Genomic DNA, 54,771 nt, shown 5'->3' with positions numbered 1-54,771 from the left:
GGGGCTGCCAGAAGGATGCCCAGACCCGAAGGCAGGACCGTGAAGACCAGTGCCGCGACGATCGAAACCGCTGCCGCCGCCATATGGGCGAGGCTGCGCAGCATCGGGGCCACCATGGCAAGGAAGGTGATCGGAAGCGCGAAATCCAGCGCCCAGCTTTCGGGAATCGCGCGGCCCAGATGGAAACCGACAGCGCTGGCGATCAGCCACGGAATGCATGAGCAGATCGCGGTGCCGACGAAATAGGCCATGCGCTGGTCCAGACGAAGGTTGGGGTTGTCCTCGAATTTCTGGATCGACAGCGCATAGGTCTGGTCGATCAGCAGATATGCGACAAGGCCCCTTTGCCGCGGGCTCGCGTTGCCAAGCCATGGCACGAGTGATGCCGAATACATCGCCATCCGCAGGTTCACGGCCAAGGCCGAGATGATGACGATGATCGTCGGCGCATGATCGCTAAGCAGTTGCACGGCGGTGAATTGCGATGCACCGGCAAGAACAAGCGCAGAGAAGCCCAGAACCTGCGCGAGATTTAGCCCGGATTCAGCCGAGAGCACCCCGAACAGCAGTCCGAATGGGACAAGCACCAGCAGAAATGGCAAGGACTGGACAATGCCGTGCCAGATGCATTGCGCCGGGCTGCGCGCAAGCACGCGCCGCTGCTCGGGCGTCAGGACGGGTTCGGCCTCTGGCGTCACCGCCGGGGGGCTTTCGGGAAAAGTCATGCTGGAAACGGAATCGAGTTGCGCTCTAGGTTGGCGCCAGATTGTCCAAATGCTTTGTCAGGTGCAAGGGTCACCAGGTTTTGAACGCAGGCAGCAAAGATCCTTTCTTCGTCAGTCAGGGGGTGCCGGTGCATTTGGGCGGCGCGGCGGCACGGCTTTACTGGCGGAGCTTCGGACCCGCCTTGCAGCCCCTGCCAACAGCCACACGCGAAGGCGTCGCGCTGGTCGCGATGACGATGAACCGTGAACGCGCCCTGATCGCGCTGGACCGCAATGGCGCGCTGGTCGGGATTGCCGGGCTTCGCGGGGCGCGGGGCGGCATCCTGTCACCTTCGGCGGCGGATTTCCTGGCGACCTTCGGCCGATATCGGGGCAGGTTGCGCCATGCCGCAAGCTGGTTGCATCGCGCCGGCCCGGAAACCTACGACCTGATCCTGGATGGCGTCGCGGTGCGTCGGCATTGGCGGGGCCGCGGAGTTGCCCGGGCGCTTGTCGCAGCCGCGATGGAGGAGGCACGGCGCCTTGGACATCCCGCATTGCTCGTCGAGGTCGAGGCGCGCAATCTCGACGCCTTGGCCGCTTGGCAAGCGATGGGCTTTCAATCGGCCGGCCGTCAACGTCTTGGCTGGCCATGGCGCGCCCGGGCGCATGTCTTGCGAAAGCCGCTTCAGGGCTGATCCGGCGGGCTGTGCCCCAGAACTCCGCTGACCTGCGCCATCAAGAGAAAGGCGCGCCCCGAACGGGTTTCGGCGAGAGCGGACAGCACCGCAGGATCGTCGATTTCCGAGCGCCGCGACAGCAGCCGATCGAAATGGCGCATGAAATGATGCGCGACATCGCGAAACACCTCGTCCTGCCGCAGCATCTGTGCGGCGGCGTGCAGGGCCAGTTCGTCTTCGATCACAGCCAGACCGGCGATATCGGCGCCCCGCCGTCCCTCGGCAAAGGCGCGCCAAAGCACCGGGTCGGTTTCGGGGATCTGCAGATCGTCCATGTAGACGCCCTGCCCTGCCAGCAACGTCACCACGTCCTGGGCGGCCCGGATCAACCGGGCCAGGCCCGGATCAGCCAGCGCGAGATGCAGGCATCGGATCGCTTCTCGATCGTCCGGTCCGTCGGGGAAATTCAGCGCCAGGAACAGCTCACTCGCGGTCAGTTCGGGCGCGGGTCGTGTTCCCAGATCCAGCGGCGGCTGGTCGGCATCGCTCGCAGCTGGTGGAGATGGCGCAACGGCGACCCTGCGGCGCGGCGCGGCGCGCGGGGCATCTGGCCGTGCGACGGGCTCGGCGGGGTCCAATGGTTGCGTGGGCGGGTTGGGCTGCGACCCGACGCGCATCTCGCGAAGGGTCGCGCGAAGTTCCTCGGCCTCTTCGCGAAGCAGGGAAAGACTGCGTGCCGACCAGACCCCGAACCAGATCAGGGCCAGCGGCAAAACCACGCTGATCAGCCAGATCGCCCATCCGACAGGATCGCCCGCCTGATCATCGGGGGAAAGCCAGGCGAAAGCCGCGACCAGCGCCAGCCAGATCACACTGGCGACAATCCCCCAGGTCAGAAGCCGGTCGCGGCTCTGCTCTGCCGCGATCCGGCGAAGGGAGCCGAGCGCGCTCAAGCGCCCCGTCCCTTGTCAGATGAAGCGGATCGAGATGATCTCATAGGATTTCCCGCCGCCCGGGGTGACGACCTCGACACTGTCGCCTTCCTCCTTGCCGATCAGCGCCCGCGCAAGAGGAGAACGCATGTTCAGAAGTCCGCGTTCCAGATCCGCCTCGGCCTCGCCGACGATCTGGAAGGTGCGTTCCTCTTCGGTATCTTCGTCGAGCAGCGTGACCGTCGCGCCGAACTTGATGCTGCCAGAAAGCCGCGAAGGGTCGATCACCTCCGCGCGCGAGATGATCATTTCGAGTTCCTTGATTCGGCCTTCCACGAAGCTCTGCTTCTCGCGCGCGGCGTGATATTCGGCATTCTCGGACAAATCGCCATGCTCCCGCGCCTCGGCAATGGCGCGAATGACAGCCGGGCGCTCGACGGAGCGCAGTTCGCGCAGCTCCTCGTCCAGCTGGTCATAGCCCGCACGGGTCATCGGTATCTTTTCCATTCCGGTCCTTCCGGCCGCCCCACGGCGACCTACACGTCTACGCGAAAACAAGGTGTTGGAACGCCCCCGGCCTTGGGCCGAGGGCGTCTTCATTTCGCGGCATCGTGGCGCGATTGTCGTATTGTTGCAAGTCCCGCAGCCGATGATCCGCGATCATTTGCCCAAGGGCCGAATCTGCCCCCGGGTCAGGGCAATGAATTTCCACCTCGGCATTGCTCGTCACACGGTCACGCGCTACCTCTGCGCAAGTCAATGCGCCAGGGAATCTAGGGGGCCGAGCCATGAACGAGATTGAACGCGAGTCGATGGAATATGACATCGTGATCGTGGGCGGTGGGCCAAGCGGCTTGTCGGCGGCAATCAGGCTCAAGCAGATCAACCCGGAACTTTCGGTCGTCGTTCTCGAGAAGGGTTCGGAAATCGGCGCGCATATCCTGTCGGGCGCTGTCCTTGACACCAAGGGTCTCGACAAGCTGATCCCCGACTGGAAGGAAAAGGGCGCGCCGATCACGACCGAGGTCACCACCGACAACTTCTTCGTGCTGGGTGAAGCTGGCCAGTTCCGGGTCCCGAACTGGCCCATGCCGCCCTTGATGTCGAACCACGGCAAGTACATCGTCTCGATGGGCAATGTCTGCCGCTGGCTGGCGGAACAGGCCGAGGCGCTGGAGGTCGAGATCTTCCCAGGCATGGCCTGTTCGCAGCTTGTCTACGAAGGTGACCGGGTCGTCGGCGTCGTTGCGGGCGAGATGGGCCTGGAAGCCGACGGAACCCCCGGACCGCAATACGAGCCGGGCATGGAACTGCGCGGGAAATACGTCTTCATCTCGGAAGGCGTGCGCGGATCGCTCGCCAAGGAGCTGATCGGGAAATACGCCCTCTCTGATGGGCATGAACCGCAGAAGTTCGGCCTCGGCATGAAGGAGATCTGGGAAATCGACCCGGCCAAGGCCAAGCCCGGCACCGTGACCCACACGATGGGCTGGCCGCTGGGCAAGAATGCCGGTGGCGGCTCGTTCATCTATCACCTGGAAGGAAACCAGGTCCTGGTCGGCTTCGTCGTCCACCTGAACTACGCCAACCCGCACCTTTATCCCTACATGGAATTCCAGCGCTTCAAGCACCACCCGATGGTCGCCGAACTGCTGGAGGGCGGCAAGCGCGTGGCCTATGGTGCGCGAGCGATTTCCGAGGGCGGCTGGCAGTCCATCCCCAAGATGGTCGTGCCCGGGGCGGCCTTGCTTGGCTGCTCGGCGGGGCTCGTCAACGTGCCGCGGATCAAGGGCAACCATAATGCGATGCTGTCGGGCATCGCCGCAGCCGAGGCCGCGGCCGAGGCGATCGCGGCCGGCCGCGAGGGAGACGAACTGACCGCTTATGAGGCCGAAGTCCGCTCGGGCGACATCGCACGCGATCTCAAGCCCGTGCGCAACGTCAAGCCGATCTGGTCCAAGCTTGGCCTTTGGCCCAGCCTGGCGCTTGGCGGCTTCGACATGTGGGTCGCGAACCTGACCGGCTGGAACCCGATGGGGACCTGGAAGCACGGCAAGACCGACGCCGCAGCGACGGGAAAGGCAGCCGATTTCAAACCGATCGACTACCCGAAACCGGACGGCAAACTGTCCTTTGACCGGCTGACCAACGTGTCGTTCAGCTTCACGAACCACGAGGAATCCCAGCCCTGCCACCTGCGGCTGAAAGACCCCGCCATTCCAATCGCGGTCAACCTGCCCGAATATGCCGAACCGGCGCAGCGCTACTGCCCGGCCGGCGTCTACGAGGTGCTGGAAGGCGATGACGGGCCGCGTTTCCAGATCAACTTCCAGAACTGCGTCCACTGCAAGACCTGCGACATCAAGGACCCCAGCCAGAACATCAACTGGACAACGCCCCAGGGCGGAGACGGGCCGAACTACCCGAACATGTGATCGCTTGTCCCAACGCCGGCAGACCGCCGGCGTTGCCCATTGCGGCGGGGGCGGATAGGGTCGCACCGGTATTGCAAGGACTGGGCCGAAGCCGTGACGACAAGACTGATCCCGCTCGCGCTGATCGCGCTGACCGCCGTGCCGACCTTTTCCGGTACTGCACTTGCCGCCCCCATGCTGGCCCAGAACGCCGCCCCTTCCTCGGGTGAGACGAACGGGTCCACAACCAACGCCCCCGAAATACGCGGGCTTGCCGGCCCTTATCTTGCCGCACGCCAGGCGGCGATCGGCAATGATTACAGCAATGCCGCGAATTACTACCTGCAGGCCATGGCTCAGGACGACACCGACGCCTTCTTGCAGGATTCGGCACTGGTCGCGCTGATTTCCTCGGGCGAGATGGAGCGCGCGGGCGCGTTGGCCGTCACGATGTCCGACCAGGGCCGCGCAACCGAACTTGCCCGCCTGATGCAGCGCTCGGAACTCGCGCGAGCCGAGCGCTGGCAGGATCTGGTCAACGCCATCGACAAGACCCCCGATCCAAGCCCGAACGAGGGGATGGATGGGCAGGACTCGGGTGGTAACCAGCTTCTCGACAAGATGATCCGGGCCTGGGCCCTTCTCGGCGCAGGCAATGCGCGCCAGTCGCTTTCGGCCTTCGAGGAACTCGGGAAAATTCGCGGCGCCCGTCCGATGGTCAACTATCATCTCGCGCTCGCAAAGGCGGCCGTGGGTGATTACGAAGGCGCGGAACTGTTGCTGAGCGAACCGGCGACGGGCGCCCATATCCTGGGGGTCATCGCCCGGACGCAGGTTCTGTCGCAGCTCGAACGCAACAAGGATGCGATCGCGATGCTCGAGGCGACGCCTGGTTTCGACGAAGAGCCGCAACTGGTCACGTTGCGCGACCGGATGGAAAAGGGCGAGACCCTGCCCTTTGACAGCGTTCGCACCCCCGCCGATGGCATGGCGCAGGTCTTTCTGACCTTCGCGAGCGTGCTGGCCACCGCCGAGGAACCCGACCCTCTGGCCCTGATACATGCCCGCCTTGCCTCGTACCTCTCCCCCGACCTCGGCGAGGCCAGGCTGCTTTCGGCGCAGTTCCTGCAGGCGATGGGGCAATTCGACCTGGCCGAGAAGGAATTCGAGGCGCTGCGCGACCTGGGCGACATGCGCCCGATCGCCGAACTGTCGCGCATCGACGCGCTGTCGCGCGCAGAACGGCTGGATGATGCTGAAAAGGCCGCGCTGGCTCTGACCGCCGCGCATCCCGAATTGGCCCAGGGCTGGATCGCGCTTGGCGATTTGCTGCGTCAGCAGGACAAGTTCTCGCAGGCGATTCCCGCCTATGACAAGGCGCTGTCCCTGATCGGCGACAATGCCGGTGAGGCGCGCTGGTTCCCGCTTTATGCCCGAGGCATTGCACTTGAACGGTCAGGGCAGTTTCCGAAGGCCGAAGCGGATTTCCGCGCCGCGCTGGAGCTGCGCCCGGATTCGGCCCAGGTGCTGAACTATCTCGGCTACAGCCTCGTCGACCGGAACGAGAAGCTGGACGAGGCGCTGGAACTCATCCAGCGCGCCGTCGAACTGCGTCCTGAAGACGGGTACATCCTTGATTCGCTCGCATGGGCCTATTTCCGGATGGGCCGCTACGAAGAGGCCGTCGCGCCCATGGAAAAGGCCGTGGCGGCGATGGCAGGCGACTCGCTCGTGAATGACCACATGGGAGATATCTTCTGGATGGTCGGCCGCCACCGCGAAGCCGAGATCCAGTGGCAACGCGCACTTTCGCTGAAACCGGAAACCGAAGCCGATGCGCAGCGCATCCGCACCAAGCTGGATCGCGGCCTGGACGCGGTTCTGGACGAAGAAATGGCCAAGGGCGGTAAGCCCCCGGTCGTTCGCGCGCCGGAGAAACCGGCCGAGGCGCCCAAGAACTGAAATGACCCTGCCCCGGCGCGAGCCCGCGCCCGCCAAGCTGAATCTCACGCTGCATGTCACCGGCCAGCGCGCCGACGGATACCACCTGCTCGATTCGCTCGTCGTCTTCGTCGAGACGGGCGACGTCGTGACCGTCGAGGAAGGCCCGTTGTCGCTGGAACTGAGCGGGCCATTTGCGGCCGAACTCGGCATTGCCCCCGATAACCTTTGCCTGCGCGCTGCGCGGCTTGCCGGGCGCAACGTGAAGATCACGCTGGAAAAGAACCTGCCCGTCGCCTCGGGGATCGGCGGTGGTTCGGCGGATGCCGCGGCGGTGCTGCGCGCACTTTGCGCAACGCCGCGCGAACCCGAGACGCTTGGTGCCGATGTCCCGGTCTGCATGGCCAGCCGCCCGGCAAGAATGCAGGGCCTGGGCGAGATCCTGACCCCGCTGCCTGCCCTGCCCCCGCTGCATTTCGTGCTGCTGAACCCGCTTCTCGGGCTTTCTACCCCAGCGGTTTTCAAGGCGATGAGCTGTCGTGACAATCCCCCGATGCCGGAACAACTTCCCGCGTTCGATGATACCGCGGCCCTGATCGACTTCGTCGCGGCCTGTCGCAACGATCTTCAGCCCGCTGCCATCCGGCTCATGCCCGAGATCGCGGATTGCCTTGCCACGCTTGAGGCGGCCGGCGCCCGCCTGGCACGCATGTCGGGTTCAGGTGCGACCTGTTTCGGCCTTTTCGAAACGGCGGCAGCGGCGCAGGCTGCGCGCGCAACCATTGCCGCCGCGCATCCGGGATGGTGGGTCGCCGCTTCGGGACTCGCGCCCGGCGCAGCGAGCCTTTAGAACCGGCCGCGAGAACCGGGAGGGAATATCCATGCTTCGCCTTGGCGTGAACATCGACCATGTCGCAACCATCCGCAACGCGCGGGGCACGCCCTGGCCCGACCCAGTCCGCGCGGCCGAGCTGGCCGAGGCTGCCGGGGCCGACGGCATCACCGCGCATCTGCGCGAGGACCGCCGCCATATCTCGGACGCGGATATCGACAACCTGATGGCCAATCTCCGCCTGCCGCTGAACCTCGAGATGGCCGCGACGCCTGAAATGCAGGCCATCGCGCTGCGCCACCGCCCCCATGCCGTCTGCATCGTCCCGGAAAAACGCGAAGAGCGCACGACCGAAGGCGGGCTCGATGTCGCGGGCAACGAAGCCTTCCTCGCCGACTACATCGCGCCGCTGCGTGAAGCGGGCTGCCGGGTGTCGCTTTTCATCGGTCATGAGCGCGCGCAGATCGAGGCCTCGGCCAGGATCGGCGCCGCCGTGGTCGAGCTTCATACCGGCGCATATTGCGATTTCGATACCGAAGGACGCTTCGAAGACCGCGATGCCGAACTTGCCGCACTGGCCAGGGGTGCCGAGCTTGCCGACAGTCTGGGGCTAGAAGTTCATGCCGGTCACGGTCTGACCTTCGAAACGGTCGGGCCGATCGCGGCGATTTCGCAATTCAAGGAACTGAACATCGGTCATTTCCTCATCGCCGAGTCGGTCTTTGTGGGACTCGACGGGGCGATCCGGGAAATGCGCCGGCGCATGGACTGCGCACGCGACTGATGGGCAGAGCGGTCCGCCTGATCCTGCGGACGGTCGGGGGGCTATGGTCGCTCGTGATGATCCTGCTCATGGTGACCTCGCTTGCTCTGTCGGTGGCGATGACGCTTGTGCCGCAAGTGCTCGGCGCTGTGGCATCCGTCGTCGAAGCCGTGACGGGCCGGCGCTCGGTCGTGACCGAGACCCATGCGCGAGAAGCTCGGCTGAATGAGCGGATCGCCCGGCAAGGTGCGGATCTGGATGCCGAGCGCGCAGCGAGGCGCGCCGAGACGCGCGCCCTGCGCGCCCAGCTTGCGGACAATACGGTGCAATATCGCGGCCGGCGCATCGCCATGCGCGAGGCTGTGCATGACACGGCCGAACGCGTCTCGCGCAGGACGGGCGCCGCCGCCGCGAGAAATGTCGGATCGACTTTCGGCGAGGCGCTGCCGGTGATCGGTGTCGGTGTCATTGCCGCCGCAACGGCATGGGAGCTTCACGATGCCTGCGCATTGATGCAGGAAATGCGCGAGCTTGATGCCGCCTTCAACCCGGATGAACCTGTCACCGAGGACGAGGTCTGTGGCATTTCTCCGCCCAGTCGCGACGAGGTCTGGCAGGCCGTGAAGACGAGCCCAGCCGCGGCCTGGCACGGGGCACAGGGGCTTTATGACGACCTGCCGGAGGTCTCGATTTCGGCAAGCTATGACTGGACGCTCGGCAAACTCTCGGGCATCTGGCATTGGTTCGAGGATGATGCCGCAGCGTACCTGCCCGCATCCGTGGAATAAGGGGCAGCCATGATCCTTGGCATCGGTTCGGATCTCGCCAATATCGACCGCATAGCGGGCGTGCTCGAGCGTCACGGCGACCGGTTTCGCCGGCGCGTCTTCACAGAGGTCGAATTGGCCCTGGCCGCGCGGCGCAAGCTCGAGGCGGCGACGCTGGCGAAACGCTGGGCCGCCAAGGAGGCCTGCTCGAAGGCGCTTGGCACCGGCCTTGCCATGGGAATCAGTTGGAAGGACATGGCCGTCCGGAACCTGCGCAGCGGTCAGCCCACGATGGAGCTGACCGGTTGGGCTGCCGAAAGGCTTCGGGACATGACGCCCCCGGGTCATCGCGCCCATGTCCATGTCACCCTGACCGACGATCACCCTTGGGCTCAGGCATTCGTGATCATCGAGGCTCTTCCCGAAGCCGCGAGCGCCCCACCCCTGCCCGGTGCTTCTGCTTGACTTTGCCATGTCGCGCGGCCCATGAACGCGCGACTTCCGCATGAGGGGACAGCATAAATGGCGAAAAGCGAAGCCCGCAAGGATGGCGGCATCTGGGAAACCGTCAAGACGATCTTCTGGGCGCTGCTGATCGCAGGCGTCTTCCGCACGCTGTTCTTCCAGCCCTTCTGGATTCCGTCGGGCAGCATGAAGGACACGCTTCTGATCGGCGATTTCCTTTTCGTCAACAAGATGGCCTATGGCTATTCCAGCCATTCCTGCCCCTTCTCGATGTGCCCGATCTCGGGGCGCATTCTGGGTTCGGACCCCGAACGCGGTGATGTCGTGGTCTTCCGCCACCCGACGCGCGGCGATGACTTCATCAAGCGCCTGGTCGGCCTGCCGGGCGACCGCATCCAGATGCGCAATGGCGTCCTATACATCAACGGCGAGGCGGCGCCGCAGGTCGCCGCGGGCGATTTCGTCGAAACGCAAGCGCCGCAAGGACCTCAGGGCAGCCTGCCCTGCCCCAGCCAGATCCGCGCCGCCGATAATGGCCAATGTGTTGCCGAACGTCTGACCGAGACCCTGCCCAATGGCGTGAGCCATGACGTTCTGAACCTGGCGGACAACGGTCCGGGCGACAATACGCCGGAATTCACCGTCCCCGAGGGCAATTATTTCTTCATGGGTGACAACCGCGACAATTCGGGCGACTCGCGTTGGCCCGCCTCGGCCGGCGGCGTCGGCATGGTTCCGGCCGAATACCTCATCGGGCGCGCCGACCGGATCATGTTCTCTTCGGCCGGCAAGTCGCTGCTGTATTTCTGGACCTGGCGTGCGGACCGCTTCTTCAAGGCTGTCGATTAAGGAAGAATTGCCGCGGAAGGGGGGCCGTGGCAGGATCGGGACATGAAGATTTCTGCCGAACTGCGTGCTTTCTCTGAACGGCTGGGCCATGAGTTTGCCCGGCCCGAACTGCTTGTGCGGGCCCTGACCCATGGGTCGATTGCCAGCGCGACCCGTCCCGACAACCAGCGGCTCGAATTCCTGGGCGACCGCGTCCTTGGGCTCAGCATGGCCGAGGCCTTGTTTGCCGCAGACAGGGCCGCCACCGAAGGCCAGCTTGCGCCCCGCTACAACGCATTGGTCAGGGGCGAGACCTGCGCCGCCGTCGCGCGCGAGATCGGTCTGGGCGAGGTGCTGAAGCTTGGCCGGTCCGAGATGATGTCGGGCGGTCGCCGCAAGGAGGCACTGCTGGCCGATGCCATGGAGGCCGTGATTGCCGCCATCTATCTGGATGCCGGATTCGAGACAGCGCGCAACGTCGTCCTTGCGCTTTGGGCCGAAAGGCTTGACAGCGTCGACCAGGACAGCCGCGACGCCAAGACGGCGTTGCAGGAATGGGCGCAGGCCAATGGCATGAGCCCGCCCCGCTATGTGCAGACGGCGCGCTCGGGTCCCGATCACGCCCCCGAATTTGAAATTACCGTCCGGCTGGACGATGGCCGAGAAGCCGTCGCCAGTGGCAAGGGCACCAAACGCAGCATCGAGCAGGCGGCCGCACAGGTCCTGCTGGGTCAGATCGAAGGAACCACATGACCGACACGCGCGCGGGCTTCGTAGCCCTGATCGGCGAACCAAATGCCGGGAAATCCACGCTTCTGAACCAGATGGTCGGGGCGAAGGTCTCGATCGTCACCCACAAGGTGCAGACGACCCGCGCCCGCATCCGCGGGATCGCCATGCATGAGAACGCGCAGATCGTCTTCGTGGACACCCCCGGCATCTTTCGCCCGCGGCGCCGGCTCGACCGTTCAATGGTCAAGGCGGCCTGGGGCGGCGCGGCCGATGCCGATGTCATCCTGTTCCTGATCGAGGCCCATCGGGGGTTGACCGATGGCGCGCTGGCGATCATCGAAAGCCTTCGCGAACATGCAGGCAAGACGCCCGTCGCGCTTGTCATCAACAAGATCGACCGGGTAAAGGCCGAGGTCTTGCTGGCGCTGTCGCAAGAGGCAAACAGCAAGTTCGACTTCGCCCAGACCTTCATGATCTCGGCCGAGAAGGGCTATGGCTGCAACGGCCTGATCGACTGGCTGGCCAAGGAGGTTCCCGAAAGCCCCTGGCTTTACCCCGAGGACCAGGTGGCCGATCTGCCCATGCGCATGATTGCCGCCGAAATCACCCGCGAGAAACTGACGCTGCGGTTGCACGAGGAAATCCCCTACCAGCTCACGGTCGAGACCGAGAAATGGGAAGAGAAAAAGGACGGATCGGCCCGCGTCGACCAGATCGTCTATGTCGCCCGTCCCGGCCACAAGGGCATCGTCCTTGGCAAGGGGGGCGAAACGATCAAGGCCGTGGGCCAGGCCGCCCGCGCCGAACTGGCCGAGTTCATGGGCCGCCCGGTGCACCTCTTCCTGCAGGTGAAGGTGCGCGAGAACTGGCTCGACGAGGCCGAGCGCTACAACGAGATGGGCCTCGACTTCAAGGACGGCGATGCCTGAGCCGAGGCTCGCGGCCGGGATCTGGGTCTCGGCCTACCTGAAACGTCTGCAATTGGCCGATATCCCCGCCTATGTCATGCGCCATGGCGATGACACGGCAGGTACCGTCATGGTGAAATGCGCGACCCTCGACGGTCGCGCGAGCCTTTGGATGCGGGAATGGAATTTCGAGACCGACCAGCGCCCCTGGACGCGAATTTCCGAAGCCGGGGAAAGTGAAATCGACGCCGAGATCGCCCGCAACTGCAGCCGCGATCCGGATCTATGGGTGATCGAGATCGAAAGCCGAAACGGGGCCACCTTGCTGGATCAGCCGGGCTTGGTCTGAAGACGCCTGAAAAGCCCTAAATCTTGTGGCTTTCCCGTGACATTCCGGCCGTGGCCCCCTATAAGATGGGAGCCCAAGGCAGGATAAGATGACAATGACCGAACCCGCCCCCCAGCCCTCCGAATACGGTGCCGATTCCATCAAGGTTCTCAAGGGCCTGGAGGCCGTGCGCAAGCGCCCGGGCATGTATATCGGCGATACCGACGATGGCTCGGGTCTGCATCACATGGTCTACGAGGTGGTGGACAACGGCATCGACGAGGCGCTGGCCGGTCATGCCGATTTCGTGCGCGTCAAGATCCATGCCGACAGCAGCGTTTCGGTCCGCGACAACGGGCGCGGAATCCCGGTCGACTTGCACCCGACCGAAGGGGTTTCGGCGGCCGAGGTCATCATGACCCAACTGCATGCCGGCGGAAAGTTCGACCAGAACAGCTACAAGGTCTCGGGCGGCCTTCACGGCGTGGGCGTGTCGGTCGTGAACGCGCTGTCCGACTGGCTGGAATTGCGCATCTGGCGCAATGGCAAGGAACATTACGCGCGCTTCGAGCATGGCGATACGGCCGAGCATCTGCGCGTCGTGGGCGATGCCGCGCCGGGCGAAAAGGGGACAGAGGTGCGCTTCCTCGCCTCGTCCAAGGCAGACGGAGGTGAAGGCACCTTCTCGAACCTCGATTATGTTTACAAGACGCTGGAAAACCGGCTGCGGGAACTCGCCTTCCTCAATTCCGGCGTGCGCATCATCCTGGAAGATGAGCGCCCGGCCGAGCCGCTCCGGACCGAGCTTTACTACGAAGGCGGCGTGCGCGAATTCGTGAAGTTCATCGACCGCTCGAAGACCCCGGTCATGTCTGACCCGATCTTCATTCAGGGCGACAAGAACGGCATCGGCATCGAGGTTGCGATGTGGTGGAACGACAGCTATCACGAAACCGTCCTGCCATTTACCAACAACATCCCGCAACGCGATGGCGGAACGCATATTGCCGGCTTCCGGGGTGCGCTGACCCGCGTCATCAACAGCTATGCCCAGACCAGCGGTGTCGCCAAGCGCGAGAAGGTCGATTTCACCGGCGACGACGCGCGCGAAGGCCTGACCTGCGTCCTGTCGGTCAAGGTTCCAGATCCGAAATTCTCGAGCCAGACCAAGGACAAGCTGGTTTCCTCGGAGGTTCGCCCGGCTGTCGAAAGCCTCGTGAACGAAAAGTTGACCGAGTGGTTCGAGGAAAACCCCGCCGAAGCAAAGCAGATCGTCGGCAAGATCATCGAGGCCGCGCTGGCGCGCGAGGCCGCCCGCAAGGCCCGTGAGCTGACCCGGCGCAAGACCGCGATGGACGTGGCCTCACTGCCCGGCAAGCTGGCCGATTGCCAGGAAAAGGACCCTGCCCTTTCCGAACTGTTCATCGTCGAGGGTGACTCGGCAGGTGGTTCTGCCAAACAGGGCCGCTCGCGCCAGAACCAGGCCGTGCTGCCCCTGCGCGGCAAGATCCTGAATGTCGAACGGGCGCGTTTCGACCGCATGCTCTCCTCGGATCAGGTCGGCACGCTGATCACAGCGCTTGGCACCGGGATCGGCCGCGACGAATTCAACCTCGGCAAGCTGCGCTACCACAAGATCGTCATCATGACCGATGCCGACGTGGACGGCGCGCATATCCGCACGCTTCTGCTGACCTTCTTCTTCCGCCAGATGCCCGAACTGATCGAGGCGGGGCATCTCTATATCGCGCAACCCCCGCTTTACAAAGTCAGCCGGGGTCGCTCGGAGGTCTATCTGAAGGACGAGGCCGCGCTTGAAGACTACCTGATCGAGCAGGGCATCGACGGCGCCTCGCTACGCCTCGGCAATGGCGAGAACATCTCGGGCGCCGACCTTGCCCGCGTGGTGGATGAAGCCCGCACCGCGCGCCGGATCCTGCGCGCCTATCCGACCCATTACCCGTCCCATATCACCGAGCAGGCCGCGATTGCAGGCGCGCTCGTCCAGGGCCGTGTCGACGCGGATGCGCAGGGCGTGGCGCAGGCTGTCGCCGCGCGGCTCGACATGATCGCCGAGGAATATGAGCGCGGCTGGTCCGGCCGCCCGACGCAGGATGCCGGCATTCGCCTGACCCGCCAACTGCGCGGCGTCGAGGAATCACGGACGCTGGACGGCCCGATGCTGCGCAGTGGGGAAAGTCGTCGCCTGGGTGCGATGACCGAAAGCCTGCAGGAGATCTACGGACAGACCGCTCACCTGATCCGCAAGGATCGCGACATTCCGATCCACGGGCCGCTCAACCTGCTGCAGGCGATCTTCCTCGAGGGGGAAAAGGGGCTGTCTCTGCAGCGCTACAAGGGATTGGGAGAGATGAACCCGGAACAGCTATGGGAAACCACGCTGGACCCGGCGGCGCGCACGATGCTGCAGGTCCGCGTCGAGGATCTGAGCGAGGCCGACGATATCTTCACCAAGCTGATGGGTGACGTGGTCGAGCCGCGCCGCGACTTTATTCAGCAGAATGCCCTAAGCGTAGAAAACCTTGATATATGACGGATTGTAGGGACGCGCATAAATTTGCGCGTAGCGCATAAGTTGCGCGTCCCGAAAACTCGCCTCCAAAAATTATATCATAAATTCAAGTCACTACAAAAATTCTGACTTTTCTGCCGACCCGCCCCATCTCGAGGAAGAACGTCAGATGGGCGGACCCTTCGTGAACTCCGCTTGATAATAGAATCTTAAAATGCTCGCCGTCGCCCATCAACATCAGTTATCGCTTTGAAGCGGCCCCAGTTGATGGCCCGTCGATGCCTTGGGCAAGACCGCGCGAACTTTGACGGCCTACCGCAGTCGCCATGTGCCTGCTTTGATCGCCCAGCTTTGCCCGCCCGAAGGCAGAACTTTCCGAACTCGCTATTGATTTCCGACATCGCGTTGACAGCGTGAAACCTCCGCTTGCAAATTCCTGAAACCGCGCAACACTGAAACCTATCGTTCGATGTTCGACTGCTGATTTCTTCATGATTTTCGGAGTTTGCGAATGGCGACAAAGATCCAGACCTTTGCCTTGGAAAGCGGCGGCACGGTGGCCGTCGAGGTTGCCGCCAGCGGCGGTGAAGAGGAACGCATCTCTTCATCCAAGGCCGAAATCGTCGAGGACACGGGCCGCAAGTTCACCGATGCCCTGAAGGGCGTCGAGGAGGCGACAAGGGAGATCCTGGAGGGTTTTGCCACGGCCTTGAAACCGGAGCAGCTCGAACTGACCTTCGGCCTCAAGTTCAGCGCCAAGGCCGGCATCGTCCTGGCCTCGACCGATGCCGAGGCGACCTTGTCGTTGAAGGCGACCTGGAAGCCGATATCTGGCAGCTGAGCGGGACATGGCCGCGCATTCCGCCTCGCTCGCGAAAATTCTGCGTCAAGGTTCCCAAGATGCTGCCGGGACCGGGGTGGTCATCGGCCCGAGGCAGGTCCTGACCTGCGCGCATGTCGTCTATGACGCGCTTGGCCGGGACGGGCTGGACCCATCCGTGCCGGAAGGCGAAATCCGGATCACCCTGCCGCTGCGACTCGGGGGCGGTGCGGACTTCGAGATGAAGCTCCGCGCGGACGGCTGGGTGCCGCCCATGGCCGAGCCGGAATTCGGCATCGCCGAGGATCTGGCGCTGCTCGAACTTGTCGGCACGGCAGATTTTCCTGCCGGAGTTCTCCCCCCACGCTTCACGGACATGGATCTCGGCAATGCCCTCGACCGGCCCGTGGCGATGAGCGGCTTCCCCGGCGGAAACAGCTTCGACACGGTACTTGGCGCGACGCGTGGGCTGGACGACCGCAGTCGGCTGCAAATCGATCCTGCCAACAGCGAGCGCGTCGTGGCGGGCGGCTTCAGCGGGGCAGCTGTTCTCGATCTGAAGACCGGCTGCCTGATCGGTCTGCTGGTCTCGAAGAAGACGCGGGACAACGTGACGATCGCCTATGCGATCCCGGTCGGCACGATCGCCAAGGCGGTCGATCTCTCGGCTGTGATGGTGCCCACCCCCGGCGAGGCCCGGCTTCCGCCCTTGCCGCGCAACTTCGTGTCGCGCGAGGCATTCCTGGCCCCGCTACGGGAAAAGGTGCTTTCGGGCATTACTGCCGGGGTGCGGCAAGCAAGGTTGCTGGGCTGAAGGGTGGGCTCGGCAAGACGGTCCTCGCCAAGGCGCTACTGCGCGACTCGGAGATCGCCGCGGCCTATGGCGGCGAGCGCTACTGGTGCGTCCTGGGCCGCACGACCGATCCCAGGGAGGTTCAGCGGCAATTGTTGCGCGACCTCACCGGTCAACCGGCGGTGATCGAAACGATATCGGATGGTCAGGCGCAATTGCGGCAGGCGCTGGCGGGACGCCGTTGCCTGATCGTGCTCGACGATATCTGGACGACCGAGCAGGCGAGTGCCTTTGCGGAACTCGGCGACAGCGCGGTCTTCGTCGTCACGACACGCTTTCAAACGGTTCTGGCCAAACTGGGCGCCGAGGCCCAGGCGCTTGATCAGCTTGATGCGGCCCAAGGGCGAGAACTGCTGGCAGCCTGGGCCAAGGCCTCCCCCGGACAGCTGCCCGATATTGCAGATGCCATCGTGGAGGAATGCGGCTTCCTGCCGCTTGCGATCAGCTGCTTCGGGGCCGCCATCGCCAGCGACCGCATCAACTGGCAAGACGGGCTGGAAGCGCTTCTGGTACACGATCTCGGCGACCTCGAGGCCGAGATAGAAGGCTACGATGGCAATGCCGGCATGTTCGGGGCGATCGACCTGAGCTTCCGGACCCTCGATCAGGAGGATGCGATTGCCCTCGCCCGCTGCGCTATCATCCCGGAGGATGCTGAGATCCCGATCGAGGCGCTCAGCGCGCTCTGGCACGATCTGCCAGTGCTCGGCCAGGATCCACGGCAGGTCCGGCGGCTTTGCAACCGGCTGGTGGATACCTCGCTGCTCATCCGGGATGTGGCGGCAGGTGGCGAAGCCAGATGGAAGCTGCACGATCTCGTCTGCGACTATCTGCGTGGCCGCCTGAAGGAGCCCCGCCCGATCCATGGGGCCATCGTCAGCGGCTACCGGGCGACCTCCGGTGCGGACTGGCTGCCGCAAGAAGATGACGGCTATTTCCACGACTGGTTCGCTTTCCATCTCGCGCAGGCCGGGCGAGGGAGCGAGTTGCGCGAGATGGTTTTCGACCTCTTCTGGATGCAGGCGAAGCTGAGGCATCGCGATGTTCAGGCGCTGATCGCAGATCTTCGGCTTCTCGACGCGGACGAGGCAACCGGTCTACTGGTTCGCGTCCTGCGCATGTCGGCACATGTCCTGAACGAATTCCCGGAACAGCCTCCCGCTTCCAGAGGCGGCATTCGGCCCCGGTCTGCCACGAATGCCTTGCCAGCGGGAATCCCCGCCACCAGGCATGGCAGCATTGCTTCGTCACAGCCTGTCCAGAGCACGAAATTGTCCTCGTGGATTTCTGCCCGATCTGCGCCGAGACGATGCAGCCCGGTCATGGCGGCCACGCAACCTGCCGCTGCGGGCACAATCTGACCCAGTGCGGGCGCGAAGCGGCAGGTGATTGGGAGGTTGCCGTTTCCGCATTGATCGCAGGGGAGATGCATCCGAGCCGCGGCAACCTGCCGCCCTCGCTCACCTTTCAAACGCCGTCCGATATCAGTTCCTTCCTGCTCTTCCTCATCGCGAGCCAGACCGCACCCATCACCGGAAAACATGGCAAGATCGTCCTGCCGAAGACTGTCGAGGAAGCCCGCAATCAACTGCGCAGCATCGAACCTCTGCTAAGCAGCTGGCCTGAGGCATTTGAGCGGGATGTCTCCTTGCGCCTGCGACAGGGTGATCAGGAAAGGGCCTCGGCCCCTGCACGGCTGGGCAAGTGGTATCAGCGTTTCATGCGCTTCCGGCATCCAGCCTACCGGGTGTTCCACCAAGCCTTTGAACACGTCGTTCGCCAGGAGTTTGACGGCAGCTATGTTGGCGCTGCCCAAGCCTCGCGTTCCCTGGACAGGCGCTGGATCAGCGCCGCCGAGGCCGGGCGGCGGATCGGTATCAGGGCGGGACGCATCGTCGAGGCGGTCGCGGATGGGGCCATCGCAGGCAGAACCTTCACGAGTGGCTTTGGACACCGCCACACGACCATCGATCTGGAAACCGTCGAGTCCACCATCACCAACCGCCAGCGCTACATCGACAAGACGCGCGCACGTGAATTCCTTGGCGTTTCGCGCAAACAATACGATCTGCTTACCGAGGCCGGCATATTTGCCGCGAGCCTGCCGAAGGAACTGCCGCCGCTGGTCGAAGGGCCACATCACCTCGATGCGCTCGAGGCCATGGTGGCAGGCATCGCGAAAAAACGTGACGCCCGTCCCCGGAAAGACGATCGCGCTGCAAGAGCTCAACCTGCGCTACACGACCGATCGGTCGGGTCTAATCTCCGTCTTTCAGGCCATCAATGAGGGCGCCTTGCCCCCGTGCCATCACAGCACCTCCGGCGCATTCAGCAAGTTCCGGTTCCCGCTCGCGGAAGTTCAGCTGCTGTTGGGTAAGGCCAGGCGCGGCACCGGCCTGACAGTTCAAGAAATTGCACGGCAGACCGGCTGGAAGGAGCAATGTATTTCGGGCTGGTGCCAGCAGGGTCTTATCGCGCATGAGACCACAGAACATGCAGGTGGACTGAAGCGCGTGATCAGCACCGCCGCGCTCACCCGCTTCCAGATGGCCTATGTCCCGGTATCCGTCCTCGCGCAGCAGGCCGGCACATCATCGCGCAGTATGCTGAAGAAGCTCGCGGGAAAGGAGATCCAGACGACTGGCGCAACTTCAGAAGGAACCGTTTGGCGCGGCCATCTGGTCGCGATGTCAGATCTGGCGAAAATCATCTAAAAGCATTGGAATTAGATAGTTAGACGTCGTCGTCCGCACCGCTCGTTCTCATGAACTCCTTCAGCATCTCGCGACGGTGACGATCTTCCCGAGACAAGCCGACAAGAAGACGCGCGAGCGGCCAACAGCGCCTTGGGTGGACGAACATTGCTCGAAGCAATTCAAGAGGGCGATGAGCGGGCCATTGCCCGGCATATCGCCCAAGCGAAGGGCGACGGGTTCGCTTAAGCAGCCCGGGAACGCCACGCAAAATCGGGATTTTGGGCGGCATGCACTCCCGCCGACCGAGGCTTTCCCGAGGATCCGGATCCTGCAGATTTCGACCCGGCTAGTCCGATCCACTTACGCCCCAACGTCAGCGGCAGAGGGCAAAGCGGGTAGTCGACAGGTTGCGAGGACCAACGCTTCACCGGCGGCTACCTGATCATCAAAGGCTATATGCGGGAGCGAGAACGGCGCGGCCAGAAGTGCGTACAGCGTGGCGACTCCCCTTGCCCTGTGCCACTATGGCACATGACCCAGTCAAAAGCCGCTGATAGCTCCATCACACATCGCCGCGAGCTCATAGCAAAGCTTGGCGAGATGCTTCCGGGCCTCGACCCTGTCTTGATGGCGCATGACGACGACGACCCGTGGGTGATCCTGGATATCCTGCTCACCCCCGACGATGCGCTGGGTGGGCGTTCATTATTCCTAGCGATCCACGAGGGCGATGCCGGAGCCATTGCCCGCCATGTTGCCGAAGCGAAAGGCGACGGGCCCGAGACCAAACCGAAAACTGCACGGGTCAAGTTCGGAATTCTGGCCGGAATCGTGTCGCCGCCGCCCGCCGAGTTTTTCGAGGATCTTGATCCCGCAGACTTCGCCCAGCCAAGCCCTGATTGCTGACCCCCGACGCCACCTCATAAAATGCTGCACAAGCAAAGTCGTCAGTTCGACAGCGCGCGTCTAAATCACAAAAATAGGTACAACTAGTTGATATTTATCAATAAAAATAAAAGTCTTAGACGCGAAATTTTATGCGCTAAGTCGGCGCAACTTTATCCGCAATGTTGGCAGGCTAACTCATTGATTTTACGTAAACTGCGCGCATCTTTACGCGCTTCCCTTCAACGGATTGACAGCTCGTTTACGCGAGTTCGTTCTCGACAAGTTTACCACAGGCGGAAAAGATTAACGGGTCTCACCAAGTATTAACGCTTGGAATTCGGACGCGACGGATGTTTTCTGCGTTGCAGCTAACGCGCGTCACGCGCGGACGCATCCCTCGCGGTCTGTTATCCATGCGGATCAACGCATTTAGCCTCTGGAGACTATAAATGAGTATCAAGAAGATCACTGTAATGGCGGCCTCGCTTACTCTCGGGGCAGGCATCGCGGCGAATGCAGGCGGCTATACTCCGCCGGTCGTCGAGCCGATCATTGCCCCGATCGAAGAACCGGTCCTGGACTGGGCCGGTGGCTATGCCGGTGCGACCCTGGGCTACGGCTTCGGCGGCAAGGATCGGATCGGCATCAGCGATTCGACCGACACTCTCCTCGGCGATATCGGCGAACTGGAAATGGACGGTGCCAATGCCGGCATCCGCGCCGGTTACCGCTGGCAGCGCGACAAATGGGTTTTCGGCCCGGAACTCGGCTGGGAAATCACCGACATCAAGGGTGACACCAGCGGCATGATCGGCGGCACCGAATACGGCGCCGAATCGAAGGTCAAGAACGTCCTGGCCCTGCGCTTCAAGACCGGCTACGCGGTTCGCCCCGACATGCTGGTTTACGGGATCGCCGGCTGGGCCCGCGCCGATGTCGACTATGATATCGCGGGCGAAGACGTTGGCTACGACACCGACGGCTACATCCTGGGCCTGGGCGTCGAAAAGAAAATCAACGAACGCACCTCGATCACCGGCGAATATGAATATGCCAATTTCGGCAAGGAAACCTTGGAGTTCGGCGAATACAGCACCAAGGCGACGGTCGATTACAACAACCTGAAAGTCGGTGTGAACTTCAGCTTCTGATCCAGAGCTGACATGCAGACATCGGGGCCGCGATTGCGGCCCCATTTCATTTCAGCGCCTGCGATGACGGCCTGGCAAAGCGACGGCTCCAATAGGCAGAGGCAAAGCACGGCGGCCGCAGCAGATCGCGATTCCCTCGGGCACAAGGTTCCGCAGGGCCGGGTCATTGGCGCAGAGCCCCCCGGTATAGGCGCCGAAAGCGGGGAGAATGAGGTGTTGCTTCCCAAGCAGGAAGGATTTGCGCCGCTCTCCTGCAAGGCGGATCACAGGATGGAAATGACCCGAAATATCCGGCCCCGCTCCGGGACAAGCGACATGACGCAGCGCCACCTGCCCCAGCCGGCTCTCGGGTCCCGCGGCACCAAACAGGGAACAGGCACTTGCGGGATCGTGATTTCCGGCAACCCAGAACCAGTCCCGCCCTTCGGCAAGCTGGCCAAGACCACGCGTCATCTGCTCGTCCAGTGAATGTGCAACCAGATCATCGTCGAACGCGTCGCCAAGACTGACGATCCGGGCCGGTTCGAGCGTTTCGACCTCGGCCGTCAGCCGATCAAGCGTCACCATGCCCTCATATGGTGGCAAAAGCGGGCCGCCGCGCCGCGCCAGCCTTTCGGATTTTCCAAGATGAAGGTCGGCGACGATCAGGCAGCGACCTTCTGCCCACCAAAGCGCGCCGGAGGCGCGGGCTTCAAGGTGCAATCCATGGAAGGCGAATTGATAGCTGCTCATCCCTGCATCTCCAGCCCTGCTTCGCGCATCAAGGCCTCGGCTTCGATCTGGGCCATCCTTTCGCGGCCCTCGCCACGGATCGGAACTTTGCCGATCTCCAGCAGCAACGGGGCGGCAAGGGGAGAGACACGCTCGAGGTTGCGATGCTCGCGCCGAGGCGAACGGGCCAGCATCTCTTCGATCCGGCCGAAATCCACGAGCCCGCGTCCTGCCTCATCACCCGTGATCCTGAGCAGCAGATGATCGGGGTCGTATTTTCGCAGCGTGTCATAAAGGATATCGCTCGTGAAGGTGGCCTGCCGCCCGGTCTTGCGCAGGCCGGGCATATTGCGCTGGATTAGTCCCGCAACCGTTGCGACATTCCGAAATGTCCGTTTCATTACGGCGTTTTCGCCCAGCCAATCGCCCAAGCCCGCACGCAGGCGCGTCGCATCAAGCAGCGAGCTTGGCCCGCGCACCGGGTCCAGCGTCCAGATCAGCAGCGCGTAATCGGTGGACAGAAAACCCAGCGGTCCCAGCCCCTCTTCCTCCATCTCGCGCGCCAGAAGCAGACCGAGGGTCTGTAGCGCGTTCCGCCCAGCAAAACCGTAAAGCGCGAAATGCCAAAGCCCGGCATGTGGAAAGCTCTCGGAAAGCAGCAGGCCCGGCTCAGGCAGGCGCGAAACCTCGGCCTGCAGCGCAAGCCAGTCCCGCGTATCGCCCGGCAGGGCAGCATGGCGATCCGGCGCACCGATCAGGGCAAGGACGCGGTGGGCAAGCTGCGTCGACATCGCGAGCTTCACCCCAGAATAGACGGCAATCTTGGGTTCGCGCCTGGGCTCGGGGGTGACCTCGATCACCATCTCGCGCATTGCGTCCATGCGCACGACGCGGCCGCCGATCAGGAAGCTGTCGCCGGGAACAAGACTGGCTGCGAACGCCTCTTCGACCTCGCCCAAGGGCGTGCCGCCCCGCCCGCGCAGGCGAACGCGGACCATTTCGGCTTCGACGATGGTGCCGACATTCATTCGCAGCAACTTGGCGGCGCGCGGATCGCGCAGCTGCCATGATCCATCCCGCAGCATCAGCCTTTGCCAGCGATCATAGGCTCGCAGCGCATATCCTCCGGTCGCCGCGAAATCGAGGCAGGCATCGAATGCCACGCGGTCTAGAGCGCGATAGGGACCGGCTGTTCGCACCTCGGAAAAAAGCGCATCTGCGTCGAATGGCCCGGCGCAGGCCGTCAGCAAGATATGCTGGCACAGGACATCCAACGGCCCCGCGCCACGCGGATCTCCGTCAAGGTCACGGGCTCGGACGGCCTCGAGCGCTGCGACGCATTCGATCTGTTCGAAGCGGTTTGCCGGGACGATCCGCGCCTTCGAGGGGGCGTTGTAGCGATGGTTGGCGCGCCCGATCCGTTGCACCAGCCGCTTGACGTTCTTGGGGGCGCCGATCTGGATCACCAGATCGACTGCTCCCCAATCTATGCCAAGGTCAAGGCTGCCGGTCGCCACCACGGCGCGCAACTCGCCCGCCGCCATCGCGGCCTCGACCTTCGAACGCTGCTCGCGCGCAAGGCTGCCATGATGCAATCCGATCGGCAGGTTCTCGTCATTGGCGGCCCAAAGCGCCTGGAAGAACAGTTCCGCCTGCGCCCGCGTGTTGATGAAGATGATGGTCGTGCGGGCCCGTCTGACGGCGTCAAGCACCTCGGGGATGGCATAGTGCCCCCCACCCCCTGCCCAGGGCGCGGGTCGGGCGGTGGGCAGCATGTCGATATCGGGATCAGGGCCGGGATCGGCTTCGATCACAGTCACTGGCTCTGATCCTGCCATGAAGCCGGCCAGCGCCTTCGGGTCCTCGACCGTTGCCGAAAGTCCTGTCACCCGCAATCCGGGGGCGAGCCGTCGCAGCCGCGATAGCCCGAGCATGAGCTGGTCGCCGCGCTTCGATTCCGCAAGCGCATGCAGTTCGTCCAGAACAACCCGACGCAACCCGCCAAAGATCGCAGGCGCTTCGGGATAGCTCAGCATCAGCGCAAGGCTTTCGGGCGTGGTCAGCAGGATCTCGGGCGGATCCACCCGCTGGCGCCGACGCTGGCTTGCGCCGGTATCGCCGGTCCGGTCCTCGACGCGAACCTGAAGCCCGAGTTCGGCGACCGGTCGCGCGAGGTTGCGACCGATATCGGCGGTCAGCGCCTTCAGGGGCGAGACGTATAGCGTGTGAACCGACCCCTTGCACGCGCCCTTGCGCAGTTCGACCAGCGAAGGCAGGAAACCCGCCAGCGTCTTGCCGCCGCCTGTCGGAGCGACCAGCAGACTGTCATGCCGTGACGCGAGCAGGGCGATCTGATGCGGATGGGGCTGCCAGCCCTGTCCTGCGAACCAGTCCTGGAATTCGGGCGGCAGGATCACAGCATGGCCTCGAGCGTCGAAAGGTGATCGGCCTCGGCGGCGGGCTTGTCCCAACGGATGCGACTGATCCGGGGAAAGCGCATCGCCACGCCCGAGCGATGCCGACCAGAGCGGTTCAGGCCTTCGAAGGCGACTTCGACCACCAGCTTCGGAGCAAGCGCGCGAACCGGGCCGTAGCGCTCGGTCGTGTTGGCCCGAACGAACTTGTCGAGTTCGCGCAACTCGGCATCGGTGAAGCCGAAATAGGCCTTGCCGACCGGAACCAGCTCTGCCCCGTTCCACAGGCCGAAAGTGAAGTCGGAATGGAAACCCGAGCGTTTGCCATGTCCACGCTGCGCATAGATCAGCACGGCATCGACGACCATCGGATCTCGCTTCCACTTGAACCACGGGCCGCGCGGTCGTCCGGAAAGGTAACTGCTGTCCCGACGCTTGATCATGACGCCTTCGATCACCGTCGCCGGAGGACTGGCCCGCAGACCCGCCAGATCGTCCCATGTGGCGAATTCAAGCAGCGGCGAAATGTCGATGCGGGGGCCTCCGAAATCGGCAGCTTCCAGCAGGGAACGCCGCGCCTCAAGCGGTTCGCCGCGCAGGTCGCGCCCTTCCCAGATCAACAGGTCATAAAGCCGCAGGCCCGCAGGGTGACTGCCAAGCAACCCCTTGCCGACCGTCTTGCGGTTCAGCCGCTTTTGCAGATCGCCGAAGGGCGCGATTTCATCTTCGCGCCGGACGAGCAGTTCGCCATCGGCGGTGCCGTCGAACTCCATCGCTTCGATAACGTCCGGAAAGGCCTGCGAGATGTCTTCGCCAGTACGCGAATAAAGCCGCCGCACGCCCGCGTCGCTGACCGCCTGCACCCTGATCCCATCCCATTTCCACTCGGCGAAAAATGCCGCCGGGTCCATCGCCCGCAACTCCGCGAGATCGGTCGGGGTCGACAGCATCACTGGGCGGAATGGCGCGCGCGCCACGCTTTCGGGGCGCTCGCCCCCCGCCAGCCAGCCGAAAAGCGGCGCGTAAGGGGGCGAAAGGCCGTGCCAGATCTCTTCCATCTCGGCGACGCCGGGGCCGCCCATCCCCGCCAGCGCCATGCGCGCCATCCGGGCGGAAAATCCGACCCTCAGATTGCCGGTCGCAAGCTTGAGAAAGGCCAGCCGTTCCGACGACCCCAACCTGTCGAGCATGCCCGTGATCGCGCTTGGCAGCGCTGCCTTGCCGGTGCCCTGCAGCAGTTCGACCGCCTGGGACAAAGGCGGATCATCCTGCGCGCCATCCGGCCAGATCAACGCGATCGTCTCGGCCAGGTCGCCCACGAAATCATAGCTCATCGCCAGAAGCTGATCGTCCAGACGCTCGGCCGCGAGCCCGCGCAGCAGCGAGGGCGTCACCGTCCGCAATTGCAGATCCCCGGTCAGCGCCGCAAGCGCCCAGCCCCGGTCGGGATCGGGCGTGCGCTCCATGTAGTGGCGGACGAGCTGAAGCTTGGCGTTGCGGCCCGGCGTAAATGCAAGCCGTTCGAGAAGGGCGGCAAAGGCTTTCATTCCGCCTCGTCCTCGTACCCCACCAGCCGCAACGGGCGCGCGGGGATCTGCGCCAGTTCGCACCAGCGGATCACCCCGTCCTCGGTGCCATGGGTGACCCAAACCTCGGACGGGCCAAGCTCGGTCAGGGTCCGCGTGAGCGATGGCCAGTCGACATGGTCACTGACGATCAGCGGCAGCTCGACTCCGCGCTGGCGAGCCCGCGCGCGCACCGCCATCCAGCCCGAGGCGAAGCCGATTACCGGGTCGGCGAAACGCTGAACCCAGGGGCTTGCGAAAGCAGATGGCGGGGCGATCACCAGTTGGGCCGGCACGTCATCAGCCGTGGCCGGAATCAGATCCCCCAGGTCCACCCCCTGTTCGACATGGTAATCGCAAAGGGTCTTCAATGCGCCGTGGATGGCGATCGGCGCGTCATACCCCGCCTCGCGCACCAGGGCGATGACGTGCTGCGCCTTTCCCAGCGCGTAAGCCCCGATCAGGTGCGGGCGCTCGGGAAATTCGGACAAGCTTGCGAAAAGCTTCTCGACTTGCGTCGACGGGTCGGGGAAGCGAAAGACCGGCAATCCAAAGGTCGCCTCGGTCACGAACACATCGCAGGGCACCGGCTCGAAGGGCCGGCAGGTCGGGTTCGCCATGCGCGAATAGTCGCCCGATACCACGATCTTCGGACCGCGATCATGGCTTACCGCGATCTGGGACGATCCCAGGACGTGGCCTGCGGGATGAAAGCTGACCGTCACATTGCCGATCCGCGTCGGGCCATCGGCAGGCTGGGTGGAAGCGGCGAAATCCGGCCCCATACGCAACCGCATGATGTCCAGCGTCTCTTGCGTGGCCATGACGGCACCGTGGCCCGCCCGAGCATGATCGCTATGACCGTGGGTGATCAGCGCGCGCGAGACCGGGCGCAGAGGATCAATATGGAATCCGCCCTCGGGACAGAAAAGGCCGGCCTCGGTGGGATGGAGGATGAATTCCGCGCGCATGACCCGAAGATGTAGAACATTTCGTGAAAATCAACCCGAAGAGACCAGAGGGCGCCCTTCGAATATCGTCTCCATCGAGAAAACGCCCGTCACGCGTTCCAGATCCATGCCTTCGATAAGACGCTTGTAAAGCGCATCATAGCCAACCATCCCAGTCGTCACCGCCTTGGCGAGATAGTCCCATTCGCCGCCGATGCGATGAAACTCGGTGATCTCGGGCTGGGCCTCGATGCGGGCACGAAATCGCCGGGCCCAGGCATCGTCGTGATGGCGCGTTCGGATCATGATGAAAACGGATAGCTGCAACCCCAGCGCACCCGGATCGACAATCGCACGACTGCCTCGCAGAACCCCCGCTTCACCCAGCCGGTTCAAGCGCCGCCAGCACGCATTCTGCGATAGGCCCACCCTATCGGCCAGTTCGCGCTGCGACAGGCTGGCATCGCGTTGCAGCAGGGTCAAAAGCTTGTTGTCAATATCGTCGAAAATTTGGCCTTTGTCGTTCATTTGACAACCCATTACAGAAAAAACCGGGTGAATACGAAATGAACTTTCATCCATGTGAGGTCAAGATGCCGGCGAGCTACGAGGATACCATGCAATTCGACACCTACCTTGCCCAATTTGGTGAAAATCCGCTGGCGACCCTGCATCGGGACGTGATCGGACGGGACGCCGTGATCAAGGGGCCGTTCGGCCCGCGACAGATGATCTATGCCGACTACATCGCCTCGGGCCGCGCGCTGCGCCCTCTGGAGCATTGGGTGATGGAAAACGTGCTGCCTTGGTATGCCAACAGCCACACTGAGGCCAGCCATTGCGGGGCCACGATGACCCGGATGCGCCGCGCGGCCCGGCAAGCGATCGCAGATTGCATGGGCGCCGATCCATCTCATGCGGTCATCTTCACCGGCTCGGGCGCGACCCAAGGGATCAACCGGCTCGTGCATCTGCTGGACTGCGGGCCCGGCACGACGGTGATCATCGGGCCTTACGAACACCATTCGAACATCCTGCCCTGGCGCGAAAGCGGGGCCAAGGTTGTCGAACTTCCCGAAGCGGCGACCGGTGGGCCGGATCTCGACGCCCTTGGGGATGAGCTCGCTCGGGCTCATGGCCCGGTCATCGGCAGTTTCTCGGCCGCATCGAACGTAACGGGTACGCTGACGGATGTGCGTGCAGTGACCGGCATTCTGAAGCAAGCGGGTGCCAGGGTCGTGTGGGATTATGCAGGCGGCGGGCCCTATCTGCCGATCGACATGGGGCTTGGCATGGACGCCGTGGTCCTGTCGCCCCACAAATTCATCGGCGGGCCGGGCGCCTCCGGCATCCTCGCCATTCGCCGCGACGCTGTTCTGGCAAATCGCCCCACCCTGCCCGGAGGAGGTACGGTGCGCTTTGTTTCCCCGGACGGGCATGACTATTCGACTTCGATCGAGGCCCGCGAGGAAGGCGGCACGCCGAATGTCGTGGGCGACATCCGCGCGGCCCTGGTTCTGCTGACCAAGGCGGCAGCGGGGCAGGACGCAATTACTGCGCGCAACGCCAAGTGGCTGGCGGCGGGCATGGCGCGACTGGCCGATCATCCGGGGATCGAATTGCTGGGCAATCATCGCGCCGCGCGGCTTCCCTTCTTCAGTTTCCGCATCCGCGACCCGGCAGGCGGCTTCATCCACCAGCAGCTGGCGACCCGCATGCTGTCGGACCTTTACGGGGTCCAGGCAAGGGGTGGCTGCGCCTGCGCCGGGCCCTATGTTCACCGCTTGCTGGGTCTGTCCCAAGGGGAATCGGAGCGCCTGCGCGCCGCGATCCTTGCCGGGGTCGAGGTCGAGAAGCCGGGCTTCGTGCGGCTGAACCTGTGCTGGGCGGCACCCCATGAAGAAGTGGATGCCATTCTCGATGCGGTCTGCAACCTGGCCGATCATGCCCCGGACTACCTGCGGCACTATCGCTGCGACCCGGCGACTGCGATCTTTACCCCGATTGCGGCCCAGTAGCCCGCCGGCCCGACACATATTCGCGCAAAAGAGCCACGCGCCGCGGACGGAAGCTTACCTCTCCTCGGCTCATGCCCTGGATGCGCGGGATGTGGAACACGCGGAAATCCTGGCGCAGGCGGCAATGCGCCAGCAGCATCATGCTGCTGTCGCTGTAGCTCAGGCCAAGCGGCCAGATCTCGCGCTGGCTGCGACGTTCCTCAAGGTCGAGGTAGTCGATCAGCAGGCTGTGTTCGTCCCACAGTGCCCGGCGGATCAGGTCCATGTCGATCTGCGGTGCAGGCCGTTCGGTGCTGGACCGGAACAGCCGCATGGTGGCATGCATGGCGTGACGACCCTGCGATTCCGGCAGGGTGGCGATGATCCGTGCCAGCGCATCTTCGCCCGCACGCGACAGCGTCTCGTCCCCCAGCGCGTGCAGCCCGGAAATCGCAAGCAGCAGCGCTTCGATTTCGAGGCGTGAGAAGCTTTGTGGTGGCAAGGCAGGATCTTCGGTCAGCGCGTAGCCCAGCCCCGCCTCGCCGTCGATCAGCGCACCGCCCGCGCGCAGGGTCGCAATGTCGCGATAAAGCTGCCGGTTCGAAACACCGGTTTCCCGTGCAAGACGTGAGGCCGTGACCGGCGCCGGCAAGCGACGCAGGGCATCCATCAGTCGCATCAAGCGATCGGCACGGGACATGCTGCCTCATTCTGTCAGCAGGTTCGGTGCATCCTGCCCGCATCATCTCAGGAGGCCAAGATGCTTACGCTTTATCATGCTCCCCGAAGCCGTTCGAACAGCGTTGTCGCGCTGCTCGCTGAACTCTCCGTATTGGACAAGGTCGAGATCCGCCAGGTCGAGATCCCTCGCATGGATGGATCGGGCATGCGAGATCCGCAAAACCCCCACCCGGAAGGAAAGGTGCCCTATCTCGTCAACGGGGCGGACCATGTGCGCGAACGGGGGGCGATCATGCTTTACCTGACCGACCTTTTCCCCGAAGCCGGGCTGGGACCTTTGCCCGGTGACCCGAAGCGCGGCGCGTATCTCAGTTGGCTCTTCTGGTATCAGGGTGTGGCCGAACCGGTCGCCATTCTGGAATTCACCGGCCTGCATCACGCGGCCTTTCAGGCCACATTCCGGGATTACGACACGATGCTGGCGCGTCTGGACGAAACCTTGACCAAACAACCCTGGCTGCTGGGAGACAGCTTCTCTGCGGCAGATCTGCTTGTGGCGGGCCCATTCATCCATTTCGGGGATGAGATAAAATGCACGCCCGCCATCCGAGAGTGGGCCGACCGGATTCAGCTACGCCCTTCGCTGGCCCGCGCGGCAGAACTCGACGGCTGAGCCGCTTCCGCGGCGGGGATCTTGGCCATCTGCACCATCAGGATGCCCGCCGCGACGATGCTTGCCCCGATGATGTCCGATGCGCCGAAGCGTTCGCCCAAGAGCGCGGCGGCGATCGCCACCCCGAAGATCGGCGAAAGGAAATGGAAGGTCGCGGCCCGGACGGCACCCACGCGGTTGACAAGCAGGAACCACAGCCAGGTCGCCCCGATCCCCGGCGCCACAACGGTGTAGAGGAAAGCAAGGATCAGGCGCCCGCTCCATTCCACCGGTTGGCCCCATTCCATCACCAGCGCGGGCACTAGCAGTGCCACGGCACCGACGGCCATCTGCAACCCCACGATCGCCATCATGTTTCGGCTGCCGCCCGCGCCACGCGCGGCAAGTGTAGCAAAGGTCAGGGCGATGACGGCAATCAGGCACATCACCAGTCCCGGAATGTCGAGCCCGTGCTGCAACCTGACGCCCATGATGACGCAGACGCCGATGACCCCCGAAATCAGCCCCAGCAACGCGATCGGGCGCAGTTTCTCGGAATAGATGAGCCAGCCCAGGAAGGCGACGACGAGCGGCATCATCGAGGCGATGATCGACGCGGCCGAGGCCTCGACACGCTGCATCGCGATCCAGTTGAGCCCGAGGTAAAGCGCGTTCTGACAGATGCCGAAGACGATCACGGTGCGCCATTCGCCCCGGCTGAGCCGCAGGCTTTGCCCCATTGCCATGGCAAGCGGGATAGCGACCAATGCTGACAGGGCGAAGCGGATCACGAGCGCGGTCAAGGGCGGAGCCGCGGTCACGATGATGCGTGTCGTGGTAAAGGCCGAGGACCACATCAAGGCGAATCCCAGTCCCATCATGACGGCTTTGAAATCCACGCGCGCGCCCCTGTGCCGTAACGTCATCGTCGGAGCTAGCAGATGGCACGCGTTGTGCAAGGCAAAACGGCCTGATCGTGACCGACCCGCGTGGAGGGCGCAACCACACTGCGCAAATGAACAAGACCGCGCAATTCTGCGCGGTCCCTCAAGCATGTCGCCAAGAAATCAGGCGTTGACGCTGTCTTTCAGCGCTTTCGCGATGGTGACTTTGACAACCTTGTCGGCCGGCTTCGTCATCATTTCCTGGGTCTGCGGGTTGCGGACCTGACGCTCGGGGCGCGCGCGGCAAGCGACTTTGCCGATGCCCGGCAGAGTCACGGCACCACCATCGGCCACAGCTTTCGAAACGACAGCCGAGAGCGCGTCCAGCGCGGCGGCAGCGGTCTTCTTGTCGCTGCCCATCTCTTCGGCCAGCGTGGCTACCAGCTGGGTCTTGGTCATCGGTTTGGAAGCGGCCTGAGCCATATTCTGTCTCCTCGTTGTTTCCCGTTCGGGAAATTTTCGGACGCCACCTTGGCGTTACAAAATCCGCTACACAAGCTTTTTGCGTCCATTTCAACCCAAATCCGTTCATTTTCCCGGCAAACGCTGCGAAACGCAGTGACCGCTCAGAGGAAGGCGGTTTCGTTGAACGAGCGCAACTTGCGCGAATGTATCCGCTCGAGCGGCGTGGCGCGAAGCTTCTCCATTGCCCTGATGCCGATCAGCAAGTGGTTGGCGACCTGCGTGCGATAGAAATCGGTTGCCATGCCGGGCAGCTTCAGCTCGCCGTGAAGGGGTTTGTCGCTGACGCAGAGCAGCGTGCCGTAGGGCACCCGGAAGCGGAAACCGTTCGCGGCAATGGTGGCGCTTTCCATGTCGAGTGCGACGGCACGTGACTGCGAAAGCCGCTGCACCGGCCCCGATTGATCGCGCAACTCCCAGTTGCGGTTGTCGATCGTGGCGACCGTGCCGGTCCGCATGATCCGCTTCAGCTCGTACCCGTCCAGTTGCGTGACTTCGGCAACGGCATCCTGCAGGGCCACCTGCACCTCGGCCAATGCCGGGATGGGAACCCAGATCGGCAAGTCGTCATCAAGGACATGGTCCTCGCGCAGATATGCATGTGCCAGAACGAAATCGCCCAGCGACTGGCTGTTCCTCAGCCCTGCACAGTGACCGACCATCAGCCAGGCATGTGGACGAAGCACGGAGATATGGTCGGTCGCGGTCTTGGCGTTCGAAGGCCCCACGCCGATATTGACCAGAGTGATCCCGTCGCCGTCCGGCCGCTTGAGGTGATAGGCAGGCATCTGCGGCGTCTTGGCCCCCGTCACCAGCAGATCCTCGGGGCGCTCAAGGATCTGGTTCCCCGGTCCTACGAATTCGGTATAGCCGGAGGCAGGATCGCCAAGGGCGCGCCGCGCGAATGCCTCGAACTCGTCGACGTAGAACTGATAGTTCGTGAACAGGACAAAGTTCTGGAAATGCTCGGGCAAGGTCGCGGTGTAATGCGACAGCCGCGCAAGCGAATAGTCCACCCGCTGAGCGGTGAAGGGCGCAAGCGGCTGACTGCCATCCGGGTTCGGCCCGGCGGTGCCGTTGACGATGTCGTCGTTCATCGTGTTCAGGTCCGGCACGTCGAAGACGTCGCGCAGCGAAAAGGCCAGCACCCCTTCCTGCGGCACGTTCAGATCGCTTTGCGTGGCAACGGCAAAATGCACTGGCATCGCGGTTTCACTGTCGCCGATAGACACGGTGACATCATGGTTCTTCATCAGCAGCGCGATCTGCTCGGTCAGGTAGCCCCTGAACAGGTCGGGCCGGGTGACGCTGGTCGCATAGGTGCCAGGCGTCGCCACATGCCCAAAGGACAGGCGCGAATCCGTCTTGGTATGGCTGGGCACAATCATCCGGATTTCCGGGTAGAAGGCGCGGAAACGTGCTTTCGGATGCTCCCCTTCAAGCGTCCTCACGAACCGGTCGAGCAGGAATTTCGACGAACGCCGATAAAGCTCGATCAGCCGATACACTGCTGCGGCAGGTTCGTCGAATTGGACACGCTCGGCGGGTTCCGGGGTTTCTACGGGCAACTGCCGGCTGTCAGTGATCATCGTGCCTCTCCTGTTTGCGCGAACTGTGCCAGCGCCTGCCCGGACTGGCAAGCTGCCAGCCGCGCGCCTATCTGTTGCGGAAAGGAGTCGTCCGAATGCAATTTTCGATACTAGATCTAGCCGTGGTTGCCGAAGGATCGGATGCCCGCCAGGCAATCGCCAATTCCGTCACTCTGGCACAGGCGGCCGAGGGCTGGGGCTATCACCGTTTCTGGTTGGCCGAGCATCACAACATGGCAGGCATCGCAAGCGCCGCGACGTCGGTCCTGATCAACCATATCGCCGGCCACACCCAGTCGATACGGGTCGGAGCGGGCGGCGTCATGCTGCCAAATCACGCGCCTTTGGCCATCGCAGAACAGTTCGGCACCCTCGCGACGATTCATGGCGACCGGATCGACCTTGGGCTGGGACGCGCGCCGGGCGGCGACGGGGCGGTCATGCACGCATTGCGTCGGGGCATGTCGCGCAATGACGACTTCCCGAACGACGTCGTCGAACTGCTGCGCTATCTCGGACCGGCCCAGCCGGGCGTTGCGGTCGCGGCGCATCCCGGACAGGACACCAACGTTCCTGTCTGGATTCTGGGCTCGTCGCTATACGGCGCAAGCCTTGCCGCAGCGCTTGGGCTGCCCTATGCCTTTGCCAGCCATTTCGCGCCAGGCGACCTGGATGAGGCCGTCAGGCTATACCGCGAGCGTTTCCAGGAGACACCTTTCGGCGAAAAACCCCGGTTCATGCTGGCAGTGAATGTCATCGTGGCCGAGACGGATGCCGAGGCGCAGCGCCTGCGCACCAGCCAGATGATCAGCTTTGCCCGACTTCGAATGGGCAGGCCCGGCCTCTTGCCAGCGCCCGTGGATGACATTCACCAAGCCGTCCCTGCTGCCGTGCTGCCATCCGTCGAACAAGCGCTTTCGGTAAGCGCGGTAGGCTCGGCTGCAACCGTCGAGCAAAGATTGGGCGAACTCATCTCCCGCTACCGCCCGGACGAGCTGATCCTCGTGGGCAATATCTTCGATCAGGAGGCCAGACGGCGGTCCTTTGCAATGGCCGCAGAGATCCTGCGAGGCCGGGCATGAAGATGCTTGTTCTGGGTCACGGCTATACTGCCGGTTTCCTGACACCCCTGCTGCGCGCGGAAGGTTGGCAGGTGACCGGCACGACACGGGGCGCGCGGCAGCGGGTGGCCGAGGCGGGCGCGGCGCCGCTTTTATGGCCCGGAGACGAAACCGCGATCCGGGATGCGATTGCCGAATCCGATGCGATTCTTGTCTCGGCCGGACCCGCTGAAGGGCATGATCCGGCGCTCAAGGCCTTCGGGGCCCGGATTGCCGCGTCCCGCCCGCGCTGGCTTGGATATCTTTCGACGACCGGGGTCTATGGAGATCACGCGGGGGGCTGGGTGGACGAAACGACCCCGCTTGCCCCGTCCACAAGGCGCGGGCATGAGCGGGTCGCGGCCGAAAGGGAATGGCAGGCGCTCGCCCAAAGCCATGACCTGCCCCTCCACATCTTCCGGCTCGCCGGGATCTATGGGCCAGGAAGGGGGCCCTTTGCCAAGGTCCGGGCTGGCACCGCACGACGCATCGTCAAGCCCGGACAGGTATTTTCCCGGATCCATGTCGAGGACATTGCCCGCATCCTGATGGCCTCGCTCAACCAGCCGCGATCCGGCGCCATCTACAATCTCTGTGACGACGACCCGGCCCCGCCCGAGGATGTCATTGCCCATGCTGCCCGCCTGCTCGACCTTCCCTTGCCACCGGCCGAAGACTTCGCGACGGCACAGATGACGCCGATGGCGCGCTCGTTCTATGCTGAAAGCAAGCGCGTTTCGAACGAACTGACCAAGCGCGAACTGGGCGTGAGCCTGCTTTATCCGGATTACCGCAGCGGTCTGGCGGCGCTGTTGGCGCTCGAGCCTTAGCGCGCGATCGAACAGCAGCCGGTCAGCATCCGCGACGCCACGTCCTGACCGTCAAGAATGACCGATACCGCAAGGGCGTAACCCCGGTCCGACATGCCGTCGCTGCACTGATCAGGCCGCAGGAATGCCGTGACGCGACCCTTGTCATCACCCGCGATCAGGCCGCGTGTCGGCTCGCCTTCGATCCCGCGATCCATGACCTTGCGCAGGTCCAGCTGTCGGTCCTGGGCATCCGGCTCCGAAAAGATCAGCCCGGACTTCGTGGCCTTGAGCGACCAGAAAGGTTCGGTGCCGCTGCAACTGAGGCTCTGAGGCAGCGATGCCGCCTGCCAGACGCCCGGCTCGGCCTTGAGAAAGCGCAATGCGACCCAGCCAGAACGCTCGCCCGCATTTACCTTGCCCCATTTGCCCGAGGCATCCCGACCGAGCAGTTCTACCCCCTTGGCCGTCGCCGGCAGTTTCGCGATGACCTTGGCCTGACCATCCGGATTCTCGCGCACATTCAACGTATCCCATGTCTCGATCACGGTGACGTCGTAGAGATTGGGCAGATAACCCGCTGGAACGGGCTCGGCCGGCGATGGTTCTGGTTTTGCCGCCGGCTCTTCGGGGGCGACCTTCGCCGCAGCCGGTTCGACAGGCGCCTGTTCCACGGGGGCTTTCGGCTCGGACGCATCCTGAGCCGTGGCAACCAGAGGTATTGAAAGCGCAAGGCCCGTCAGAAGGGAACGCAGCATCTTTGGGTCTTCCTCTCAGTCGGTCCGCGAAACCTGCGGCACATGAACTGGCATCACGCGCACAGCAGGCAGTCAGCTCAATCCTATACCAGAAGCCGGGCGGGCGGAAACTCCGCCCAATCAGGCCCTGCGTTCAAGCCGGGAAACGCCCAGCACCTCAAGCACCTTGGCCTCGATATCCGGAGCGGACATGCGGGCCTCACGATACATCGCCTCGGGGCTGGCATGGTCGATGAAGGTATCGGGCAGCACCATCTGGCGGAAGCGCAGGCCGTCATCAAACACGCCCTCATCCGAAAGAAGCTGTGCGACGAGGCTGCCGAAACCACCGACGGAACCTTCCTCGATGGTGATCAGCGCGTCGTGGTTGCGCGCAAGGCGCAGGATCAGGTCCCGGTCCAGGGGCTTCGCGAAGCGCGCATCGACCACTGTCGGCTGGATCCCGCGCGCAATCAAGGCCTCGCGGGCGCGCATGACCTCACCCAGCCGCGTTCCGAATGACAGGATCGCGACGCCCTTCCCTTCGGCGATGACGCGGCCCTTGCCGATTTCCAAGGGCTCGCCGCGTTCGGGCATCTCGACGCCCATGCCCTCGCCGCGCGGATAGCGGAAAGCGATCGGCCCGTCACTGTAGGCGGCGGCGGTCGCGACCATATGGGCAAGCTCGGCCTCATCGGCAGCGGCCATGACGACCATACCCGGCAGGTTGGCCATGAACGCAATGTCATACGCGCCGGCATGTGTCGCGCCATCCGCACCCACGAGCCCTGCCCGGTCGATGGCGAAACGCACCGGCAGGCGCTGGATCGCCACGTCATGCACGACCTGATCGTAACCGCGCTGCAGGAATGTCGAATAGAGCGCGCAAAAGGGTTTCATCCCCCCCGCCGCGAGGCCCGCCGAATAGGTCACGGCATGCTGCTCGGCGATGCCCACGTCGAAGCAGCGGCGCGGGAAGCGCTCTGCAAAGAGGTTCAGGCCGGTGCCGTCAGGCATGGCGGCGGTCACGGCAACGATCTTGTCGTCGCGGCTGGCCTGATCGACCAGCGCGCGGGCAAAGACCGAGGTATAGCTGGGTGCGTTCGATTTGGCCTTGGCCTGCGCACCCGTAGCCACATCGAATTTCGCGGTCGCATGGCCCCTGTCGGCGGCGCGCTCGGCGGGGGCATAGCCCTTGCCTTTCTTCGTCACGGCATGGATCAGAACCGGACCCGTCGCCCGCGCCTTCAAGGTACGCAAAAGCGGCAAAAGCTGCTCGAGATCGTGGCCATCGACTGGCCCGACATAGGAAAAGCCCAATTCCTCGAACAAGGTGCCCCCGACGGCCATGCCCTTGAGCATTTCCTTCGCGCGGCGCGCGCCTTCCTGCAGGGTAGGCGGCAGGAACCCGACGGCACCCTTGGCCACGGCCTTGAGGTCTTGGAACGGATTTTCCGCATAGAGGCGGGTCAGGTAGCGCGACAGCGCCCCGGTCGGCGGCGCGATCGACATCTCGTTGTCGTTCAGCACGACGAAGAGCCGCTTGCCCAGATCGCCTGCATTGTTCAGCGCCTCGAAGGCCATGCCGGCGGTCATCGCGCCGTCGCCGATCACCGCGATCGCATCGCCCGGATCGCCGCCGAGCTCGCGCGCCATGGCGAAGCCCAGGGCCGCGCTGATCGAGGTCGAGCTGTGCCCCGCCCCGAACGGGTCATAGGGGCTTTCCGAACGCTTGGTGAAGCCCGAAAGCCCCCCTTCGGTGCGCAAGGTGCGGATACGGTCGCGCCGTCCGGTCAGGATCTTGTGCGGATAGCACTGATGGCCGACGTCCCAGATGATCTTGTCACGGGGCGTGTCGAAGACCGCATGCAGCGCGACTGTCAGTTCGACCACGCCGAGACCGGCGCCAAGATGCCCGCCTGTGACGGAAACTGCGCTGATCGTCTCGGCGCGCAATTCGTCCGCAAGCTGGAGAAGCTCGCGATCGGTCAGCGCCTTCAAGTCTGATGGCAGGCCGACACGGTCCAGCACCGGCGTCGCGGGAAGGTCAGGGCTATCGGTCTGGCTCATGGCTGACCCTTTCGTCGGATTTAGTCAGGCGTCTCGTTCGATGATAAACCGCGCAAGCGCGCGCAGGTTTCCGGCTTCTTCGCCATAGGCTTCAAGCGCCGCCTCGGCATGGCGCACAAGTTTGCGCGCCTTTTCCCGGGCTCCGTCCAGCCCCAGAAGCGAGACGAAGGTGGCCTTGTTCGCCTCTCCGTCCTTGTTCAGGCGTTTGCCGGTTTCGGCCTCATCGCCGACCACATCGAGAATGTCATCCTGAATCTGAAAGGCCAGCCCGATATTGCGAGCATAGTCGGAAAGTGGGGCCAGATCCGCCCCCGCAAGGATTGCCCCCGAAGTCGCCGAAAAGACGATCAGCGCGCCGGTCTTGGCACTTTGAAGCCGCTTGATCGCGACAAGGTCGAGGGGCTCGGCCGCAGTTTCGGCGGCGATGTCCTGCGCCTGCCCCCAAACCATGCCGCGCGCTCCGACCGCGTCGGCGAAAGCCTTGATCAGGGTCAGGCGCACCTCGGGCGAACCCGACCGCGAATCCGCGAGCAGACCGAAAGCAAGGCTCTGGAGCGCGTCACCCGCCAGGATCGCCGTCGCCTCGGACCATTGGATATGGCAGGTCGGAAGACCGCGCCGCAGGTCGTCATCATCCATGGCAGGCAGATCGTCATGGACCAGGCTATATGCGTGCAGTGCCTCGACCGCAGCGGCAACGGGCAGTGCCTCGTGATCACGAATGCCAAACAGCCGAGCCGATTCCATCACCAGAAACGCCCGCAGCCGCTTGCCGCCGATGCAGGCATATCGCATCGCATCGGTCAGTTCGCCCGGCGGCAGCTTCGCCATGGCCTCGTCCAGCGCGGCCTGAACCTGCGCCTTCACATCCTCAAGTCTGTCTTGCATCATAGCCCCTCGGCAGGGACCGTTCCGGTCGGCTGGCCGTTGGCGGCAAGGGTGATCTTTTCAACCCGCTCCTCGGCACGACGCAACACCTCGTCGCAATGCTTGCGCAGCGCGGCGCCACGCTCATAAAGCGCGATCGATTCCTCGAGCGTGGCCTCGCCATGTTCGAGCTTGCCGACGGTCGCCTCAAGCTCGCGCATTGCCTCCTCGAAGGACATGTTTTCGATCTCGGTCATGCCACCGTCTCCCTCAGAACTTCGACATGGGCGCGCGCGGTGCGGCCCAAAACGCCGAGATCATAACCCCCTTCGAGGACCGATACCACCGGGGCCGAGCAGGTGGCGGCAGTGTCGCAAATCATCCGCGTGATTTCGGTGAAATCGTCGTCTTGCCAAAGCAACGAGGCAAGCGGATCGACGGCATGAGCATCGAAGCCGGCCGAAACCAGAACAAGTTGGGGCTGCCATTGCCGAACCTTGCCGCAGATCTCTTGCCATGCCCCGAGCGCCGGCGCGCCATCCGTGCCCGCATGGAGCGGCATGTTCATGATCTGGCCAAACTCGCCACGTTCATTTGCCGCACCCGTTCCAGGATAAAGCGGGAACTGATGTGTCGAGGCAAAGAAGCCTCGCGGTTCGTTCCACAGCATTTCCTGCGTGCCATTGCCATGATGGACATCGAAATCAAGCACGGCGACACGATCGACACCGTGCATATCCAGCGCCCGCTGCGCCCCGATCGCGATCGAGTTGAAGATGCAGAACCCCATCGCCCTTGCTCGCTCGGCATGGTGGCCCGGCGGTCGCATCGCGACAAAGGCGCTTTTCGCTTCGCCTGCCAGAACCGCGTCCACCGCCGCACAAACGCCCCCGACGGCATGGCGCGCGGCAGTCAGGCTTCCCGGCGACAGGTAAGTGTCCGGATCGAGCATGGTCCAGCCTTCGGCGGGTGTCTTGCGACGCACCGTCGATAGATATGCTGGCAAGTGACAGCGCAGGATTTCTTCGTCCTCGGCCTCGGGTGCCTCGCGACGATCAAGTTCCAGATCGGCAAGCGCATTGATGACGGCGTCAAGCCTCGTCACCTGTTCAGGATGACTAGGCGGGGTAACATGCCGAAATCCCGACGGATGTGTGTAAAGAAGCGTCATTCCCAAACGATTATGCGGCACACTTGCACCGGGCAAGTGATAGTTCTTTGACCTGACGAAATGGACGATTCTCGCTGCCCGTGCTGCCTATCCCGGCTGCATCGGCGGCTGTGCCGCCCCATCAGGACCCGGCCACCTTCAGGGGACAGTCCCTTGAGCAGGTCCAAGTGCCGCGATTGTCAAACGGTCAGCCGCTGACCGTCCTGTCCGGAAATCATGACCTGCATCAGCGATCCTTCGGGCATGTCGCGATCAAAGGTGACTTCGGTGAAATGCTCGGTTCTTGCCAGACGCGGACCTTCGGTCAGAACCATCCGGGTGTGACCGACCTCAGCCAGAAGGTGACTGCGCAGGGCCATATCCCCTTTGGCACGCAACCGGGCTGCGCGGTCCTTGATCGCGGGGCCAGCGACGCGCGGCATCCGCGCGGCGGGCGTGCCCTTGCGGGCCGAATAGGGGAAGACGTGCAGGAAGGTCAGGCCGCAATCATCGACCAGCTTCAGGCTGTTTTCGAACATGTCTTCGGTTTCGGTCGGGAAACCGGCGATGATATCCGCGCCAAAGACGATGCCGGGGCGCAGCTTGCGGGCATCCTCGCAGAAGCGGATCGCGTCGTCGCGCAGGTGCCGGCGCTTCATCCGTTTCAGGATCATGTCGTCTCCGGCCTGCAAGGACAGGTGAAGATGCGGCATCAGTCGCGGCTCGGAGGCGATGGCGAGCATCAGATTCTCGTCGGCCTCGATCGAATCGATCGAGCTGATCCGCAGGCGCGGCAGGTCGGGCACCAGCCGCAGGATGCGCATGACCAGATCGCCCAGCTTCGGCTGGCCCGGCAGGTCCGCCCCCCATGAGGTCAGGTCGACCCCGGTCAAGACGACCTCGTGGAAGCCGCGATCGCGCAGCCGCTTGATCTGGTCCACGACAACGCCTGCGGGAACCGAGCGCGAATTGCCCCGACCGTAAGGGATGATGCAGAAGGTGCAGCGATGGTCGCAGCCGTTCTGGACCTGCACATAGGCGCGGTGGCGGCCGAAACCGTCGATCAGGTGGCCGGCGGTTTCCTTGACCGACATGATGTCGTCGACCTGCACCTTTTCGGTTTCACCGATCAGGTCGGGCGCCTGGATGCTGGCCCAAGTCTGGGGCTGCATCTTTTCATGGTTGCCGATGACTCGGGTGACCTCGGCCATGGCGGCAAAGGTCTCGGGCTCGGTCTGAGCGGCGCAGCCGGTGACGATGACCGGCGCACCGGGGTTTTCACGGGACAGGCGGCGAATCTCCTGCCGGGCCTTGCGCACGGCTTCGGCGGTCACGGCGCAGGTGTTCACGATTACCGCGCCCTTCAGGCCCGCCGTTTCCGCCATTTCACGCATCGCCTCGGTTTCATAGGCATTGAGCCGACAGCCCAGAGTCGCGAAGACCGGAGGATTCGCCTGATCCGTCATCCCCGCCACACCCCGTCAAAGACATGCGCAGTCGGTCCGGTCATCCAGACCCCATCGTCACGCCAGTCGATTTCCAGAACGCCGCCGGGCACGTTCACCTTGACCTTGCGGTTGGTGAGCCCGCGCCGCGCCGCCGCAACGACGGAAGCGCAGGAACAGGACCCCGAGGCCAGCGTGATGCCGGTTCCCCGTTCCCAGATGCGCAGCACGATCTCGTCGGGCGAGACGATCTGCACGACCTCGACATTGGCACGTTCGGGATAAAGCGGGTGATGCTCGTGAATCGGGCCGAAATTCTCGAGATGGATCGCCGCGACATCCTCGACGAAGAAGGTCATGTGCGGATTGCCCATGCCGGTGGCGACCGGGTCGCCCTCGATCGGCAGGTGCAGCATGTCGATATCCTCGGCCAGCGGAACCCGGGCCCAGTCCAGCACCGGATGGCCCATGTTCACGCGCGTCAGGCCATTGCCCGCATCCTCGGCCATCAGCACGGCATGATCGGTCGCCAGCCGAAGTTCGCGCGCCCCCGATTCGGCCAGCAGGTAGCGCGCGACGCAGCGCGTCGCATTTCCGCAGGCCGCCGAGACCGAGCCGTCGCTATTGTAGAAGACGAGCCGCGCATCGGCATTCTCGCCGGGCAGGATCACGGCCAACTGGTCAAAACCAATGCCGAAATGGCGGTCCGCCATGGCCGAGATGACGGCACGGTCGGGCTCACCTCCGGTCTTGCGACCGTCGATGACGACGAAATCATTGCCGAGCCCATGCATTTTCATGAAGGGCAGCGCGGCGCCTGGGGCGAGGTTTTGCTGCTGGTCCATGCCGGTCACATACGCTCGCTGAATACTTTTTTCCAGAGGTCGTGATTTTTCCGCTTGACCCCCCATGCCGTCGCCAATAGTTAGCGCCCCGTGATGTGGGCCCGTAGCTCAGTTGGTAGAGCAACTGACTTTTAATCAGTGGGTCACAGGTTCGAATCCTGTCGGGCTCACCACTGAAAAGCCAAAGGCTTGGGTTTCCGCCCGAGCCTTTTGTCGCTGATGTGGGCCCGTAGCTCAGTTGGTAGAGCAACTGACTTTTAATCAGTGGGTCACAGGTTCGAATCCTGTCGGGCTCACCATCGCTTTCCGGACATGTCCAAATGGGCTGGAAAACGCATGGAACTCCGCTGATGATCACTCGATCGCAATGCCCCGCCACGGGTCATCCCGATCATCACTCGAAGAGATCCAGCGTGCCTGCCAGATCGCTCCAGTCGAGCGAAAAGGCCGAGCCCTCGCCCTCAGCCACCACTAGCCCGAAGCGCTGATCAAGACGATCACTGAGCTGCTTCAAGGTGGCAGCGACCCGATCAGGCGGCTGGATCGGGATGATCCCGGCCCCCGCCGGCGCGGCCGCAACCCCGTGAACCATCTGGCTGCCTTCGACGCCCACGATCATGCGCGCGGCGCCGCATGCATCCACGATCTCGTCGACGCTGGCAATCAGCGGGTCAATGACCCTGAAGCCGCGTTCCGTTGCCAGTCGATCGGCCAAGTCCCTCTCGTTGCTCAGCACCCTGGGATCGCCTGAATTGCCCCGCAAGAGGAACACGCCCGGCAGGGGTTGCAGCTCGCGCCCCTTGACCAACCGCGCGCGCAACTCGCGCTGACGGCGCGCCTTGTCGGCATTGTTCGCCAGATCTCCGAACAGGATGAGTTCGTCGAAATGCACGTCCCCCGACACATGTCCCGGAGTGGCGCCGGCAAGCTCCAGATAGCGCGCAGCATGGCTTCCGGGCTTGGGCGGTTGCCCTGTTCTCAGCGGCCGGCCTGTTCCTTCGGCGAGGGGCCAGGTGACAAGTTCATCCATCAGCCAACTGCCGAACCAGCGATTTGTCACCCAGGTTTCGTAGAGCGCTCCGCTGATCGTCCGGTTCGGACGCCCTGCCAGCCCGAACCGGCGACGACGTGGGCGCAGGTGAAGTTCGGCACCATTGCTGAAAAGAACACCGTCAATCAGATCGACATGGCGGAACCGCCATGCGACCGTCGGTCCTTCGGTTTTCTCACCGTCGCGGGTCAACGCTTCGATCGTGTCGGGCAGTGATGCGAAGACACTCTGCCGGATGCGGTCGATCTGGCCTGGCAGTGCGAGAGCCGGGTAGAAGCGCAGCGTCGCTGCGGGCGCCTCTTGCCAGCTTTCGACCGCCCTGGCAAAGAAATCCGGCTGGGGTCGGCCGAGCAACCTGCGCAAGCCTGCGCTGTAGGGGCGAAACATGCTCAGCATTCCGGGCGACGTCACTTTCGATCTGCCGCGCGGCCTTCGACGAGGACCGGCGAAAAGAACCGCTTGCTACGCCGGCCCAGGGTAAGCGGATCAATCAGGCGGATGCATTCGCGATAGTGATCGGTGCCGCGATGCGCGTCCAGCGCTGCCTCGTTCTCGAAGATTTCGTAGACCGAGAACCGGTTCTCATTTTCCGGGTCGCAAAGCAGATCGAAGCGGATATTGCCGGCCTCGTTTCTTGCACCGTCCCAGTTGATGCGAAAGGCCTCGATGAAGGCATCGCGACTGCCGGGCCTGACCTCGATCTCAACAAGCTGGATCCGCATGTGCAACTTTCCGTAGAAACAATCTGAAGCTGATCCATTTGTCATCCTGACCAGAGCGGCTGGCAAGTCCCGATACCGCGGAACAGGATGAAATTGTGGCCGTTCAGGAACGCGAGCCTGTCAAATTGCGTTCCCCCCGGAACGCAGGACAGAAATCCGTATCGTTAGAAAGGTTCCTCTCATGTCCGATCTGCTGGTCATTGCATTCGACGACGAAACCACCGCGTTCGAGCTGCGCAGCGAGCTTGTGAAGATGCAAAAGGAATATCTCATCCAGCTTGAAGACGCCGTGGTCGTGACCCGCCCAACGGCCGAGGACATCCAGCTGCACCAGGCCATGAACCTGACGGCGGCAGGGGCCCTGGGGGGCGGTTTCTGGGGCACGCTGGTCGGTCTTGTCTTCCTGAACCCGCTGATCGGCGCTGCGGTCGGCGCGGCTTCGGGCGCGATCGCAGGGCGGCTGACCGATATCGGCATCAACGATGACTTCATGCGTGAAGCCGGCCATTCGATCGTTCCGGGCGGTTCCGCGGTCTTCATCCTCATCCGCAAGATGACCGCAGACAAGGTTCTGGCGCGGCTCGAAAGCTTCCACCTTCGCGGTCGGGTGATGCAAACCTCGCTTCCCGACGATCAGGAAGAAAAGCTGCGCGCGGCCTTTGCCGGTGGCAAGCTGGGCACGGCCCTGGGCCTGCCTCATGTCGACACAGCCGCTCCGGCGCCGTCCGTGACAGATCCCGCCGACGAGCCCACATCGTAATCCTGAAACAGCTGCACACGCTTGACGCAACGGGCATTGGCGTGACAGGACGCGCCCATGCCCCGGCGCCGCGCAAGCACTCCTGTTCAGCACATCGATGATGGCCGCCCGGCGCGCCGTCGCATCAGGCATAAGCGCCCGGTTCGTGCCGCGGCCCTCTGGCTTTGGGGATGGCTGCGCTGGTTCGGGCTCAGATTGCTCGCGCTGATGTTCGTTCTGGTCTTTGCCTTCTCGCTGATCAATCCTCCGACAAGCTGGACGATCTGGCAAGGCACCCACGAATATCCGGGCACGCCAAGGGAATGGACAAGGCTCGCGAATGTCGCGCCGGTTATGATCCGTTCGGTCGTCGCCGCCGAGGACGCGAATTTCTGCAACCATTGGGGTTTCGACATGATCGAGATCCGCCGGGTCATCGAATCGGGCTCGAACCGTGGGGCTTCGACCATCTCGCAGCAGACCGCCAAGAACGTATTCCTCTGGCAGGGGCGGAGCTGGCCGCGCAAGGTTCTGGAAACCATCTATACACCGATGATCGAGGCGCTCTGGTCCAAGCGTCGCATCGTCGAGGTCTATCTGAACCTTGCCGAGTTCGGTCCCGGGGTCTTTGGCATCCACGCGGCTGCGAAACATCACTTCGGCACCACGCCCGACAAGCTTAACGCACGTCAGGCGGCCGCCCTTGCTGCCATCCTGCCAGCTCCGAAGACCCGGAAGCCCCAGACCAATTCAGCGCGCGCGCGGGCAATTGCCGATGGGGCAGCCACAATCCGGCGGGACGGGCGCGATTCCTGCCTGCTGCTGACCCGCTGACCGCAACTCGGTTGAATCCAAGGTGCGGCAAGCGTATCACACCTTCAGTCCGCGAATGATCTCCGGTGTTTTCCCCAGATGAATACTTCTTCACCCAATTCCACGATCAGGCTTTATCACATCGCCCTCTCGCCCTTCTGTCGCAAGGTCCGCCTCGTGCTGGCCGAGAAGCGCATAGAGGTCGAACTGGTCGAGGATCGCTATTGGGAACCCGGCTCGGAACTGCTGCGCCGCAATCCTGCCGGAAAGTTGCCGGTACTGCGCATGGACGGTCGGCTGCTGGCCGAAAGTCAGGCAATCTGCGAATATCTGGACGAAAGATATCCGAACCCCGCGCTCATGCCTTCTTCTTCGATCGACCGGTACGAGGTTCGGCGGCTGTGCTCGTGGTTCGACGACAAGTTCAATGCCGAATGCACCAGGCCCGTGATGTCCGAACGGGTCTGGAAGAAGGTGATGCGGCAGGGCTATCCCGATTCCCGGACAGTCAAGGCCGGGCTATCCGCAATCCGCTACCACATGGACTACATGAAGAGCCTGCTTGAACATCGTCGCTGGCTTGCGGGCGATGTCATGACCCTGGCTGATTTCACCGCTGCGGCGCATATTTCATGCCTTGATTACATCTCGGATGTCGACTGGACCCATTCGGCCGAGGTTCAGGAATGGTATGCGAAGATCAAGTCGCGCCCGGCCTTCCGCAGCCTTCTGGCCGACCACCTGCCGGGCGTTCACCCGGCGCCACATTATGCGCTCCTGGATTTCTGACCCGGTCGAGATCCGCTCGCGTCTGGATGAGCAAGCTCGGGCCGAGGGTTTCTCGGCCCTTGGCATTTGCGCGCCCGACGCCCTGCCCGAACTGCCCGAACGACTAAGCGAGTTCCTGGCCAAGGAACGTCACGGACAGATGGAGTGGATGGCGGAGCGCGCGCATTGGCGCGCGGCGCCGAACGCCCTTTGGCCAGCCGCGCGATCGGTCATCATGCTGGCCGAACTGTACACTCCCGAGATTGACCCGACTGCGGTGCTGGCCCATCGCGACCGTGGCGCGGTCAGCGTCTATGCCCAGGGCAAGGATTACCATGATCTGGTCAAGAAGCGGCTGAAGCGACTGGGCGGCTGGCTAGTGCAGCAAACCGGTTGTGAAATCAAGGTCTTCGTGGACACCGCCCCGGTGATGGAAAAGCCTCTTGCCCAGGCGGCGGGCCTTGGATGGCAGGGCAAGCATACCAACCTGCTGTCACGGGAACTGGGAAGCTGGTTTTTTCTCGGCTCGATCTTCACCACGCTGGATCTGGCCAAGGACGAGCGTGAACGGTCGCATTGCGGCTCTTGCCGGGCCTGCCTCGACGCCTGCCCGACCGACGCGTTTCCGGCGCCCTACCAGATCGACGCCAGGCGCTGCATCTCGTATCTGACCATCGAGCACAAGGGCCCGGTCGATCCGGAACTGCGGCCCCTGATGGGCAATCGCATCTATGGCTGCGACGATTGCCTTGCGGCCTGCCCTTGGAACAAGTTTGCCCAGTCGGCGACCGAGCTGCGATATCACGGGCCGCATGGCGCCCCCGCGCTGGCCGAATTGGCGGCACTCGACGATGCGGCGTTTCGCGCGCGATTTTCAGGCAGCCCGATCAAGCGGATCGGGCGCGACAGGATGGTCAGGAACGTACTTTACGCGATCGGCAATTCCGGGCTTGCGCATCTTCGTCCGGTGGCAGAAGCCTTGCTGCATGATCCCGATCCCGCCGTGGCCGATGCCGCGAAATGGGCCTGCCAAAGATTGACATGATTCATACACCTCAGAGCCCGCTTCGCGGCATCGTGTTCAAATGCCTCAGCGTCATGATCTTCACCATCATGGCCTCGATCGTGAAGGCCACCTCGCAGGATGGCTTGGGCATCCCACCCGGTCAGCAAGTGTTCTTTCGTTCCTTTTTCGCCATCCCGGTGATTCTGGTCTGGCTTGCCTGGCGGCACGAGCTTCGCACCGGACTGAAGACATTTCGACCGATGGGGCATTTCTATCGAGGCATCATCGGCACGGCCGCGATGGGCTTCGGCTTCTGGGGGCTGGCACTGCTGCCCTTTCCCGAAGTGACGGCGATCGGCTATGCCGCCCCGCTGCTTGTGGTGATCTTCGCGGCCATGTTCCTGGGCGAAAACGTGCGATTGTTCCGTCTTTCAATGGTGGCGCTTGGCCTGATCGGGGTGATCATCGTGCTGTCGCCGCGCATCACCACAGGCGCGGATCTGGGCTACAAGGAAAGCCTTGGCGCAATGGTGACGCTGGCCGGGGCGACCTGCGCGGCACTTGCCCAGATCTTCGTGCGCAAGCTGGTGCAGGAAGAGCGCACCTCGGCCATCGTCTTCTGGTTCTCGGTCACCTCGACCATCCTGGGCCTGCTGACGCTGCCTTTCGGCTGGGTCATGCCTGACCTGAAAACCGGGCTGCTGCTGGTCCTGACCGGGCTTCTGGGCGGGCTTGGGCAGATCATGCTGACCTCGGCCTATCGCTATGCGGATGCCTCGCTGGTTGCGCCCTTCGAATATGTTTCGATGCTGCTCGCACTTGCAATCGGATGGTTCATCTTTGGCGAGGCCCCCACCCTGGTGATGCTGCTGGGCGCCTCGCTGGTCATCATCGCGGGCATTCTCATCATCTGGCGCGAACGCCAGCTGGGGCTCGAACGGAACCGCCAGCGCAAGGCGATGACGCCGCAAGGCTGATGCCGTCAGGCTTGGCCGCCGAAACCGAAGGCGATGTAATCGCGCAGATAGGCCTTTTTCGCAGCACTCCGCAGCTTATGGTCGTTCAGGAAATCCGGGAACGGTTCCGCTAAAGGTGCCGGCGCCGGACCCTTGATCCCGGCGCTTGCCGCAAGCCATTCCAGATCTCGGGCCAGATCGCCTTCCCTCAGCACCATGTCAGGACCGCTGAAGCGGGCAAAGCCCGCCAGGACCTCGGACTGGCTCGCCCAGCCGGGATGCACAGGCAGCGAGGTCTGGCCGTTCAGGTTTCGCCGCAGGAATTCCAGAAATGCCTCGAAAAGCTCGGCCTTGCGGTCATCCGTCAGGCCGAACAGTTCTTCGTCGGGCGGCAGCTCGACGCGATAGACCTCGCGCATCAATTGCCGCAAGTCTGGATTGCCCCGCGCCAGCATGGTCTCGAACGCGGTCCAGGCTCGGCGCAAGGGGTGACGCAACACGGTGAAGCTGCGATGGCCGGCATGGTCGCGTTTCCATTGCCGAAGGATGTTCTGGTTCAGATCGCTCGTCACATCCCCCATGAGACGAAGCCAATCGGTGATGCTTTCAACCGGCCCGCCCTTGATGGGCATGAAGATCAGCCCCTTGCCGGCCTCGGCTGCGGCAAAGGAAGGGACCGAAGGACCACGACGCGGCTCGAAATTCGGGATCCGACGCAACATGAAAGGATCGAAGCGCGATAGCTCGGCCTCCATCTCGGCAAAGTTCGAAACCTTCTCGGACAGTTCGCGCGGGTTCTGGGGCACCTGGTCGTCGGCCGGTGCGACCCGGTCGATATCGGTCCGTCCCAGCCAATGGATCAGGCCGGTCATCACATCCGCGTCCAGCAGATCCTCATAGCCCAGCCAGAACGCGCTTTGGCCCGTCGATTGCAGGCGGTGCTGAACTTTCAGCTGAAACTCGAGGATCTCGCTTGTGACTTCGCGGAACTCGGCCGCGTCGAAATGCGCGGCAGCGGGTATCGGGGTTTCGGTATGGTTCAGCTTCCACTGGTTCGTCGCGCGCGCGAGGGCGGTCGAGACATAGCTGTCCGCCGGGTTGCGCGTCAGGACGATCTTGGCACAGGACCGGTCATCCATGATCGCATCGAAGACGCGCGGATCATGATCGTGAAAATAACGAAACCCGGCCAGGTGGTTCGGCTTGTCGAAGATCGCCTTAAGCAGCCGCAGCGGATCTTCCTCGCGTTGGGCGCGGGTGATCCCCTTGAGTTCATCCTTGTCGGGCCAGCCCATCATGTAGGGGTTGAACGCCTCGCCAAAGCAGGTGACACGCTTGATCGCGTTCAGCGTGGCTTCGAGCAGATTGGACCCAGTGCGCATTTCGGCAAAGATCACAAAGCGCTGGTAGGGTTGGGTCATCTGATCGTGCTTTCCTTTGCCGGCACAGGGTCAACCACGGGAAATTCGCCCATGAGTTGGGGGCGCAGCCCCGCGTTTCGCAGCCTTTGCAGGAACCGTCCCATGCCGGCCATCTGGCGCATGGGCGGAAGGTTGGCGGCCACCTGAGGATCACCGCCCAGATCGCGGATCACGCTGCGCAGCGCATCTGCGGGCCTGGCGCAGAAATCTCCGAGATCCCAGATTTTCGTCCGCGCCTTGAGCCAGACCGAGTTCAGTGTTGCAATCTGTTCAAGCTCTGTTCGCTGCAGGATGGCGGCGATGCGGCGGATATCATCGAAAGGCATGCCTGAATGCAGCAAGGGCACGGCCCATGCGCCCGTGATGACGAAGATCCGCGCATTGGGGTCGGTAGCCATAAACCAGTTCAGATCTTGCTGATCACGAGGACTGTATTGGATGATCTGCATCCGGTGCGAGATCCGGATCAAATTGGCGATGAAGCCGCGCGCGTCAAGATCTCTCAGAGCCGCGCTGTCACTCAACCCGCCCGGTCCGATCTGGCTGCGCCCCGAGAATTCGACGCCATATCGGGCCATGACATGCCCGTGCACATCCGCATCCACCCGCTCGGCAAGCCATTGCTCGAAATCGGGGAAAAGGTCCGAAAAGCCTTGCAGGACGGCATATGGCCCGGCGGTCTTCCCGTTTTCGCGGTCGAGCTGCGGAAAGCGGCTCTGCATGTAAAGCCCCGGTCGCCCCAGCCTGCGTCGCGCGACGGCCTGTGCGATGATCCGGTCCAGCCGTTCCGGCTGCGGCTCGGCGAACGAGGGTTCGCCCTGCAATGGGCGTGGAAAATGGGTGTAGAGCGCGGTGGCATTTGGCCAGATCTTGCGTGCGACGAAGCAGCGTGATTCTTCGAGAATCTGGCGGTGGTCATTGTAGAAGATATAGGGCTTGCCCTGTTCATCGAATTTCGCAAGCGTAAGCGAACGGCTTTCGATGCCCGTCGAATGCCTGCGGGCGAGTGTCTGGAAATAGCTTTCGTCGGGGATCCAGACGCGGCTGAAATAGGCGTCGAACTCGGCCCGGCGCGGATCGGCCAGGATCGCGCGCAGCGTGGTGCGCGTCAGGCACCACCATTGCGAACCCAGATGGGGAACGAGGCCATCGGGAATGCGGCGCTTGAGCTTCAGCTTGCGTTGCAGATCGACATAGCGGTCGAACAGCTTCCGATGACGGCGGTACGAAAAGGGAAAGCGCAGCGTGAAGCGTTCCTCGTTGAGCCCTCCGACGGTCCAGCCCACATCCCCTGCCGTCACGCTTTCAATGAAGTCGCGCCGGGGATGGCAGGCCAGGAAGGCTTCGAGATCGGCGACTGGCCGCAGCGGAAGGCATGAGCCCGAAACGACCATGACATGGGTCACATCCTCGAAGCGGTCGAGCAACAGCGATGCAGCATCCTGCGTCGCGCGCACCAGGCTGAAGGTTCCCCATTCGCAAGGATGGCGGGGCGTGAAGATGATCTCATCGCGACGGGCGAGATCGATCTTCATCGTCGCGAGGGCGTCGGAGGACGCCTTTGCATCCACGTGGATCGCCACCGGCACTCCGCCATTGGCCCAGACTTGCGCCATGCGCGTGGCGATCGGCAGTTCGTTGTGACAGAGCATCACGATGCCCAGCTTGACCGGCTCGCGGCTTCTGGACAGCAACGCCGAGCTCTGTTGCGCGTTCATGCCCAGTTCCCTTTCGAGATCAGCCCGAGATCTTCGAGTTGCCGCCAATCCTCGTAACGCCGAGATTCCTCGCACCAGAAGTCCTGCTGGTCCTGCAATCCGGAATGGTATGCCATGTATTCCTGACTGTCAGCATAGTGCTGGCGGCGCTTCAGTTCCTCTGCGGATTTCTCGGCGAATGTGGACAGAAACTTGGCATGCAGCAGGCAACCCGAGGCTTTTTCGCCACCATGCTCGTCATAAACGACATTCAGCGACCGCGGGAGAAGCATATGGGTCGAGCTGACATAGGCATAGGGACGTTCCCAGCGCACCAGCGGGATCTTGTTCAGCGCCGGCCCCTTTTCGGGATTGCCGTGGAAAAAGGCCCGGCTGCGCGGCCCGCCCTGGATCCACAGGTTGCCGTATTCGCCGTTCTTGCGGATCGTGTAATTCGCCGGATCGAACCAGCTTGCAATCTCGAACGGATCGGTACCCTCGTCATAGGTCTGCTGGCAAAGCGCGCCTTTGGGATACATGTCGAGCAGCATCGCCGAAAATGACTTGATGGTGGAGGCATCCAGCCAATCGGTCAGCGCCTTGAGTGGTCGCGAATCGTGGTGCGGATAGATCAGGAACTCGTCCGGATCGACGGTCAGGCACCAATGCCCCGTTCCGTAGCGGAACAGCAGCCAGTTGATCCAATCCATTCCAAAGCGGGAATCCTTGTAGCTGGCTTTCGTGGTCCAGACCGAAACATCGTTCTGTTCGGCCAGATATTCCGCGCCCCCGTCATCCGAACCATTGTCGACCACCAGGAAATGCTGGATTCCAAGGCGGCGATAATAGTCTAGAAAATACGGCAGTCTTATCTTTTCGTTCCGCATCGACATGAAAAGCAGAATGTCGTTCGGACGTATCCGGCGCGTGCGCACGGACAAGGGGCGAAGCCTTCGCCGGCGCCGGATCGCGCGCCCCAGCAGCCACTGCCGGCGCACTCTCAGACGCATTTTTCTTCGAAAGGTCCTGAACAGGCGTTTCACGGAACTTCTTCACTTTTTACCGGGGCATATCTGCCGACAGGTGAACTGGCAATCTTTCCTGCATGGCCTTACGCACAAGGGCAAAATGTGCGTTCCATTCGGGCACCACTTGCGGCGACAAACGGATGGCCGGTGCGGCGGCGATATCGGCCAGACAATCCGCCCAAGACTGGCAATCATCGGGCGAATGATAACGCGCATAGCTGCCCAGAAGCTCCCTTGCCACAGGCAGTGGCGCACAAATGACAGGCACTCCGCGCGCCGCAGCCTCGGTGTAGGGCAGACCGAAACCCTCTGCCCTGCTGGGCATCAGCATGCCATGGCTATGTTCCAGAAGTGCCGCGACCTGACCGTCGTCCAGGCCCGACAACTCGCGTATGACGCCATCCGCCGGAAGTCTGTCCAGCCGGGCAAAGGTTTCCCGGTTTTCCCAGCCCCGACGACCGATGATGAAAAGTCGCGGCAAGGCGTCGGCGGGAAGGCGCCGCGACAACTCGTCCCAGACATCCAGCAGCAGCGCGTGATTCTTGCGCGGCTCGATCGTACCCAGCGTGACGAAATACGGGCGATCCAATGCGAGCCGATCTGGAAGCCTGCCGGGCTCTGCCTTGGTCAGACGCGTCCCGATCGGGGCCGTCACAACCGGGGCATTTGCAGGAAGGTTCAGACGGTCTCGCCAGGCGATGACCGCATTGCGGGTCGCCTGGGAAATCGTCAGGACAAGATCCGCCTCACCAACTGCGGCAATGAAACGGTCGCGAAACTTCTCGGATTGTCCTGCTCGGGTGAACTCGGGATGATCCAGCGGGATCGTGTCGTGGATCAGTGCCACCCTGCAAAGCGGATGCAAAGCCCGCCAAAGCCCCTGGGTCAGGTTGCTGTGACCGACATTCAGGTAAACGGCCCGCCCGCCCAGCAAATCAATTACCCTATTGGCGATACCGCCCCCCGTCGCGGGACTGCGCAGGATTGCCATCTGGCGCAAATGCCGTTCCGCACGAAGGTGAGCGCCGCTGCGACCACGCAACCTGTCGACCAGCGCTATAGGCGGCAGGTCATCCAGCTCACCGCGCGACCAGCGCAGGATCGCCGGACCGGCCTCGGCAGGCAGCAGAAGCTGGCAACGCCGACCGCGTGCCAAAAGCAGATGAGGGGTCCGGCTCGCGGAGAGTTCGGCCAGCCACTCGGCTTCGACACGGTCGATCCCGGTGGCTGGGCCCTTGTTCAGGCGCGATAAAAGCCGCGACACATCCAGCAGGACTGCCGGATCAGCCGTCATATCCGCCGTTTTGATGCCAGCGCCACGCATCACCGATCATCTGTGGCAAGGTCGAGCGATCAGGCGTCCATCCCAGAACGGAAATCGCCTTTTCGCTGCCGGAAACGAGCTTCACCGCGTCACCGCCTCGGCGAGGCCCCTCGCTCAACGGCACAGGCCGGTTCGTCACATGGCGCGAATGGTCGATCACCTCGCGCACCGAAAAACCGTTCCCCGTGCCGAGGCAGAAGACCTCTTGCGTTCCATTGGCGACCTGCTCGTCCAGCAGATGCTTCAGGCCAAGCACATGCGCGTCCACCAGATCCATCACATGGACATAGTCGCGAATGCAGGTGCCGTCCGGCGTGGGATAATCCGTGCCGTGAATCGTCAGCGCGGCCCGCTTGCCGTCGATTGCATCGAGTATCAGCGGAATGAGATGGGTTTCGGGCTGGTGGAATTCGCCCACCTCGCCATCGGGATCGGCCCCGGCCACATTGAAATAGCGGAAGATCACCGAACGCAGCCCGTCCGAGGCGCCGAAATCCTTCAGCATGTCCTCGATCGCGCGCTTGCTCGCGCCATAGGCGTTGAGCGGCATCTGCGCGGTCGTCTCGTCCAGCACCACCCCATCATGATCGCCATAGGTGGCGCAGGTCGATGAAAAGACGAAATTGCGCACGCCAGCGGCCAAGGTCGCTTCAATGAGGTTGAGCGAGGCCGAGACATTTCCGCGCCAGTACTTGCCGGGTTCGCGCATCGCCTCACCGACCTGGCTCAGCGCGGCGAAATGCATCACCGCAACAGGCTTGTGCTTGGCGAAAACCTCGTCCAGCCGGGCACGATCCATCAGATCACCTTGCTCGAAGGGGCCGAATTTGACCGCCTCGCGCCAGCCTGTGCAGAGGTTGTCGAATGTCACGGGCTCAAAACCCGCATCCCGCAGAGCCTTGCAGGCATGCGAACCGATATAGCCCGCACCGCCAGTCACCAGAACCTTTGACGTCATCTTATTCGGCGGCCTTGCGCATGGAGAGCACATCGGAAAGGTAATCGCCGAATTCGTCCTTCAGC

The 54,771-nt window shown here is 63.2% G+C and carries 55 protein-coding genes and 2 tRNA genes (2 of these 57 only partly in view); 30 read left to right on the top strand and 27 right to left on the bottom strand.

The genetic code is table 11. From position 1 onward, the window contains the following. Nucleotides 1-725, bottom strand: partial view of an AzlC family ABC transporter permease gene (locus RGQ15_RS05845; protein WP_311159281.1) — the 5' portion only. The gene continues 64 nt to the left of window position 1, outside the view; only the first 725 of its 789 coding nucleotides appear in the window; it begins with the start codon at nt 723-725; its stop codon lies off the left edge, out of view. Nucleotides 726-853: 128 nt separating this feature from the next. On the opposite strand from RGQ15_RS05845, the gene RGQ15_RS05840 reads away from it, so the two are divergent. Then, on the top strand, nt 854-1,402 hold the full coding sequence (locus tag RGQ15_RS05840; protein ID WP_311159280.1) for a GNAT family N-acetyltransferase: 549 nt from the start codon (nt 854-856) through the stop codon (nt 1,400-1,402). Here RGQ15_RS05840 and RGQ15_RS05835 read toward each other — a convergent pair. Further along, nucleotides 1,393-2,337: a hypothetical protein gene (locus RGQ15_RS05835; protein WP_311159279.1), complete on the bottom strand. Its 945-nt coding sequence runs from the start codon at nt 2,335-2,337 to the stop codon at nt 1,393-1,395. The genes RGQ15_RS05840 and RGQ15_RS05835 overlap by 10 nt on opposite strands. A gap of 15 nt (nt 2,338-2,352) precedes the next feature. Beyond that, nucleotides 2,353-2,823: a transcription elongation factor GreA gene (gene greA / locus RGQ15_RS05830; RefSeq protein ID WP_311159278.1), complete on the bottom strand. Its 471-nt coding sequence runs from the start codon at nt 2,821-2,823 to the stop codon at nt 2,353-2,355. Nucleotides 2,824-3,104: 281 nt separating this feature from the next. On the opposite strand from greA, the gene RGQ15_RS05825 reads away from it, so the two are divergent. The 18 genes from RGQ15_RS05825 to RGQ15_RS05740 all read left to right on the top strand — a co-directional run bounded on the left by RGQ15_RS05825 (nt 3,105) and on the right by RGQ15_RS05740 (nt 21,235). Continuing rightward, on the top strand, nt 3,105-4,751 hold the full coding sequence (locus RGQ15_RS05825; protein ID WP_311159277.1) for an electron transfer flavoprotein-ubiquinone oxidoreductase: 1,647 nt from the start codon (nt 3,105-3,107) through the stop codon (nt 4,749-4,751). A gap of 93 nt (nt 4,752-4,844) precedes the next feature. Next, nucleotides 4,845-6,692 carry a tetratricopeptide repeat protein gene (locus tag RGQ15_RS05820; RefSeq protein WP_311159276.1) on the top strand — a complete coding sequence of 616 codons (1,848 nt, stop codon included), beginning with the start codon at nt 4,845-4,847 and terminating at the stop codon, nt 6,690-6,692. A 1-nt stretch (nt 6,693) separates the two neighbouring features. Then, nucleotides 6,694-7,521 carry a 4-(cytidine 5'-diphospho)-2-C-methyl-D-erythritol kinase gene (locus RGQ15_RS05815; protein ID WP_311159275.1) on the top strand — a complete coding sequence of 276 codons (828 nt, stop codon included), beginning with the start codon at nt 6,694-6,696 and terminating at the stop codon, nt 7,519-7,521. Nucleotides 7,522-7,552: 31 nt separating this feature from the next. Continuing rightward, entirely contained in the window at nt 7,553-8,287 is a 735-nt protein-coding gene (locus RGQ15_RS05810; RefSeq protein WP_311159274.1) for a pyridoxine 5'-phosphate synthase, read from the top strand. Continuing rightward, nucleotides 8,287-9,054, top strand: coding sequence for a hypothetical protein (locus RGQ15_RS05805; RefSeq protein WP_311159273.1), 768 nt, complete (start codon nt 8,287-8,289; stop codon nt 9,052-9,054). The genes RGQ15_RS05810 and RGQ15_RS05805 overlap by 1 nt, the downstream gene beginning before the upstream one ends. A gap of 9 nt (nt 9,055-9,063) precedes the next feature. Beyond that, nucleotides 9,064-9,498 carry a holo-ACP synthase gene (gene acpS / locus RGQ15_RS05800; RefSeq protein WP_311159272.1) on the top strand — a complete coding sequence of 145 codons (435 nt, stop codon included), beginning with the start codon at nt 9,064-9,066 and terminating at the stop codon, nt 9,496-9,498. Between the two features lie 57 nt (nt 9,499-9,555). Next, nucleotides 9,556-10,347, top strand: a complete 792-nt coding sequence (gene lepB / locus RGQ15_RS05795; protein ID WP_311159271.1) for a signal peptidase I — start codon at nt 9,556-9,558, stop codon at nt 10,345-10,347. A gap of 42 nt (nt 10,348-10,389) precedes the next feature. Beyond that, on the top strand, nt 10,390-11,079 hold the full coding sequence (gene rnc / locus RGQ15_RS05790) for a ribonuclease III (protein ID WP_311159270.1): 690 nt from the start codon (nt 10,390-10,392) through the stop codon (nt 11,077-11,079). After that, entirely contained in the window at nt 11,076-11,987 is a 912-nt protein-coding gene (era, locus tag RGQ15_RS05785) for a GTPase Era (RefSeq protein ID WP_311159269.1), read from the top strand. Before rnc ends, era begins: the two co-directional genes overlap by 4 nt. Continuing rightward, a complete protein-coding gene (locus RGQ15_RS05780) occupies nt 11,980-12,315 on the top strand; it encodes a DUF1491 family protein (RefSeq protein ID WP_311159268.1) in 336 nt (111 codons plus the stop codon). The genes era and RGQ15_RS05780 overlap by 8 nt, the downstream gene beginning before the upstream one ends. A gap of 94 nt (nt 12,316-12,409) precedes the next feature. After that, nucleotides 12,410-14,848, top strand: coding sequence for a DNA topoisomerase (ATP-hydrolyzing) subunit B (gene gyrB, locus RGQ15_RS05775; protein ID WP_311159267.1), 2,439 nt, complete (start codon nt 12,410-12,412; stop codon nt 14,846-14,848). Nucleotides 14,849-15,338: 490 nt separating this feature from the next. Then, a complete protein-coding gene (locus tag RGQ15_RS05770) occupies nt 15,339-15,668 on the top strand; it encodes a CU044_2847 family protein (RefSeq protein ID WP_311159266.1) in 330 nt (109 codons plus the stop codon). Between the two features lie 7 nt (nt 15,669-15,675). After that, nucleotides 15,676-16,461 carry a trypsin-like serine peptidase gene (locus RGQ15_RS05765; protein ID WP_311159265.1) on the top strand — a complete coding sequence of 262 codons (786 nt, stop codon included), beginning with the start codon at nt 15,676-15,678 and terminating at the stop codon, nt 16,459-16,461. Next, nucleotides 16,386-17,861 carry an NB-ARC domain-containing protein gene (locus RGQ15_RS05760; RefSeq protein ID WP_311161042.1) on the top strand — a complete coding sequence of 492 codons (1,476 nt, stop codon included), beginning with the start codon at nt 16,386-16,388 and terminating at the stop codon, nt 17,859-17,861. The genes RGQ15_RS05765 and RGQ15_RS05760 overlap by 76 nt, the downstream gene beginning before the upstream one ends. Then, on the top strand, nt 17,810-18,787 hold the full coding sequence (locus RGQ15_RS05755) for a hypothetical protein (protein ID WP_311159264.1): 978 nt from the start codon (nt 17,810-17,812) through the stop codon (nt 18,785-18,787). Before RGQ15_RS05760 ends, RGQ15_RS05755 begins: the two co-directional genes overlap by 52 nt. A gap of 7 nt (nt 18,788-18,794) precedes the next feature. Continuing rightward, nucleotides 18,795-19,214 (top strand): hypothetical protein, encoded by a 420-nt coding sequence (locus RGQ15_RS05750; RefSeq protein WP_311159263.1) that lies wholly within the window; start codon nt 18,795-18,797, stop codon nt 19,212-19,214. A 609-nt stretch (nt 19,215-19,823) separates the two neighbouring features. Next, on the top strand, nt 19,824-20,102 hold the full coding sequence (locus RGQ15_RS05745) for a hypothetical protein (protein WP_311161102.1): 279 nt from the start codon (nt 19,824-19,826) through the stop codon (nt 20,100-20,102). Between the two features lie 431 nt (nt 20,103-20,533). Next, entirely contained in the window at nt 20,534-21,235 is a 702-nt protein-coding gene (locus RGQ15_RS05740; protein WP_311159262.1) for an outer membrane protein, read from the top strand. Between the two features lie 51 nt (nt 21,236-21,286). Here RGQ15_RS05740 and pdeM read toward each other — a convergent pair whose 3' ends face one another. Genes pdeM through RGQ15_RS05715 form a run of 5 tightly spaced genes read right to left on the bottom strand, consistent with a single transcriptional unit; the run spans nt 21,287 to nt 27,403 of the window. After that, entirely contained in the window at nt 21,287-21,967 is a 681-nt protein-coding gene (pdeM, locus tag RGQ15_RS05735; RefSeq protein ID WP_311159261.1) for a ligase-associated DNA damage response endonuclease PdeM, read from the bottom strand. Next, nucleotides 21,964-24,363: a ligase-associated DNA damage response DEXH box helicase gene (locus RGQ15_RS05730; RefSeq protein WP_311159260.1), complete on the bottom strand. Its 2,400-nt coding sequence runs from the start codon at nt 24,361-24,363 to the stop codon at nt 21,964-21,966. Before RGQ15_RS05730 ends, pdeM begins: the two co-directional genes overlap by 4 nt. Then, nucleotides 24,360-25,907, bottom strand: coding sequence for a cisplatin damage response ATP-dependent DNA ligase (locus RGQ15_RS05725; RefSeq protein ID WP_311159259.1), 1,548 nt, complete (start codon nt 25,905-25,907; stop codon nt 24,360-24,362). Before RGQ15_RS05725 ends, RGQ15_RS05730 begins: the two co-directional genes overlap by 4 nt. After that, the gene (locus RGQ15_RS05720) at nt 25,904-26,896 is read right to left on the bottom strand and encodes a ligase-associated DNA damage response exonuclease (protein WP_311159258.1); all 993 of its coding nucleotides are present in this window, start codon (nt 26,894-26,896) and stop codon (nt 25,904-25,906) included. The genes RGQ15_RS05725 and RGQ15_RS05720 overlap by 4 nt, the downstream gene beginning before the upstream one ends. 30 nt (nt 26,897-26,926) lie before the next feature. Then, a complete protein-coding gene (locus tag RGQ15_RS05715) occupies nt 26,927-27,403 on the bottom strand; it encodes an Lrp/AsnC family transcriptional regulator (RefSeq protein WP_311159257.1) in 477 nt (158 codons plus the stop codon). Between the two features lie 89 nt (nt 27,404-27,492). Between RGQ15_RS05715 and RGQ15_RS05710 the strand changes: the two genes are divergently transcribed. After that, entirely contained in the window at nt 27,493-28,893 is a 1,401-nt protein-coding gene (locus RGQ15_RS05710) for an aminotransferase class V-fold PLP-dependent enzyme (RefSeq protein ID WP_311159256.1), read from the top strand. Here RGQ15_RS05710 and RGQ15_RS05705 read toward each other — a convergent pair. Next, nucleotides 28,871-29,572 (bottom strand): helix-turn-helix transcriptional regulator, encoded by a 702-nt coding sequence (locus RGQ15_RS05705; RefSeq protein ID WP_311159255.1) that lies wholly within the window; start codon nt 29,570-29,572, stop codon nt 28,871-28,873. The genes RGQ15_RS05710 and RGQ15_RS05705 overlap by 23 nt on opposite strands. Before the next feature lie 60 nt (nt 29,573-29,632). Between RGQ15_RS05705 and RGQ15_RS05700 the strand changes: the two genes are divergently transcribed. Then, on the top strand, nt 29,633-30,226 hold the full coding sequence (locus RGQ15_RS05700; protein WP_311159254.1) for a glutathione S-transferase family protein: 594 nt from the start codon (nt 29,633-29,635) through the stop codon (nt 30,224-30,226). Here RGQ15_RS05700 and RGQ15_RS05695 read toward each other — a convergent pair. The 3 genes from RGQ15_RS05695 to RGQ15_RS05685 form a co-directional block, all read right to left on the bottom strand. After that, nucleotides 30,181-31,104, bottom strand: coding sequence for a DMT family transporter (locus RGQ15_RS05695; protein WP_311159253.1), 924 nt, complete (start codon nt 31,102-31,104; stop codon nt 30,181-30,183). The genes RGQ15_RS05700 and RGQ15_RS05695 overlap by 46 nt on opposite strands. A gap of 168 nt (nt 31,105-31,272) precedes the next feature. Continuing rightward, entirely contained in the window at nt 31,273-31,572 is a 300-nt protein-coding gene (locus RGQ15_RS05690; RefSeq protein ID WP_311159252.1) for an HU family DNA-binding protein, read from the bottom strand. A 143-nt stretch (nt 31,573-31,715) separates the two neighbouring features. Continuing rightward, on the bottom strand, nt 31,716-33,200 hold the full coding sequence (locus tag RGQ15_RS05685) for an AMP nucleosidase (RefSeq protein ID WP_311159251.1): 1,485 nt from the start codon (nt 33,198-33,200) through the stop codon (nt 31,716-31,718). 95 nt (nt 33,201-33,295) lie between these two features. Between RGQ15_RS05685 and RGQ15_RS05680 the strand changes: the two genes are divergently transcribed. Next, nucleotides 33,296-34,282 (top strand): LLM class flavin-dependent oxidoreductase, encoded by a 987-nt coding sequence (locus RGQ15_RS05680; protein WP_311159250.1) that lies wholly within the window; start codon nt 33,296-33,298, stop codon nt 34,280-34,282. Further along, nucleotides 34,279-35,130 carry an SDR family oxidoreductase gene (locus tag RGQ15_RS05675; protein ID WP_311159249.1) on the top strand — a complete coding sequence of 284 codons (852 nt, stop codon included), beginning with the start codon at nt 34,279-34,281 and terminating at the stop codon, nt 35,128-35,130. The genes RGQ15_RS05680 and RGQ15_RS05675 overlap by 4 nt, the downstream gene beginning before the upstream one ends. On the opposite strand, the gene RGQ15_RS05670 is transcribed toward RGQ15_RS05675, so the two are convergent. From RGQ15_RS05670 to dapF, 7 genes are all read right to left on the bottom strand, one after another. Next, nucleotides 35,127-35,867 (bottom strand): COG3650 family protein, encoded by a 741-nt coding sequence (locus tag RGQ15_RS05670; protein ID WP_311159248.1) that lies wholly within the window; start codon nt 35,865-35,867, stop codon nt 35,127-35,129. The two genes, RGQ15_RS05675 and RGQ15_RS05670, sit on opposite strands and share 4 nt — an antisense overlap. A 120-nt stretch (nt 35,868-35,987) precedes the next feature. Beyond that, on the bottom strand, nt 35,988-37,916 hold the full coding sequence (gene dxs / locus RGQ15_RS05665; RefSeq protein WP_311159247.1) for a 1-deoxy-D-xylulose-5-phosphate synthase: 1,929 nt from the start codon (nt 37,914-37,916) through the stop codon (nt 35,988-35,990). Between the two features lie 24 nt (nt 37,917-37,940). Continuing rightward, nucleotides 37,941-38,804, bottom strand: a complete 864-nt coding sequence (locus RGQ15_RS05660) for a polyprenyl synthetase family protein (protein ID WP_311159246.1) — start codon at nt 38,802-38,804, stop codon at nt 37,941-37,943. Next, nucleotides 38,804-39,040, bottom strand: a complete 237-nt coding sequence (locus RGQ15_RS05655) for an exodeoxyribonuclease VII small subunit (RefSeq protein WP_311159245.1) — start codon at nt 39,038-39,040, stop codon at nt 38,804-38,806. The genes RGQ15_RS05660 and RGQ15_RS05655 overlap by 1 nt, the downstream gene beginning before the upstream one ends. Further along, nucleotides 39,037-39,954, bottom strand: coding sequence for a histone deacetylase family protein (locus tag RGQ15_RS05650; protein ID WP_311159244.1), 918 nt, complete (start codon nt 39,952-39,954; stop codon nt 39,037-39,039). The genes RGQ15_RS05655 and RGQ15_RS05650 overlap by 4 nt, the downstream gene beginning before the upstream one ends. Nucleotides 39,955-40,133: 179 nt before the next feature. Continuing rightward, entirely contained in the window at nt 40,134-41,399 is a 1,266-nt protein-coding gene (gene mtaB, locus RGQ15_RS05645) for a tRNA (N(6)-L-threonylcarbamoyladenosine(37)-C(2))-methylthiotransferase MtaB (protein WP_311159243.1), read from the bottom strand. Continuing rightward, nucleotides 41,396-42,223, bottom strand: a complete 828-nt coding sequence (dapF, locus tag RGQ15_RS05640; protein WP_311159242.1) for a diaminopimelate epimerase — start codon at nt 42,221-42,223, stop codon at nt 41,396-41,398. The genes mtaB and dapF overlap by 4 nt, the downstream gene beginning before the upstream one ends. A gap of 97 nt (nt 42,224-42,320) precedes the next feature. Here dapF and RGQ15_RS05635 point away from each other — a divergent pair. Together RGQ15_RS05635 and RGQ15_RS05630 are read left to right on the top strand one after the other, a co-directional pair. Beyond that, nucleotides 42,321-42,396, top strand: a tRNA-Lys gene (locus tag RGQ15_RS05635). Between the two features lie 50 nt (nt 42,397-42,446). After that, nucleotides 42,447-42,522, top strand: a tRNA-Lys gene (locus tag RGQ15_RS05630). 95 nt (nt 42,523-42,617) lie between these two features. Here the strand turns inward: RGQ15_RS05630 and RGQ15_RS05625 are convergent. Continuing rightward, nucleotides 42,618-43,661 (bottom strand): glycosyltransferase family 61 protein, encoded by a 1,044-nt coding sequence (locus RGQ15_RS05625; protein WP_311159241.1) that lies wholly within the window; start codon nt 43,659-43,661, stop codon nt 42,618-42,620. 20 nt (nt 43,662-43,681) lie between these two features. Continuing rightward, nucleotides 43,682-43,996: an antibiotic biosynthesis monooxygenase gene (locus tag RGQ15_RS05620; RefSeq protein ID WP_311159240.1), complete on the bottom strand. Its 315-nt coding sequence runs from the start codon at nt 43,994-43,996 to the stop codon at nt 43,682-43,684. 181 nt (nt 43,997-44,177) lie between these two features. Between RGQ15_RS05620 and RGQ15_RS05615 the strand changes: the two genes are divergently transcribed. The 5 genes from RGQ15_RS05615 to RGQ15_RS05595 all read left to right on the top strand — a co-directional run bounded on the left by RGQ15_RS05615 (nt 44,178) and on the right by RGQ15_RS05595 (nt 48,299). After that, nucleotides 44,178-44,756 (top strand): DUF1269 domain-containing protein, encoded by a 579-nt coding sequence (locus tag RGQ15_RS05615; RefSeq protein ID WP_311159239.1) that lies wholly within the window; start codon nt 44,178-44,180, stop codon nt 44,754-44,756. A gap of 57 nt (nt 44,757-44,813) precedes the next feature. Further along, on the top strand, nt 44,814-45,569 hold the full coding sequence (mtgA, locus tag RGQ15_RS05610; protein ID WP_311159238.1) for a monofunctional biosynthetic peptidoglycan transglycosylase: 756 nt from the start codon (nt 44,814-44,816) through the stop codon (nt 45,567-45,569). A gap of 78 nt (nt 45,570-45,647) precedes the next feature. Next, on the top strand, nt 45,648-46,337 hold the full coding sequence (fzlA, locus tag RGQ15_RS05605; protein ID WP_311159237.1) for an FtsZ-binding protein FzlA: 690 nt from the start codon (nt 45,648-45,650) through the stop codon (nt 46,335-46,337). After that, nucleotides 46,318-47,361, top strand: coding sequence for a tRNA epoxyqueuosine(34) reductase QueG (gene queG / locus RGQ15_RS05600; protein ID WP_311159236.1), 1,044 nt, complete (start codon nt 46,318-46,320; stop codon nt 47,359-47,361). The genes fzlA and queG overlap by 20 nt, the downstream gene beginning before the upstream one ends. After that, a complete protein-coding gene (locus RGQ15_RS05595; RefSeq protein ID WP_311159235.1) occupies nt 47,358-48,299 on the top strand; it encodes a DMT family transporter in 942 nt (313 codons plus the stop codon). Before queG ends, RGQ15_RS05595 begins: the two co-directional genes overlap by 4 nt. A gap of 5 nt (nt 48,300-48,304) precedes the next feature. Here RGQ15_RS05595 and RGQ15_RS05590 read toward each other — a convergent pair whose 3' ends face one another. The 6 genes in view from RGQ15_RS05590 to RGQ15_RS05565 are tightly spaced (at most 49 nt apart) and all read right to left on the bottom strand, a layout consistent with a single transcriptional unit that may run on beyond the window. Then, nucleotides 48,305-49,699, bottom strand: a complete 1,395-nt coding sequence (locus RGQ15_RS05590) for a hypothetical protein (RefSeq protein WP_311159234.1) — start codon at nt 49,697-49,699, stop codon at nt 48,305-48,307. After that, entirely contained in the window at nt 49,696-51,417 is a 1,722-nt protein-coding gene (locus RGQ15_RS05585) for a DUF5927 domain-containing protein (protein WP_311159233.1), read from the bottom strand. Before RGQ15_RS05585 ends, RGQ15_RS05590 begins: the two co-directional genes overlap by 4 nt. Continuing rightward, nucleotides 51,414-52,406, bottom strand: coding sequence for a glycosyltransferase family 2 protein (locus RGQ15_RS05580; RefSeq protein ID WP_311159232.1), 993 nt, complete (start codon nt 52,404-52,406; stop codon nt 51,414-51,416). Before RGQ15_RS05580 ends, RGQ15_RS05585 begins: the two co-directional genes overlap by 4 nt. Before the next feature lie 49 nt (nt 52,407-52,455). Then, a complete protein-coding gene (locus tag RGQ15_RS05575; RefSeq protein WP_311159231.1) occupies nt 52,456-53,718 on the bottom strand; it encodes a glycosyltransferase family 4 protein in 1,263 nt (420 codons plus the stop codon). Beyond that, nucleotides 53,708-54,706, bottom strand: coding sequence for a UDP-glucose 4-epimerase GalE (gene galE, locus RGQ15_RS05570; protein WP_311159230.1), 999 nt, complete (start codon nt 54,704-54,706; stop codon nt 53,708-53,710). Before galE ends, RGQ15_RS05575 begins: the two co-directional genes overlap by 11 nt. A 1-nt stretch (nt 54,707) precedes the next feature. Then, on the bottom strand, nt 54,708-54,771 hold the 3' end of the coding sequence (locus tag RGQ15_RS05565) for a UTP--glucose-1-phosphate uridylyltransferase (RefSeq protein WP_311159229.1). It continues 827 nt past the right edge of the window; the window shows 64 of its 891 coding nt (coding positions 828-891); its start codon lies off the right edge, out of view; it ends in the stop codon at nt 54,708-54,710.

Source organism: Paracoccus sp. MBLB3053 (assembly GCF_031822435.1).
In the GTDB taxonomy this organism is placed as follows: Bacteria; Pseudomonadota; Alphaproteobacteria; order Rhodobacterales; family Rhodobacteraceae; genus Paracoccus; species Paracoccus aurantius.
This window is presented reverse-complemented; position numbering and strand designations above follow the sequence as displayed.

What these genes read in the sequence shown, in the direction of transcription:
- greA (WP_311159278.1), bottom strand. Translation starts at nt 2,823, where the DNA reads ATGGAAAAGATACCGATGACCCGTGCGGGCTATGACCAGCTGGACGAG.
- RGQ15_RS05825 (WP_311159277.1), top strand. Translation starts at nt 3,105, where the DNA reads ATGAACGAGATTGAACGCGAGTCGATGGAATATGACATCGTGATCGTG.
- RGQ15_RS05815 (WP_311159275.1), top strand. Translation starts at nt 6,694, where the DNA reads ATGACCCTGCCCCGGCGCGAGCCCGCGCCCGCCAAGCTGAATCTCACG.
- RGQ15_RS05810 (WP_311159274.1), top strand. Translation starts at nt 7,553, where the DNA reads ATGCTTCGCCTTGGCGTGAACATCGACCATGTCGCAACCATCCGCAAC.
- RGQ15_RS05805 (WP_311159273.1), top strand. Translation starts at nt 8,287, where the DNA reads ATGGGCAGAGCGGTCCGCCTGATCCTGCGGACGGTCGGGGGGCTATGG.
- acpS (WP_311159272.1), top strand. Translation starts at nt 9,064, where the DNA reads ATGATCCTTGGCATCGGTTCGGATCTCGCCAATATCGACCGCATAGCG.
- lepB (WP_311159271.1), top strand. Translation starts at nt 9,556, where the DNA reads ATGGCGAAAAGCGAAGCCCGCAAGGATGGCGGCATCTGGGAAACCGTC.
- rnc (WP_311159270.1), top strand. Translation starts at nt 10,390, where the DNA reads ATGAAGATTTCTGCCGAACTGCGTGCTTTCTCTGAACGGCTGGGCCAT.
- era (WP_311159269.1), top strand. Translation starts at nt 11,076, where the DNA reads ATGACCGACACGCGCGCGGGCTTCGTAGCCCTGATCGGCGAACCAAAT.
- RGQ15_RS05780 (WP_311159268.1), top strand. Translation starts at nt 11,980, where the DNA reads ATGCCTGAGCCGAGGCTCGCGGCCGGGATCTGGGTCTCGGCCTACCTG.
- gyrB (WP_311159267.1), top strand. Translation starts at nt 12,410, where the DNA reads ATGACCGAACCCGCCCCCCAGCCCTCCGAATACGGTGCCGATTCCATC.
- RGQ15_RS05770 (WP_311159266.1), top strand. Translation starts at nt 15,339, where the DNA reads ATGGCGACAAAGATCCAGACCTTTGCCTTGGAAAGCGGCGGCACGGTG.
- RGQ15_RS05765 (WP_311159265.1), top strand. Translation starts at nt 15,676, where the DNA reads ATGGCCGCGCATTCCGCCTCGCTCGCGAAAATTCTGCGTCAAGGTTCC.
- RGQ15_RS05755 (WP_311159264.1), top strand. Translation starts at nt 17,810, where the DNA reads ATGCAGCCCGGTCATGGCGGCCACGCAACCTGCCGCTGCGGGCACAAT.
- RGQ15_RS05745 (WP_311161102.1), top strand. Translation starts at nt 19,824, where the DNA reads ATGGCGCATGACGACGACGACCCGTGGGTGATCCTGGATATCCTGCTC.
- RGQ15_RS05740 (WP_311159262.1), top strand. Translation starts at nt 20,534, where the DNA reads ATGAGTATCAAGAAGATCACTGTAATGGCGGCCTCGCTTACTCTCGGG.
- pdeM (WP_311159261.1), bottom strand. Translation starts at nt 21,967, where the DNA reads ATGAGCAGCTATCAATTCGCCTTCCATGGATTGCACCTTGAAGCCCGC.
- RGQ15_RS05725 (WP_311159259.1), bottom strand. Translation starts at nt 25,907, where the DNA reads ATGAAAGCCTTTGCCGCCCTTCTCGAACGGCTTGCATTTACGCCGGGC.
- RGQ15_RS05720 (WP_311159258.1), bottom strand. Translation starts at nt 26,896, where the DNA reads ATGCGCGCGGAATTCATCCTCCATCCCACCGAGGCCGGCCTTTTCTGT.
- RGQ15_RS05715 (WP_311159257.1), bottom strand. Translation starts at nt 27,403, where the DNA reads ATGAACGACAAAGGCCAAATTTTCGACGATATTGACAACAAGCTTTTG.
- RGQ15_RS05710 (WP_311159256.1), top strand. Translation starts at nt 27,493, where the DNA reads ATGCAATTCGACACCTACCTTGCCCAATTTGGTGAAAATCCGCTGGCG.
- RGQ15_RS05705 (WP_311159255.1), bottom strand. Translation starts at nt 29,572, where the DNA reads ATGTCCCGTGCCGATCGCTTGATGCGACTGATGGATGCCCTGCGTCGC.
- RGQ15_RS05700 (WP_311159254.1), top strand. Translation starts at nt 29,633, where the DNA reads ATGCTTACGCTTTATCATGCTCCCCGAAGCCGTTCGAACAGCGTTGTC.
- RGQ15_RS05690 (WP_311159252.1), bottom strand. Translation starts at nt 31,572, where the DNA reads ATGGCTCAGGCCGCTTCCAAACCGATGACCAAGACCCAGCTGGTAGCC.
- RGQ15_RS05685 (WP_311159251.1), bottom strand. Translation starts at nt 33,200, where the DNA reads ATGATCACTGACAGCCGGCAGTTGCCCGTAGAAACCCCGGAACCCGCC.
- RGQ15_RS05680 (WP_311159250.1), top strand. Translation starts at nt 33,296, where the DNA reads ATGCAATTTTCGATACTAGATCTAGCCGTGGTTGCCGAAGGATCGGAT.
- RGQ15_RS05675 (WP_311159249.1), top strand. Translation starts at nt 34,279, where the DNA reads ATGAAGATGCTTGTTCTGGGTCACGGCTATACTGCCGGTTTCCTGACA.
- RGQ15_RS05670 (WP_311159248.1), bottom strand. Translation starts at nt 35,867, where the DNA reads ATGCTGCGTTCCCTTCTGACGGGCCTTGCGCTTTCAATACCTCTGGTT.
- dxs (WP_311159247.1), bottom strand. Translation starts at nt 37,916, where the DNA reads ATGAGCCAGACCGATAGCCCTGACCTTCCCGCGACGCCGGTGCTGGAC.
- RGQ15_RS05660 (WP_311159246.1), bottom strand. Translation starts at nt 38,804, where the DNA reads ATGCAAGACAGACTTGAGGATGTGAAGGCGCAGGTTCAGGCCGCGCTG.
- RGQ15_RS05655 (WP_311159245.1), bottom strand. Translation starts at nt 39,040, where the DNA reads ATGACCGAGATCGAAAACATGTCCTTCGAGGAGGCAATGCGCGAGCTT.
- RGQ15_RS05650 (WP_311159244.1), bottom strand. Translation starts at nt 39,954, where the DNA reads ATGACGCTTCTTTACACACATCCGTCGGGATTTCGGCATGTTACCCCG.
- mtaB (WP_311159243.1), bottom strand. Translation starts at nt 41,399, where the DNA reads ATGACGGATCAGGCGAATCCTCCGGTCTTCGCGACTCTGGGCTGTCGG.
- dapF (WP_311159242.1), bottom strand. Translation starts at nt 42,223, where the DNA reads ATGGACCAGCAGCAAAACCTCGCCCCAGGCGCCGCGCTGCCCTTCATG.
- RGQ15_RS05625 (WP_311159241.1), bottom strand. Translation starts at nt 43,661, where the DNA reads ATGTTTCGCCCCTACAGCGCAGGCTTGCGCAGGTTGCTCGGCCGACCC.
- RGQ15_RS05620 (WP_311159240.1), bottom strand. Translation starts at nt 43,996, where the DNA reads ATGCGGATCCAGCTTGTTGAGATCGAGGTCAGGCCCGGCAGTCGCGAT.
- RGQ15_RS05615 (WP_311159239.1), top strand. Translation starts at nt 44,178, where the DNA reads ATGTCCGATCTGCTGGTCATTGCATTCGACGACGAAACCACCGCGTTC.
- mtgA (WP_311159238.1), top strand. Translation starts at nt 44,814, where the DNA reads ATGCCCCGGCGCCGCGCAAGCACTCCTGTTCAGCACATCGATGATGGC.
- fzlA (WP_311159237.1), top strand. Translation starts at nt 45,648, where the DNA reads ATGAATACTTCTTCACCCAATTCCACGATCAGGCTTTATCACATCGCC.
- queG (WP_311159236.1), top strand. Translation starts at nt 46,318, where the DNA reads ATGCGCTCCTGGATTTCTGACCCGGTCGAGATCCGCTCGCGTCTGGAT.
- RGQ15_RS05595 (WP_311159235.1), top strand. Translation starts at nt 47,358, where the DNA reads ATGATTCATACACCTCAGAGCCCGCTTCGCGGCATCGTGTTCAAATGC.
- RGQ15_RS05590 (WP_311159234.1), bottom strand. Translation starts at nt 49,699, where the DNA reads ATGACCCAACCCTACCAGCGCTTTGTGATCTTTGCCGAAATGCGCACT.
- RGQ15_RS05585 (WP_311159233.1), bottom strand. Translation starts at nt 51,417, where the DNA reads ATGAACGCGCAACAGAGCTCGGCGTTGCTGTCCAGAAGCCGCGAGCCG.
- RGQ15_RS05580 (WP_311159232.1), bottom strand. Translation starts at nt 52,406, where the DNA reads ATGCGTCTGAGAGTGCGCCGGCAGTGGCTGCTGGGGCGCGCGATCCGG.
- RGQ15_RS05575 (WP_311159231.1), bottom strand. Translation starts at nt 53,718, where the DNA reads ATGACGGCTGATCCGGCAGTCCTGCTGGATGTGTCGCGGCTTTTATCG.
- galE (WP_311159230.1), bottom strand. Translation starts at nt 54,706, where the DNA reads ATGACGTCAAAGGTTCTGGTGACTGGCGGTGCGGGCTATATCGGTTCG.